This is a genomic window from Gallibacterium anatis DSM 16844 = F 149, assembly GCF_000379785.1.
In the GTDB taxonomy this organism is placed as follows: domain Bacteria; phylum Pseudomonadota; class Gammaproteobacteria; order Enterobacterales; family Pasteurellaceae; genus Gallibacterium; species Gallibacterium anatis.
Genome location: NZ_KB903726.1, coordinates 1 through 56,379 on the forward strand (window position 1 = coordinate 1; position 56,379 = coordinate 56,379).

A 56,379-nucleotide genomic window follows, 5' to 3' on the forward strand; every position below is an offset into this window, starting at 1 on the left:
AGATAGCCGAGTAACATGATTTTGAACAAGCGAACTGGGTCAACTGCGGGGCGACCGTTGTCATGGCAATAGAGATGAGCAACTTCATCACGAATGAAGTCAAAATCGATGGCTTTCGCGACTTTACGGACAAGGTGGTCTTTTGGAACGAGTTGTTCGAGACTTATCATCTCGATTTCATATTGGAGTGAGGGTGTATTTTTGAGCATAGGCATTTCCTTTTTTCGATATGCCTATTAGATCAAACCTCTAGAGGTATGTCTAGAGGTTTGTCAGCAGTCTGAGGCTTCTCTCAAAGAGAAGCCTAGATATGGAGAAAATGACACGTTACAGTATGATTTCCAATTTTTGATAGGCGCGGTTTGCTTTTTCTCGTGCCGCCTCAACGCTATCGGCGCTTGCCAAAATTACGCCTAAACGGCGATGTCCGTTGACTTCTCTTTTACCGAACAGGCGAAGATTAGTGTCTGCTTCGGCAAGCACATTTTCCAGATTGGCAAAAAGAACCTGATTGGATTTTCCTTCCACTACGATTGCTTTAGAGGCGCTCGGTGCTAATAGTTTTATTTGTGGAATAGGTAAGCCTAAAATGGCGCGTGCGTGTAATGCAAATTCCGACAAATCTTGAGAAATCAAGGTGACCATTCCGGTATCGTGCGGACGAGGGGAAACTTCATTAAAAATAACTTCATCACCACAAACAAACATTTCTACGCCGAAAATCCCATAACCACCCAATGCACCGGTGATTTTTTCAGCGATGTGCTGTGCTTTTTGTAATGCAATCTCGCTCATCGCTTGCGGTTGCCAAGATTCTCGATAGTCGCCATCAACTTGTACGTGACCGATCGGCGCAAGGAAGGAGGTGCCACCACGATGGCGTACAGTTAATAAGGTGATTTCATAATCAAAACGGATAAAGCCCTCGACAATGACACGTCCGCTGCCGGCACGACCGCCTTCTTGTGCATATTGCCACGCTTGTTGTAACTGCTCTCTATTTTTGAGAATGCTTTGTCCGTGCCCGGAAGAGCTCATAATCGGTTTAACTACGCAAGGCAAGCCGATTTTTTCCACCGCCTGTTGAAAATCGGCAAAATTGTCGACAAATTGGAACGGCGAGGTCGGCAAACCTAACTCTTCGGCAGCTAAACGGCGGATACCTTCACGATTCATTGTCAGTTTAACCGCTTTTGCCGTCGGAATAACGTTGTAACCTTGCTGTTCCAACTCGACTAAAGTATCGGTGGCAATCGCTTCCACTTCCGGCACAATGTAATCCGGTTTTTCTTTTTCGATAAGCTTTTTAAGCGCATCACCATCCAACATTGAAATGGTATAAGCACGATGTGCCACTTGATGTGCCGGCGCGTCAGCATAACGATCAACCGCAATAACTTCCACACCTAAACGCTGTAATTCAATTACAACCTCTTTACCTAATTCTCCGGAGCCGAGCGTCATCACTTTGGTGGCGACAGGAGTGAGTGGTGTACCTAATGTTGTCATAGAGTTTTATTCCTTCAATGTTGTGAGCAAATAAAAAGCCAAGCGGTGCGGCTTGGCTTAAGGTCATTATTGATTTAAAAAACGGTCATCAAGTAATAAATCTTGATTGTGATTAATGCCGATTCCCTGAGCAAGCACCTTTTTCGCTGCTGCCTGAGCATCCGCTAACGAATGTTCGGTGTAGGTTCCGCATTGATATTGGTTTAATTCCGGGATCTCTTTTTCGCTTTTCACCGACAATACATCCTGCATTGCTTTTTCCCACGCCGCAGCAACTTGTTGTTCCGCAGGCGTACCGATTAAACTCATATAAAATCCGGTGCGGCAACCCATTGGTGAAATATCAATAATTTCAACGCTGTCACTATTGAGATGATCACGCATAAAACCGGCGAAAAGATGTTCCAAAGTGTGAATACCTTTCGGACTGATATTGTCTTGATTCGGTTTGCAAAAACGAAGATCAAAAACCGTAATTTTATCGCCTTTAGGCGTTTGCATTGTCTTTGCAACACGCACCGCAGGGGTATTCATTTTAACGTGGTCAACCTTAAAACTGTCTAATAATGGCATAGTGAAAAACCCTTCTTTAAAAAAATTTTGATTTTGACTGAACTTTTTCAGAGCAGGTTTGTCTGAAAAGGTGCAACATAATGGTTGTTTAAATTAGTTCCTTAGGTTATTTGCCGCCTAGTGTTTGGGGCGGCTTTTTTTATCTCTGTTATTTGCGTTAATTGTAGCTTGAATTAGTGGCTTTAAACAGTGCGATCCAGCAGTTGTTGATACTGTTTACGATCCTGATCGTTGATTTCTCGAATCACCCGACAAGGGTTGCCGAACGCTAAACTGTTTGCCGGAATCGATTTGGTTACTACACTGCCGGCACCGATAACGCTGTTTTCACCGATAGTAACACCGCCTAAAATCACGCAGCTGCCGCCAATCCAGACATTATCTTTAATAATAATTGCCTTTGCTTGTTCATAGCCCTGATTTCTTTGCTGATAATGCAATGGATTCCCCACCGTATAAAGACTGACATTAGGGGCAAACATCACATTATCACCGATGGAAACCTTGCCGCTGTCCAAAATGGTGCATTGATGATTAGCAAAAAAATTGTCGCCAACTTCAATATTAAAGCCATAATCGCAGAAAAACGGCGAATTGATATGCAAATTATCGCCGCATTTACCAAGCAGACGTTCTAATAATAGCTTACGTTGCGAATCAGCCGGTGCAAGCTGATAATTGAGTTGAAACAACATCTGCTTCACCTGTTGTCTGATTTTGCTTAAGTCGGCATCGTTTGGAAAATGCGGCAATTCTGCCAGCATTTTTTCTTTTTCAGTCAATGACATAACTTACCCTAGCTGTAAATCCAACACAACTTTACCACTGGTTCGTCCGCTTTCGAGTTGACGATGTGCCTGTTGAATATCGGTTATCGGCAATACTTGCGCAATCTTTAAGTACAAACGGTTTTCTGCTAAATCATTCAGCATTGTTTCCAGATCCTGACGATTTGGCACCGCCAACATCTTTTCCACCAGCAGTTGCTGTTCAGCCCCAGCCTGTTGTAATAACGGCACGTGAATGGTAGGAATGCAGATAACACGTCCTCCTTTTTTCACCATTTTCAATGCAGCGACACCGCTCTCACCACCTACTAAATCAATAAAAAGATCGGCATTGAGATCGGGATAAGCGTGCGGATGATGATAATCAACGGTGTGATTTGCACCTAAAGCCAATGCTTGTTGCTGTTTAGCTTCGGAACAGATAACGGTAATATCGACATTCTCTTTGGCTAAAAGCTGTAATAATAAATGCCCGACACCGCCTAACGGTGCAGACATTACTATTTTCTGTCCGGCAGAAACGTTTGCCTGTTTCAGAATTTGCAATGCGGTAACGGCAACGGTCGGCATTGCGCCTGCTTGCTGCAATGAAACTGCTTTCGGTACGCGCGCAACCAAATCAGCATTGACCGCAACATAACGGCTATAAGCGCCGCCGTCAAAGGTGAGTGCGGAAACGCGTTCACCCACATTAAAACCGCTTTCTGCACCGGCTTGAACCACAATACCGGCAAGATCAAACCCTAACACTGCCGGAAATTGTGATTTAAATTTTTCTGCGCCCCAACCTAAACCTTTGCGAGTTTTAAAATCGACCGGATTGACGCCGGCAAAGTGATTTTCGATTAAAACTTGGTTGGCATTGATAGTCGGCATTGCTAATTGAGGCTGAAATTGAAGCACATCCGCTTCCCCGAATGCTGAAATGGTTACGCCATAGTTTTGCATTATCGCTTCCTTTTTTATGTTAATCGTTGCAATGATAGGGTGAATAAATGTAATTAAAATGTATTAGTAATAAAGCTGTTGTTTTAGCTGTTCAGCAGCTTCTACACCGAGTAATTGCGCGACAATCGCCAAGCCAAAATCAAAAGCAGCACCCGGGCCACGACCGGTAATAAACGGTGCATCAATGACAGCAGCAAGATGACGATAATTTACTTCGTTATTTATTAAGTCGGCACGCATTGAAGGGTAGCAAACCGCATTTTTGCCTTTTAATAATCCGACTTTTGCTAAAGCGGTCGGCGCTGCACAAATTGCTGCAACCCATTTTTGCTGCTGTGCAAATTGACGATAAGTGTCAGCTAACGCCGCATATTTTTCGAGATCGACCTGACCGCCCGGCAGCATTACTAAATCGTAACTGTTTAGATCAGTCTGATTCAGTAATTGATCAGCAACCACTTTGACATTATGGGAGGAAGAAACGATCTCGGTGTTATCAATGGAAATGAGATCAGTGTGTAAGCCGGCGCGTCTGAAAAGATCATTCGGCACTAATGCTTCAGATTCTTCAAAACCTTTGGTTAATAAAATAGCAATTTTTTGTGTCATCTTCGTTCTCCTTTTGTTGTGTAATTCTGCCATATTATATGCTTTTTCTTGCAAAATTTTATCATCAGCGTATCATTCACCCCCTATTTTTGTAGTTGGGTTCCCTCACCCCAAAGATTTTCATTGAGATAAAAAGGACACAATATGGTATCAGCTCAAGCGATTTTCGGCGATCGTCAAAAACGCCGTGCATTAATTTTACTTTCATTTTTCCACATTTTTATCATTGCTATCAGCAATTACCTCGTGCAAATTCCATTCACCATCAATTTAGCGTGGTTGGATTTCAGTTTTCATAGCACTTGGGGAACGCTAACCTTTCCATTTATCTTTTTAGCCACTGATTTAACCGTGCGTGTTTTCGGTGCAAAAGAGGCTCGCTGGATTATTTTCTGGGTAATGTTTCCGGCACTGATTGTCAGTTATGTTATCTCTACGCTCTTTTCTGATACGCAATATCAAGGTTTAGCCGCGTTGGCGACGTTTAATCTGTTCGTTTTTCGTATTTCTATCGCCAGTTTTGCCGCGTATGTGTTCGGTCAATTATTGGACGTGTTGGTGTTTAACCGTTTAAGACAGTTAAAAACGTGGTGGATTGCACCGAGCAGTTCGATGATCTTCGGTAGTTTATGCGATACTTTCGCCTTTTTTGCGATCGCTTTCTATCACAGTACAGATGCTTTTATGGCAGAAAACTGGGTAGAGATCGGCTTTGTGGATTATTTATTTAAACTCTTGATTGGTTTGCTCTTTTTTGTGCCGATTTATGGTGTGGTTTTAAAAGCGATTATGCGGAAATTGGCGTTGCTTAATCTTGCGCAAATGCAGCAAGTTCGTGGTTGATGTAAATATCAAAACGGTGATTTTTGGTTGTTTGGCTGAAATGTGGTTTGCATTCTGCCAAATAACCGGCGTAATCGGGGCGTTTCACCACCACCCGATGCGCTAATTTCAATGCTGTTGCCAATAGCTGATCCGCATCTAAATCTGCCCCAACCAAGGATTGGAAAATACGCATCTCTTTCTTGACTAACGCACTTTTGTTTTTGTGAGGAAACATAGGATCAAGATAAACCACATCAAATTTCTCTGTTTCCGGATCAAGTTCTGCTATGGTTTTAACCGGCAACAATTTCATTCGTTGTTGCATAAAATCACCGATTTCCGCGTCCTGATAAGCACGTTGTAAACCATCTTCCAACAATGCAGCCACTACCGGATTGCGCTCCACCAATGACACTTCACAACCAATTGCTGCCAGAACGAAAGCATCGCGCCCTAAACCGGCGGTTGCATCAAGCACTTTTGGCAATTTTCCCTTTTTAACACCGACTGCTTTAGCGACCGCTTCGCCGCGACCGCCACCGAATTTACGTCGATGTGCCATTGTTCCGGCAACGAAATCGACACAAATCGCACCGAGCTTCGCTTCATCCGTTTTATAAAGTGCCAAGCGTTGCGGCTCTAAAACCAACGCGAATGGTGCTTGCGGATCATTTTCTAACTGCCATTTTTCGATCATTTGACGAAATTTTTCATCATCGCCGGATTGATTAATAAGCTGAATCTGCATTATTTCCTCACCAAATAGACACCGCTTTCGATATGGTGCGTGTAAGGAAATTGGTCAAAAAGTGCTGCTTTTTCAATATGATGAGTTTGACTTAAAACGGTTAAATTTTCTGCCAAAGTTTGCGGATTACAGGAAATATAAAGAATATTGTCATATTGTTGCACCATTTTTAAGGTTTCCACATCCAAGCCGGCACGAGGCGGATCAACAAAAATGGTGTTGCATTGATACTGTTTAAGATCAATCCCCTTCAGGCGATAAAATTCGCGCACGCCTTGCAATGCCTGCGTAAACTCTTCTGCCGACATTCGAATAATTTGCAGATTATCAATATGATTGGCAGCGATATTGAATTGTGCTGCCTGTACTGAAGGTTTAGCGATTTCAGTCGCCAACACTTTTCTAAAATGCTGTGCTAAAGCCACTGAAAAATTGCCATTACCACAATAGAGTTCTAACAAATCACCTTCGGCATTTTCTGTGCAGGATAATGCCCATTCAATCATTTGACAGTTAATGCCGGCATTCGGTTGGGTAAAACTGTTTTCAACTTGGCGGTAGATATAATTTTTGCCGTTGATTGGCAACACTTCATCAATAAAATCCTGATCCAAGCAAATTTTCTGTTTATTGGCACGCCCGATAATTTGCACATCAAATTGTTGCTGTTCAAGCTGTTGTTTCAGTTGTTTTGCGGCAGCGATCCAAGTTTCATCCAACTTTTTATGGTAAAGCAGACTGACGATAATTTTATTGCTGACGGTACTGAGATAATCAATCTGGAATAATTGATTACGCAAAATCGGTTGCTGTTTAAGCAATGGCAGTAATGCACTCATCATTGCATTGATTAATGTTGAAGCAATTGGAAATTGATCAATGCGATAACGCCGCTTACTTTGCGGATCAAACATAATGTGATAAAGATCACCGCCATCGTGCCAAACCCGAAATTCAGCACGCATTCGATAATGTTTCAATGCGGAACGATGAACCTTAATCTCACCCTGAAAGAAAGGTTTAAGTAATTGAGTTAGATAATAAATTTTATCTTCTAACTGTTGATTGTAATGTGATTCGGAAAAGTCAGTCTGCATAATATTATCGCTTGAGTCAAAGAATGGGGCGCATTCTAACATAAAAATCAGTATGGACGAAAAAGCACGATCTAAAAATGTAAAGCAGATTATTTTAGAAATTTGACCTACTTCACTATTCTGAAAAATAAACGATAAAAGGCTTGAAAAGCTGATCATACGGCATTATGTTCTTAAACAGGAACAGGATTTTTTCTTGACTGGTAACAGTCTTATTACAATGAGAGGTAAATGTTATGACCCTAAATATTACAAGCAAACAAATGGAAATTACCCCGGCAATTCGTTCCCACATTGAAGAACGTTTGTCAAAATTAGGCAAATGGCAAACCCAGTTAATAAATCCTCATTTTATTTTACAAAAACTGCCAAAAGGATTTGGGGTGGAAGCTATGGTTGGTACACCTTTCGGTAACCTTGTCGCGAAAGCGGAACACGAAGATATGTATGCTGCCATCAATGATGTACAAGAAAAATTAGAACGTCAGCTCAATAAATTGCAGCATAAAGGAGAAGCAAGACGAGCTAGTGAACGTCTAAAAGATTCTTTTAATTAGTTTTATCGTTGAAGTTTAAGGTCTAGCAATTTGCTAGACCTTTTTTATATTCAGTAATTACCATTATTTCAATAATTATTGAAATAATTGAGAGAGAAGTTTATGATAGAAAATATGAATACAAAAACAGCTAGTATACTTTTTGATAGTTTAGCTTCGCCAGTTCGCTTGCGGATTTTTCAAACTCTGATGGAAACAGGTGTAGAAGGAATGATAGCTGGGGATCTGGCTAAAGTACTTAATATTGCACCAAATAATCTTTCTTTCCATTTGAAAAATTTAAGTAAGTCAGGATTAGTTTCGTGTGAAATAAATGGTCGATTTGTTAGATACTATGCAAATTTAGATTTAATGACAGTGCTTATTTCTTTTCTTACTAAGAATTGTTGTTCGAAAAGTGATAGCCACCATCGTTGTGAAGAATTTTGCAAATAAATTGCAAAATTTTTTACTATTTTATTTCAATAATTATTGAAAGGTTGATTTATGGAAACTATTACGATTTATCATAACCCTAATTGTGGGACTTCTAGAAATGTACTAGCTTTAATTCAGCATTTAGGTTTCCCTACAAATATTATCTATTATTTAGATACCCCACCTACTGAAAAAGAATTACGTAATTTATTACAAAAAATGGGGATGACAGCTCGTCAACTATTAAGAGTGAATGTTCCTCCGTATACGGAATTACATTTAGATAGCCTTGATTTAACAGAAGATTTTTTGATTCAAAAAATGGTTGAGTTTCCAATCTTAATTAATCGTCCAATTGTTATTTCTTCAATGGGAGTGAAATTATGTCGCCCATCAGAAATTGTTTTAACAATTTTACCGAAAGCATTGACTCAAGATTTTGTTAAAGAAGATGGCGAAATTATTACAGCGAAAGGAAGATAATTATGGGATTATTTGAACGTTTCTTAAGTGTATGGGTAAGTTTAGCAATTATTTTAGGTGTATTGATAGGGATGATAATACCTGAACAGATAAAGAATATTGCTTTACTTGAAGTAGCACATATTAATATTCCAGTTGCTATTCTAATTTGGCTGATGATCTATCCCATGATGATTCAAATTGATTGGGAGGCAATAAAAGATGTAGGGAAGAAACCACAGGGGCTATTCCTAACTTTAGTGATTAACTGGTTAATTAAACCTTTTTCAATGGCATTAATTGGATGGTTATTTTTTAACTTTGTTTTTGAAAGTTGGGTTGAGCCTCAAGCTGCTAAAGAATACATATCCGGTATGATTTTATTGGGTGTCGCGCCTTGTACTGCAATGGTATTTGTTTGGTCACAATTAGTGAGAGGAAATCCTAATTACACATTAGTACAAGTATCCGTAAATGATATTGTAATGATCTTTGCTTTTGTTCCAATTGCGAATTTTTTACTTGGTATAAATCAGATTGAAATTCCATTAGCCACCTTATTTTATAGTACAGTGCTTTATATCATTTTGCCTCTTGTATTTGGGGTGCTAACAAGAAAGGCTTTATTAGATAAGCAAAAATCGGTAAGTGATTTTTGTCTAAAAATGAAACCTTTTTCTATATTAAGTTTATTACTTACTGTTGTGTTACTGTTTGCATTTCAAGCAGAAGTTATTTTACAACAACCTTTTATTATTATTCTGATTGCGATTCCGTTATTAGTGCAAACTTATGGAATTTTTTTTCTTGGATACTTTTCTGCAAGAATATTGAAGTTGCCTAAAGATATTACTGGACCAGCCTGTTTAATTGGAACGAGTAATTTTTTTGAATTAGCTGTTGCAGTTGCAATTTCATTGTTTGGGTTACATTCAGGCGCTGCATTAGCAACAGTTGTTGGCGTATTAGTCGAAGTACCAGTTATGCTGTCATTGGTTTATTGGCTGAATAGACGATAGAGAAGCAATAGGTAATATTGGAATATAAAAAAACAGCCTATTGCCACTTGGCAATAGGCTTTTTATCAGATTATTTTTTATAGATATAGGTACCGTTGCTTTGGCGAATAAATTTCGCACCGCTAGGTAATTGCAGTTCTGAAACGCGACCACCGTTTACTTTAACGGCAACTTTGTCACCCGGTTTGAAACTGCTTAATGCGTTGCCGGCACCATTTGCTTTTGTCATTGCATTGACATCAGCAATATTTAAATTGTTGTCACGGAATACTTGCATCAAAGAAGTGCCTGCCGGAATAGTTAATGTTTTTGCTTGACTGCCACTTGCAGCTGTTGTGACAGATGATGTAGATTTTGAACTGCTTCTGGCAACAGGTTTGGCATCAACAACCGGCACATTTTTACCGTCAAGAATGGCTTGTGCTTTACGTTGTTCCAATTCTTTCTGTTTCTGCTGTTTTGCTCTGAACTCTTCACGCGCGCGCTGTTCCGCACGGGCTTTAGCTTTTGCAATTAAACGGGCTTGTTCGGCTTCATATGCCTGTTTTTCAATTTTATCAATTTGAGCCTGACTGAGAGCCGGTTTCTGTTCTGCTTTCGGTGCTGGAGCAACCGGAGCCGGTGCAACAGCCGGAGTTTGTGCTTGATTAGTTGCAGCCGCATTGTTTTCATCAGTCGTAATTAGGGTATTATCCACTGCCGGAGTCGGTGCGGTGCTGTTTTGTGCGATAGTTTCCGCAGTAACGGCAGCGTCATTATTGGCTCTAGCTGCATCTGTTACGTTGGCATTGGCATTATCCATTGCTTGCTCTTCGGTTTGCATTGTTGGCACACCTTCATTGTTGGCATTAGCCGCATTCGGATCAATCGGCTGAAATTCAATCGGCAAATTATTATCTTGAGATTGTAGGCTATCTACCGGTTGGCTGCTAGGTTTTAACCAGAGAAATAACACAATGATGATAACCAACACCGCGGCACTGATAAGCAAACGGCGAGAACGTGTCGACAAATTGGCTAACGCTGATGCTTTGTGTGCAGTAACCGGTTCGGCGGCAAATTCGTTGTTTTCTGTATTTTCAACAGCTTGCTCAACTTCTGCTTGCTGGAAAGTTTCTGCTTTTGCCGCTTTTTTGTTAAAGATGCCTTTTAATTTGTCGATAAAAGAGGGGGCAGCTTCAACTGCCGGTCTTTTAGGGGTAATAGGTTCAAATTCATTAAATTCTAAATTTAATTCATTCTGTTTAGCGTCCTGTTGTTCGCTTTGCTGTTCCTTGTCTGTGTTACTCACGGTTATACCTCAAATTTTGGTTAAAAATCATTATTGCAACAATGTTATTGATTCAAAGTGATGAGATAACTTTGAACGATAAAAATTCTTTCTTGGCAGAAAGAAGCGACTGCCGTTTTTCCGTTGGCTATTTTAAAGGAAAAAATAGGCAATGACTAAGGCTAATCACGATTTATCTGAATATTTTTAGCTATACCAGGTTTTACTTTTTTCTCCGGCGATTTCACGTGCCAGTTTCGGCACCAGATAGCCGGAAGATAAGGTGATTAATTGCCGATAAATGGCTAAAGCCCGCTCATCGTCAATCCAAAAATGGCTTGCGCCTTCCACTTTATCCAATAGATGAAGATAGTAAGGCAAAATGCCGGTGGCAAACAGTTTGTCATTTAACGCTTTGAGAATGTGAGCATCATCGTTAATCCCTTTTAACAACACGGATTGATTGAGTAGCGTGACCCCAGCTTGTTTTAATGGTTGCAGCTGCCTACTTAACAGTTCATCGATTTCATTGGCGTGATTAATGTGCAACACCAGCACTTTGTTAAGCGGTGAGTCCGCCAACGATCGACATAATTCGGGGGTAATACGTTGTGGAATGACAACCGGCAAACGAGAGTGAATACGCACCGTTTTAAGGTGCGGAATCTGATTTAACTGCCCAAGTAACCACGCTAATTCACGATCTTTCGCCATTAACGGATCACCGCCGGAAAAGATCACCTCCTCAATTTCGGAATGTTGAGCGATATAATCCAATGCTTTACGCCAATTCGCTTTATTTCCCGGATTATCCTCATAAGGAAAATGACGTCGAAAACAATAACGACAGTTAACAGCGCAGCCCCCCTTTACCATCAGCAGTACACGGTTATGATATTTATGCAATAAATTGGGAATGGTATTATCTTGTTCTTGCAGCGGATCTTTCACAAATCCGGGTGTTTGCAGAAATTCGGCGGCATCGGTCATCACTTGCAAAAAAAGAGGATCGTTGGCATTGCCTTTTTCCATTTTATTTATAAACGGCATTGGCACGCGCATTGCAAATAAACGGCGCGCAGCCAAATGTTGTTGATAGGGTTCGAGCGGTAAATTCAGTAATGTTAAAAGTTGAATCGGATCGGAAACCGCAGTGGCTAAGTATTCAGTCCAATCGGAATCTGCTCCAAATGTGAGGTTTTGCATTATCATATGACGATTTTTTTACCTATGTCTTCCATTAAATGACATTATTTTTATCAAAAACTTCTTAAAAAGTTGAAAATTCAACCGTTAGAGATATATACTTCCAACTTTTCTAAAGTAGCACAATTTTTTGTGAATTGTGCGGTGAATTGAACAGACAATCAAATATTAATGAGGATATTATGGCAAGCTATTCTACCAGCGATTTCAAACCAGGTCTTAAATTTATGCAAGATGGCGAACCTTGTGTAATTGTAGAAAATGAGTTTGTGAAACCGGGGAAAGGACAAGCGTTTACTCGTACTCGTATTCGTAAATTGATTTCAGGCAAAGTGTTGGATGTGAACTTTAAATCAGGTTCAACTGTTGAAGCAGCGGACGTTGTTGATACCAACCTCACTTTCTTATATAAAGATGAAGAGTTCTGGTATTTTATGAACAACGAAACTTTTGAACAACTTGCTGCAGATGCGAAAGCGGTGGGTGATAATGACAAATGGTTGTTGGATCAAGCAGAGTGTATCGTAACTTTATGGAACGGTTCTCCAATCAATGTGACTCCGCCAAACTTTGTTGAGTTGGAAGTGGTTGATACTGATCCGGGCTTGAAAGGCGATACAGCAGGAACAGGCGGTAAACCGGCAACATTAAGCACTGGTGCGGTAGTGCGTGTACCATTATTTATTCAAATCGGTGAAGTTATTCGTGTAGATACTCGTTCTGGCGAGTATGTAGCTCGTGTGAAATAATTAGGTATCAGCAGAATATGTAACGCCCTAAATAAGAGATTATTTAGGGCTTTTTTGTCGTTATAGTTATAGGGGAAAGGCGTGATTGATAATATTTTAGTAGTGAGAAATGATAAGTTAGGTGATTTCGTGTTGGCTTGGCCAGCATTCGCAATGTTAAAGCATTCGATACCATCGGCTAAGATTACTGCTTTAGTTCCTGCATATACGGCTGATTTGGCGAGAGTTTGCCCTTATATTGATGATGTAATTATTGATGCAGGCAAAAAAGGTGATAAGGATGAGCAACACAAAACTCTATCATTGATAAGACAGAAAAGGTTTGATGTGGCAATTGCTTTTTTTTCCGATCGTTATAATGCAGTTTTATTATGGAAATCAAAGATTCCTTATCGTTTAGCACCGGCAACGAAAATCATCCAATTTCTTTATAATAATCGTTTAACACAGCGTCGCTCTAAGTCAGAAAAACCGGAATTTGAGTATAATTTGGATTTAAGTAGATATTTTTTAACTAAACACCGGATCAATGTTATCGAGCCTCATTATCCTTATTTAAAATTTAAGGAAAATATTCTTCAACAACAACGTGATAAGTTAGTACAGATGCTCAATATTTCTCCACAAAAAAAATGGTGTTTTATTCATTCCGGTACGGGCGGTTCAGCGAAAAATCTTACGTTAAATCAATATGCTGAAATAGCAACAACACTCTTAAATAGGTTTGATTGTCAAATTGTATTGACTGCCGGAAAAGGAGAAAGTGAGAAAGCATTGGAATTGCAACAAATGATTAGAGATCGACGTGTTGTTGTATATGATAAAAATGATGGATTGGTTGATTTTGCAAAATCTATTGCTTGTTGTGATCTTTTTATTGCTGGATCAACAGGACCGTTGCATTTGGCTGCCTCTTTAAATAAAGCGATTATTGGGTTTTATCCAAGTAAACGATCTGCTTGTGCTTTGCGATGGAAACCGATTAATGATGAAAGTAAACAATTATTGATTAGTGCGAATCATAAAGAATCGGAAGATACGCAAATGTCAAAAATTAATATTCAAAAAGTGATGATAGAAGCCGTCCCATTTATAGAACGGCAGTGGGCATAATTATTTTTGATCTCTGACCCATAAATCTGCGTATTTAACAAATGTTGAATGCGCAGACAAAATAGCTAAGAGTAATCCTTGCTTTCCATCAAGAAATCCTGCTTTGAGCAAATACATCTTGATAAAGCATCCCAATGCGTGTGAGATTCCTTTATAAAGAGAGGATTTTTTGCCATCATTTTCTTTCTGATCCGCCCAGGCTTTTGCATAATTGGCTGATTTAACTAAATAATGATGAAGATCTTTATAGGTGTAGTGTAATAGATCACCGTTTAGCGTTTCAGTTTTAAACCCTTGAGGAATAACCACTTTTTCGTGAACTAATGAGTCGTTATACTGTGTCTCTTTTGTACGATAAAGTCTAGTCACAAAGTCAGGATACCAGCCGGAATGGCGAATTTCTCTACCGAATACTTCGCTTAGTCGTCCGATTTGATACACTGTTTTTTCTTTATTGTTACGAATCGCTGTTAAAATGCTCTGTTTTAATTCATTGGTTACATATTCATCCGCATCCAGCCATAAAAGATATTCACTTTCAACATAGCTTTGAGCAATTTGGCGTTGTTTACCAAACCCTTTCCATTGAGCGTGAATGAAGATTTTGTCTGTATATTTTTTTGCGATTTCGAGGGTATTGTCTGTGCTACCTGAATCGACTATAACAATTTCATCTACCCAGCCTTTGATACTTTCTAAGCATTTAGATAAATTTTCTGCTTCATTTTTAACGATGATTGCGACTGCAAGACGAGGTGATGGCATAACGATTCCTTATTAAAAAAATGGTCGAAATTTTGGTAAGTGTAACATAATCAAGGAAAAAGATGATAATATTCATATTAGTTGAAATTTTTTAGATACAGAAGAATGCTATTTTTTATTTATAGTGCACTTTTTATTATCGCTTTGCCCTTTATTCTGCTCACTTTTTTGTACAAAAGCCGCAAAGAGATCGGGTATCGTCAACGGTGGCGTGAGCGCTTTGCTTTAACAAAACCTTTGCAAAAACAGAGTGTTGTGATTCACGCCGCTTCAGTTGGTGAGGTGCTGTTGGTTGCGCCGTTAGTGAAACAATTGTTGGCGCAGTTTCCGAATGTGCCGATAACCATTACCACCTTTACGCCGGGCGGATCGGAACGTGTACAGGCTTTGTTTGGCAACCTTGTTCAACATTGTTATCTGCCGTTTGACCTTCCGTTTTTAATGAAACGCTTTTTGCAACAGTTACAACCTCGATGTTTTATTATTGTTGAAACAGAGTTGTGGTTTAATCTGTTGCAACAAATTAAGACTCGTCATATCCCACTGTTTTTAATCAATGCGCGTTTATCAGATAAATCCGCTAAACATTATGCCTATTTACGGCATTCTCTTATGCCGATTTGGCAGGCGTTTACCCATATTGCCGCACAGGATGAATTAAGTGCGGAACGTTATCAACGCTTGGGTGTTGATAAAAACAAAATCAGTTGCAGTGGCAATTTAAAGTTTGATTTGACTGTTTCTGACGAGGAAATTGCTGATGATCGTCAGCAGAAAATGGCAATGTTGCAGCAGCGTCCGGTGTGGATTGCTGCCAGCACCCACGAAGGTGAAGAAACGATGATGTTGCAGGCTCATCAACAATTACTACAACAATACCCGAATTTATTGTTGATTCTTGTGCCACGCCATTCCGCACGTTTTGCCGAAGTGGAAAAATTGTTGCGACAACGGCAATTTTGTTATCAAAAAAGGAGCATTGGAGCACCGATAGATCCACAAACAACAGTATTGTTGGGCGATACAATGGGCGAATTGCTAAAATTATATGCGTTGGCGGATATCGCTGTTGTCGGTGGCAGTTTTATTGTGCGTGGCGGACATAATCCACTTGAGCCGTTGTTGTTTAAACTGCCGGTAATCACCGGGCAATATTTGTTTAATTTTCGACAGATTTATCAAAACTTGCGTGCAGTTGGCGGCGTAATGGTGATCGAAAATAGTGTATCTGCATTGGTTCAGCAGATTAGTGAACTGTTGGCAGAGCCGCAAAAAGCCGAGCAATATGGGCAAAACGGTTATCGCATATTGCAACAGAATCGAGGTGCTTTACAACGCACGCTCACCATTTTATTACCTTATTTAAGCGAGAAAAAATAATGATAACAATGATTTATCCCGGAACATTCGATCCTATCACTAACGGGCATTTGGATATTATCCGCCGAGCAGCAAAACTCTTCCCAAAATTAATTGTGGCGGTGGCAGCTAGCCCGAGTAAAAAACCGATGTTCAGTTTGCAGCAACGGTTAGCCTTCGTCAAAATTGCCACTGCAGAATTAAATAATGTTGAAGTGCTGTCGTTTGATGGTTTATTAGCGCATCTGATTTTAGAACGTAATGTTCAAGGCATTATTCGTGGTGCGAGAACGTCCAGTGATTTCGACTATGAGTTGCAGCTTGCCCATTTAAATCGTTTGTTAACCAATGGTGTTGAAAGTTTATTTTTCCCACCATCAGAAAAGTGGTCTTATGTTTCCTCCACAATGGTGCGTGAAATTTTATTACACGGCGGTGATATTGCAAAATTAGTGCCGGCAGGTGTTTTTACAGCCATTTTGGAAAAATAAAATATTTATCAATAGGTTATGAAAATCTGCCACATTAATTTTTTATTCTTTATAGCCATTTAATAATTGTTGCCAGTTGTTTTCATTAAAATGAATGTGGTAACGTTTAACCTCTTTTTGAAATGAGCGCTGAAGTCGTTGCAGATTTTCTTGTTTCCAGTTGTTGCCGCTTTGAAAATCGCATTTGTCAAAATCAAGCAGCCATAATTTATCTTTTTGATTTTCAAGAGATTGTAGCAAGATATTGTGTGCGTTTAAGTCGCTATGGAACACCTGCTGATCGTGTAATTGTCGAATTAACTTGCCGATATTACGCCATACGTCGTGTTCAAGCGGATGTTTTTGCAAAATAGCCACCAGATCCTGACCGTTTTCAATCAGTTCGATCAAAATGTCTGCTTGATAACAGCATCCGGAGCGAATAACCCTTGCTGCAATAGGTTTAGGAACAGGTAAATTTTTCTGTTTAAGTTGCTGCAGTAAGTTAAATTCTTTAATGCTACGACATTGATTTATTCCGCTAAACAGAAAATGATCTTTCACTAATTTGCCGAACAGTCCGCCACGATAATAATGACGTAAGGCGCAATTTACTCCCCAACGATCTTTAGTGTTTAAAAAATAGGTAATGCCGCGTCCTTTGGCTGAACCTAAAATGGCTTGCTGTGCTTGCCAAAAAACAGGATCGAATAGCGATTGCGGCGAGTCGGTCTGAATATTTTCGGCGAAGAGATAGTAAGTTTTCGACATTTTGCTACCTGTTTTACTGCGGATTTCTGCGTTTTTGATTAAAATAGAGCGCAATTCTAACATATTAAGAGTTAAATCTATGCCGTTATTTTCTCAACCTCCGCAATCTATCTGTATTTTACGTCTTTCTGCTATTGGTGATGTTTGCAATGCTTTGGCGGCAGTACAGCAGATTCAAGCTTATTATCCGCAGACCAAAATTACTTGGGTCATTGGTAAGGTCGAAGCGCAATTATTAAAAAATATCCCTAATATTGAATTTATTATTTTTGATAAAAAACAGGGGTGGCGAGGCGTTTTCGCGTTATGGAAAAGGTTACGTTCGCGTAAATTTGATGCTTTGTTGGATATGCAGGTAGCGATTCGAGCCTCGATTCTCTCTTTAGGAATTAAAGCGAAATATCGAGTCGGTTTTAATGCACAGCGCACAAAAGAGGGGCAAAAATGGTTTATTAATCATCAAGTCGGCGCAGCGAAAGGTTATCACGTGCTGGATGGTTTTTTGAGCTTCGCTGAATATATCGGCGTGCCGATTACGGCACCGCATTGGCAGTTCCCAATTGCGGAGCAAGATCATCGTTATGTGAGCCAATTTATTGATCCGGCTAAAAAAACGGTAGTTATTTCGCCTTGTTCAAGCAAAAAAGAGAAAGATTGGTTGTTAGATCGTTACGCCCAACTGGCGGATATTGCGACAGAAGCAGGCGCACAGGTGATTATCTCGGGATCGCCAAGTGAATATGAGATGAGCAGTGCCGCTGAGATTTGCCGATTATGTCGTTTGCCGGTGGTAAATCTGGCAGGTAAAACCTCTTTACAGCAGCTGGTTGCGCTATTGGCTCAAGCCGATTTGGTTATTTCACCGGATTCCGGGCCGGCACATATGGCGACAATGGTGGGGACAAAAGTGCTTGGATTATATGCTTATCATAATCCACAACGCACCGGACCTTATTACAGCAAAGAAGATGTGGTGTCGGTATATGCGGAGAATGCCTTAAAACAGTATAGTAAGCCGTGGCAAGATTTGCCTTGGGGAACAAAGGTTTACGGTAAAGATTTAATGGCGCAAATTACAGTCGAACGGGTGGCAGAGAAAATGTTGCATCTTTTAGCGTTAAATTAGTTTTTTAACTTGCTTTTTGAGTCAGTTTGAGTACAATTTGCGACCTTACAGTCGTTCCGTTTTTCGTTCCTTGCTTCCGCAGATTGGCGACTGGTCTATAGTCGGAGGCTGATTAACCCGTAAGGAGCAGCAATGCGTCACTACGAAATAGTGTTTATGGTTCACCCAGATCAAAGTGAACAAGTACCAGGGATGATTGAACGCTATACAGGTTCTGTTAAAGAAGCTGGCGGTCAAATTCATCGCTTAGAAGATTGGGGTCGTCGCCAATTGGCTTACCCAATTAACAAACTACACAAAGCACATTATGTGTTAATGAATGTAGAAGCACCGCAAGGAGTCATCGACGAGCTTGAAACAACTTTCCGTTACAACGATGCAATTCTTCGTAACGTAATTATTCGTACTAAGCACGCCGTAACCGAAGCGTCCCCAATGGTTAAAGCAAAAGATGAACGTAAAGCTTTAGCTGATGTTGATAACAACGATTATGAGGATGCTGAAGAGTAATTTGACAATTGAAAATCGTTTTTCGTTGATAGGCACTGTTGTTTCTCAACCAAAACGACATCAAAGCCCGAGTGGAATTCCGCATTGTCAATTTTGGCTTGAACATCGTTCACGGCAACAAGAAGCCGGATTAGCCAGACAAGCGTGGTGTAAAATACCGGTTCAACTTAGCGGCAATCAATTAACAAATCAAACTCAAAGCATTACGGTCGGCAGTAAGGTGTGTGTAGCAGGATTTATCCACTCACACAAAACGAATAATGGGCTTAGCCAATTAGTCTTACACGCTGAGCAAATCGAATTTATAGATTAGGAGAATAGCCATATGGCACGTTATTTCCGTCGTCGTAAGTTCTGCCGTTTCACAGCGGAGAATGTAGTAGAAATCGATTATAAAGATATCGCTACATTAAAGAACTACATTACAGAGAGCGGCAAAATTGTCCCTAGCCGTATTACCGGTACTCGTGCGAAGTACCAACGTCAATTAGCTCGTGCAATCAAACGTGCGCGTTATTTAGCGTTGTTACCGTACACTGACAATCATCAGTAATCAACAAGAGAGGATACGGTAATGCAAGTAATTCTTTTAGATAAAATTGTTCACCTAGGCAATGTTGGTGATCAAGTAAATGTAAAATCTGGTTATGCACGTAACTACTTAATCCCACAAGGAAAAGCAGTTATGGCAACTAAAGCAAACATTGAATATTTTGAAAGCCGTCGTGCTGAATTAGAAGAAAAAGCAGCTAAAGCATTAGCGGCTGCAATGGATCGTGCTGAAAGACTTGAAGCATTAGGTTCAGTAACAATCGCTTCTAAAGCAGGTGATGAAGGACGTTTATTCGGTTCTATCGGTACTCGTGATATCGCTGACGCAATCACTGCAAAAGGTGTTGAAGTGGCGAAAAGCGAAGTGCGTTTACCAAATGGTGCACTACGTACTTTAGGTGAACACGAAGTTCGTTTCCAATTCCACGGTGAAGTATTTGCGTCATTAAACGTAATCATCGTTGCAGAATAATTTTCAAAATATTATTCAGATTAAACCCCGACCAAATGGTTGGGGTTTTATTTTTTATGACTGCCGAATTTTAGCTGGTGGCAAGAAAAATCCTCGCTTTAGTGCGAGGATGTTGGTAGCGATAAATTAAGCGATAGCATTAAAGGCTTGTTCAATATCTGCCAAAATATCTTGTATATTTTCAATTCCGACAGAGATTCGAATCAGACCGGAAGAAATATTAATTTTTTCCAGTTCTTCCTCACTTAATTGGCGATGAGTCGAAGTCGCCGGATGTAATGCACAAGTTCTAATGTCGGCAACGTGTACTTCACGAGAAACCAGTTTTAGCGCATTTAACCATTTTGCAGCGGCTTCTCTACCACCTTTTAATTCAAAGGAGATGACGCCACATAGACCGTTCGGTACATATTTTTGTTTAAGGGCATAATCAGGAGAGCTGGCTAAAGCAGGATAATTGACAGAATTAACTAAAGGTTGTTTTTCCAAATATTGGGCGACTTGTAGTGCATTATTGTAGTGTGCCTGCATACGTAGAGGCAAAGTTTCCATTCCTAAATTGAGTAAGAAACTGTTTTGTGGGGCAGGAGTCGCACCGAGATCACGCATTAGCTGTACTCTTGCTTTTACGATATAAGCGGCAGCACCGAATGTTTCTGTATAAATTAAGCCGTGATAAGAATCATCCGGCTGGGTAAATGCAGGGAACTTGCCGTTATTCCAGTTAAAATTGCCACCATCGATAATGACGCCGCCCATAGCAACGGCGTGGCCATCAAGATATTTAGTGGTGCTGTGAACTACAATGTTGGCACCAAACTCAAAAGGGCGGCAGAAATAAGGTGTAGCGAAAGTATTATCGATAATCAACGGTACTTGTGCTTTTTGTGCTAACTGCGCAAATTTTTCAATATCTAAAATTCTTAATTCCGGGTTAGCAATTGTTTCACCAAAAATAGCTTTGGTATTTGGACGGATTGCTTTTTCAAGTTCAGATAGCGGCTGTGTTTGATCGACAAAAGTCACGCTGATCCCCATTTTTTTGAAAGTATGAGCAAATAGGTTATAAGTACCGCCATAAATAGAGGTAGACGAAATAAAATGATCGCCGGCTTCCAATATATTGAGTAGTGCATAAAAAGTCGCTGCTTGACCGGAGGATGTACATAATGCACCGACACCGCCTTCAAGTGCAGTGAGTTTCTCCTCAGCGGCATTTGTGGTCGGATTAGCTAAACGGGTATAAAAGAAACCGGCTTTTTTCAAATCGAACAGATCACCGATATCTTCTGCGCTGTCATAGGTAAAAGTTGTACTTTGTACAATTGGTTGAACTCTCGGTTCACCGGATTTAGGTTGATAACCTGCGTGTAAACATTGTGTTTCAAATTGCATAAAATTCTCCTCATTGAGATTATTGTTATTTCAATTAGGATTATACGCAGATTATAAAAAATGATAATTGATTTTTAAGATAATGGCGTTTGGGAAAATTTTGGAAGTAATTATTTGAAATGGTGGGTCGTGAAGGATTCGAACCTTCGACCAACGGATTAAAAGTCCGCTGCTCTACCGACTGAGCTAACGACCCGAATTGAATTGTGCTTTATAGTGGTGGGTCATGAAGGGCTCGAACCTTCGACCGACGGATTAAGAGTCCGCTGCTCTACCAACTGAGCTAATAACCCACTTAATCATCTTTTTGATATTGTAAGTGGTGGGTCGTGAAGGATTCGAACCTTCGACCAACGGATTAAAAGTCCGCTGCTCTACCGACTGAGCTAACGACCCAACGTGTCACCACATTGCAACGGGTGCTTATAATACTGATTTTGTGAAACTAATCAATAAAAATTTTTAGTTTTTTCTTTATTTGCTTTAATCAGAAACAATATGATTGAAAAATAATCTAAAAAGAGGAGCTTGAACTAAAAAGTTTTATTCATCATTGATATCTGCAAAATCAGCACGTAATAAAGTAGCTAAATCCGAAGGATTAATTTCAATATCAATGCCACGTTTGCCACCCGATACAAAAATCGTTTCAAATTGTTGTGCAGTTGCGGAAATGATGGTAGGTAGTACTTTTTTCTGCCCTAATGGGCTAATACCGCCGACAAGATATCCTGTGCTTTTTTCTGCAATATGTTTATCCGCCATCTCGATTTTCTTAACGCCTAAGGCTTTTGCACCTTTTTTAAGATTTAAGTTATAAGCAATCGGCACAACCATTACTGCAAGATGTTTTTCATCATTATTAATCGAAACAAGCAATGTTTTGAAGGTTTGTAGCGGAGAGAGATTCAGTTTTTCTACGGCTTCTTGCCCAAAATGGGTGTTGTTGGCATCGTGTTCATATTGGTGAAGGGTAAATGGAATTTTTTTCTTTTTTAGTAGATTGATTGCCGGAGTCATTGAAAACGTTCCCGTGATAATTTTTAATTGTTAAAATAGGTGCATCAGCGTATCACGGAGAAGAAAATGAATTCAAGTTTAAATATTGCTATTGCGGCTGATTTTTCGTTGGCAGAGAAATTAGTAACGATTTTGGAGCAAAGTGCTTTATCCAATTTGTCGATCACAGTTATTGAAGCGGAAAAATTTTCAGAGGAACAGAATATTCGCTTCAACGGCAAATATGTTGAACAGATTGGTTTTGATGATGCCGATTGGGCAGATTATGATTATTTATTATTTGCCGGTTCTTTGCCTCAGGTAACTTATGTGGCAACTGCAGCAGAAGCCGGTTGTATTGTGATTGATGTGTTGGGAATTTGTGCTTATCTAAATGATATTCCGGCGGTTGTTCCGGGAGTGAATAATGAAGCGTTGCAGGCAGTTAGACAGCGCAATATTGTTTCATTGCCTAATCCGCAGATTTCTCAATTGGCATTAGCGTTAAAACCGATTTTACAGCAATATCAGTTAGTTCAGATAATGGTGACTTCTTTATTGCCGATGACGTATAAAGGCGAGGATAAAGTCAGGGAGCTGGTCGGACAAACCGCTCAATTATTAAACGGTATTCCTTTAAACGAAGATCAACAACGGTTAGCCTTTAATGTCAGTCCGATTGATAACCAAGAGGAGAGCATTAAGGATCAACTGTTATTGCAGAAAATTTTACCGGAATTTAACGGCCAATTTATTGAACATAGCATCCAAGCGCCGGTTTTTTACGGTTTAGCTCAAATGATAACGGTTGTCGGCTATGAGTTTAATGAGGTTGATATTCCTTTGGTTTGGCAGCAGGATGATTTATTGCGCTATCACGCCGAACAGTTGATGACGCCGGTTTTAAACGGTGAAATCGAGGAAAATGGCGAAGCGTTGCCGTTATTGCATATCAGCCAAGTTAATACAGAACAGGAGAAATTAAGTTTCTGGTTGGTGAGTGATGAACGCGGTTTTGGTCGGGCAAGATTGGCGATTGAGCTATTACAGCTCTTGCTTGAAAATGATTAAAAAATAGGGCTATCAGTGATAGCCCTCTTATCTCTTTAGAACAACTCTTTCACTTCACCTTTACTATTGATGATTTTATTGCCTTGTTCCGGCACGTAATATTGTGTCGGTTCAGTGCCTTCAATGAAATATTCCATTCTACCACCTGAGTCGGTCAACATCCCGTTTTGCATTGAAATTCGTTTTTGAATCACCCCTTCAGGCATAGGATCTTCACGCACCGGCAACGGTTTTAATGCGTTGGTCATATAATCGACCCAAGCTGGCATTGCTGATTTACCGCCGGATTCGCCACGCCCTAAGTCAAATTTATTGTCATCAAAACCGATATAAACGGAAGTGACTAAATCTGCACCAAAACCGACATACCAAGCCACTTTTGAGTTATTTGTGGTACCGGTTTTTCCGCCGATATCCGGACGACCAATTGATTTTGCCCGCCAACTGGTACCAACCCAACCGCCGCCGGGCTCGCCGTAAATGCCGGAATTTAACGCACTGCGAATTAAAAAGGTTAATTTTCCGCTTAATACACGAGGTGCATATTCTGTTTGCGCAGTGTTGTCATTAGATTCATTTTTACCCAATAAACTCGGTGCATTTTCTAATTGCACATTGTTGGTATTTAATTCCGGCACATCCGGAACGGCTTCGCTATTATCTTCATCAACAGAAAGGTTAGAGAGTGAAGTATCGATCGGTGTATCTTCCGTTGCTGAGTTATCCACTTTAGCAGAGAGAAAATCGATTGGTTTAACGTCACCATAAATGACCGGAATTTGTTTATCACTACATTGGAAACAGGCAATTTTCGGTTTTGCTGCAAAGATCTCCTGACCATTATTGTCTTTAATCGATTGGATTAAATAAGGATCGATTAAGAAACCGCCGTTATCAAAGACCGCATAACCGCGCGCCATTTCTAAAGGTGTGAAAGAGGCAGCACCAAGTGCCAACGCTTCGGTAGCAGCATACTGATTTTTTTGAAAACCGAAACGTTGCAAATAATCGGCAATGTAATCAATACCGACCATATTCACGGCGCGTACCATCATCACATTTTTCGATAAGCCTAAACCGACACGCAAACGCAACGGGCCATTAAAGACGTTAGGCGAGTTTTTCGGCTGCCAAGGCGCTTGTCCCGCTTTGCGTAAGGTAATAGGCGCATCGTTTAAAATGGTTGCCAAAGTCAATCCTTTGTCCAACGCAGCGGCATAGATAAAGGGCTTGATTGAAGAGCCGACTTGTACCATCGATTGAGTGGCGCGATTAAACTTGCTGAGTGCAAAACTAAAACCGCCGACCATTGCCTCGATAGCACCATTGTCACTGTTTAAAGAAACCATTCCGGAATTCGCTAAAGGAATTTGACGTAATACCCATTGCTGTTTGTTGTTTTGCATTAGCCAAATCATATCGCCGCTATGCAGAATTTTATTGAGCGATCCTGCCCACTTAACGGCATTTTGATCCAATGTGATGTTTTCACCGTTAGCGAGTAAAACCTGTGCTTTATTGTTTTTCACTTCTAAAACTGCCGCAGGTTGTAACGGCTCTACATTCGGTTGCTTATTCAAAAAGCCGATAATACGCTCTTTATCCCACGCTGTTTCGTTTGCTTTCCATAAGGTTGCATTTTTGCGATAACCGTGTCGCATATCATAAGCAAGAAGATTATCTCGCAACGCATTTTGAGCATTTAGCTGATCTTGTGAATTAATAGTGGTAAATACTTGATATCCTTTAGTATAAGCCTGTTCTTCGCCATATAATTTCACCATTTCTTGACGTACGGCTTCCACCACATAATCTGCGTGCAATTCGAGTTTGGAACCGTGATAGTTGGCGACAATCGGTTCATTGAGTGCCTGCTGATATTGCTCTTCAGTGATATATTTTTCATCCAACATTCTCGCCAACACGACGTTTCTACGTTCAGTTGCCCGTTTTAAGGAGTAAAGTGGATTCATTGTTGATGGCGCTTTAGGCAAGCCGGCAAGCACTGCCATTTCGCTAAGCGTAAGTTGATCTAAGCTCTTGCCGAAATAGGTTTGCGCCGCAGCAGCAACACCATAAGCACGATAACCTAAATAAATTTTGTTGAGATAGAGTTCTAAAATTTCATCTTTGCTGAGATTATTTTCAATATCTATAGCCAGTACAGCCTCTTTGATTTTACGGATTAATTTTTTTTCCGGCGTAAGAAAAAAGTTTCGTGCCACTTGCTGGGTAATGGTACTTGCCCCTTGAGAAGCTCCGCCGGAAGTGATGGCTACTTTAAGCGCACGTGCAATTCCTATAGGGTCTAAGCCGTGATGTTCATAGAAACGACTATCTTCGGTAGCGATAACCGCATTGATCATCTGTTGAGGAATTTTATCCAGCGTTACCGGAATGCGGCGTTGTTCACCGATTTCGCCAATCAGTTTGCCGTCAGCAGTAAAAATTTGCATAGGTTGTTGTAATTCAACATTTTTTAATTCGCTGACATCAGGAAGCTGTGATTTGATGTGAAAGTAGAATAAGCCGCAAGCAACGCAGCCCAGTACAAATACAGTCAAAATGGAACTAAATATTAATTTTGCGATCTTCATCGAAAAATGACTCTCTGTATTGATGTGATATAAGTGAAAAAAAGTAAATTGAGCTTATGTTTGTAAAATTGGATGTTGATTATACGATGAAAGTTCCTTTTGCTCCACGAAAAAAAGTATCCTCAAAATTGGTTAAAGTCGGAATCATTTTTATAGATAATTGTTTTTTCTACTCTTTTTTTAAGCAAGATGGTGAACTTGTGTGTGGGAAAGTTGAAGATCGTATGCAGTTGGAGAAACAGCTTTCCCAACAGTTCCAACTTGCAGCGAAACATTTACTTTATATTTCCGTGTTGCCGATACATTTAGTTTGGCATAAGCGTTATCTCTGCCCGCAAGCCTTAACGCAATACGAGGTTGCGCAGCAGGTTTATTCAATGTTGGAGAATGACGTACCTAACGACGGAATGCCGATCTGGTTTGATTATGTGTATCAAGGACAACAGATAGATCTTTATGTGGTTAAACAAAAAAATGCAGAAGCGGAACTGGCTAAGTATCGACAATTTGATCTGAATATTTTGGATGTATTGCCTAGAGTGTTGTTGAGGGCATTTTATTATGAAATTCAACCGGATAAGACAGAAACATTGTTATATTGTTATTGCGCCGAGCAGACGATATTTATCCTGTATTCATCGTTAAAAACAGAAATCGTGGTCAGTCAATCTTCGTTGGCTCAGAGTTGGAGCCGTTTTCAGGAACGTTTTGCTAATCGCTTTTCCAAAATGGTGATTTATCAAGAACAGTCCGAAGAGCGTGATTTATCTCAACTTGGATTGCCGGAAAACCATATCCTATTGGAAGCAAAAGCACAGTATGCGTTTTTAAGTTTAGGGTGCGCATTATGGGGGGAAGGTATCGGTGCAAAATGAGATTAATTTATTGGATTGGCGTTCTCCATTGTATCGGCAAAGATTACGCCGACTTGCCCTAGCAGCCCTATTGTTGATTATTTTGTCAGCAACGATTTGGTATTTTAGTTTGCAATATGAACGGCAACAGCGGCTTGCGTTGAATCAATTAAACAGTTCATATCAGGAATTAAGTCAACAATTACAACAAATCGAAAACAAACAGTTACATCAGCGAAAAATACTCAGTAATCAGGTCAAACTAGGGAAGTTGTCATTGGATGATATCAACTTTTTTATGACAAATTTGTCGCATTTACCACTTAACGGTGCGTTGTTAAATTTGGTACGAATTGAGATTAACCCTTTTAGTCAAGAACAGCGGAACAACACTGTTTTTATGTTAAGCGGAGAAAAAATAGAGCAGCAATCATTTTATGCATTGCAACAATATCTGCTTGCAAAGTGGCTTTATCCGATAACTTTTTTAACCAATGAATTGACACCGGATGAACAGAAGTTATATCGCTTCAAATTGGATTTTAGTAAAAGCAAGGAGGAGTGATGGAACTTGGTACGAAATATCCAAAAGGTGTGTATTGGTATTGCTTAAATTTGCCTCATTATTGGTTAGCTTGCGGATGGCTGTTTCTTTTTATTGTTATTTGCGCTTATCCGTTGTGGCAAAGTTGGCAACGTTCACAGCAGATAGCCGATTTTTCACAGCAAATGACCGATTTACGTTTAAAAACAGCTCAACAACAGCAGATACTTTCTTTCTTGCAAAAACGTGTGAGCGAGCGTTTAAGTTCTAAACAGAATACGCAGAAATTATCCGATCTTCATCAGCAATTATCGCAATTTGCTGCCGATATGGGCGATCTTCGTTTTGAAATGCAAGTTAATAATAATGAAACGGTGAAAGTAGAATTGCAAATTTATATGGAATTTCAACAATTTATTATGAATCTTGATTTGTTGTTTCAGTCTATTTTAGCGGAATGGGCAGTTTCTTCAGTGAAGCTGGAACGTGATCCGATGTTACCGCGTGTATTACATATTTCTATTCAGTTATTTGCAGAGGAGTTCCATTAATGAAGAAAGGCATAATACTGGTGGTTTGTATGATGATTTCCTTGAGCGGTTGGAGCAAAAAAGTGATATTAGATCCTTTTTTTGCGGAAGAGGCGAATATAATGCCTGACTTAATAGAGGATAAAAATTTGGCTGCGACAGATGAATTTGAAGCAATTGCTGTGAAATATATACAAGTGAATGAATTGTATAAAATTTTTAATGAAAACGGTAATGGGCTTTTGTCCGGCTTGAGCGGATTTAGTGTCGAACCGAGCAACAATTTATTGTTGGTGAAAGGGGATAAGCAACAGATACAAAAATTTAAACAGTTAATTTCTCAACTGGATAAACCGGGTAAGCAGATTGCCATAGAAGCACGCATAGTGACGATTAATAATGAAAGTTTAAATGAGCTTGGCGTTCGTTGGGGAATGTTCAGTGATGCGGATAATTTTCACAAAGTGGCAGCTAAATTTGATAGTTTTGGTTTAGAAAATTTAAGTTCTCACTTAAATGTTAATTTTTCCACGAGTTCGGAGGCTGCATCTATTGCATTACAGGTGGCAAAAATTCACGGGCGGTTGCTGGATTTAGAGTTAAAAGCGTTGGAACAGGAAAATAATGTGGAAATTATTGCCAGTCCACATTTATTGACATCTAACCAAAGAAAGGCGTCGATTAAGCAAGGTTCTGAAATTCCTTATGTTATCGAAGATGATACAGAACGCAGCAGCCGTACTCATATTGAATTTAAAGAGGCAGTATTGGGTTTGGAAGTGACCCCACAAGTGCTGCATCAAGGCGTGATCTCACTGGATTTGGTGGTAACGCAGAATTCAGCAGGTGCGAGTATTCCTTATGGTGCCGGGCAAGTGGTAACGATTGATAAACAGGAAGTGCAATCGCAAGTGTTGGTGAGAGATGGAGAAACGGTGGTGTTAGGCGGTATTTTTCACGATCTGATCGGAAAAGGTGAAAATAAAGTGCCGTTGTTGGGGGATATTCCCGGATTAGGTAAGTTATTCAGTAGCAAATCGGAGCGTCATCAGAAGCGTGAGCTGGTGATTTTTATTACACCAAGAATTATTCATAATTCTCAAGAAACGATAGAAAATTATCAAAAGCGTAAACAGGATTTTATGAAAAGCCTTTAGGGGTTGAAAGCCCACCGCGCAATAGCATTGGGATGATTTAATTTTGGGGTGTTTAAATGAGAGCAGTTAATGCGGTAATACCTTATCTGTTGTTCTGTGAATAGAAACAAAAATACAAGGAAACAATCTTCGATAAAAATACAATGCAAGGTTGAAATATAATCCCATTTCTTGAGATAATATTGAGCTATCTCAATAAACATTCGAGGTCTAGGGGATCTTTTGAGTGTTGTAATTATGAAGAATACTTCGGTATTCTTTTTCTTTTGTAATAAAAACAACATTGTGTGTGAGTGTTACAATATTCAAAGATCAAACTATTCATAATTTTTAAACCTTAAGAACGATAAAAATGGCGGAAAAAAGAAATATTTTTTTAATTGGCCCGATGGGAGCAGGGAAAAGTACGATTGGTCGTCAACTTGCTCAACTGCTAAGTATGGATTTTGTGGATTCTGATACCGAAATTGAACAGCGAGCCGGTGCTGATATCGGTTGGATTTTTGATGTTGAGGGCGAAGAAGGGTTCAGAAAAAGAGAAGAACGCATCATTAATGAATTGACTCAACGTCAAGGCATTGTTTTATCGACCGGCGGCGGTGCGGTGATGTCAAAAGAAAACCGCAACCATCTTTCAGCGCGTGGAATTGTGATTTATTTAGAAACCACAGTGGAAAAACAACATCAACGCACTTTGCGTGATAAAAAACGTCCTCTATTACAGGGGGTGGAAGATCCGCGTAAAGTATTGGAAGATTTGGCTAAAATTCGTACGCCGTTGTATGAAGAAATTGCAGACATTACACTGCAAACAGATGATCAAAGTGCTAAATTAATGGCAAATAATATCATCGATTTATTAGAAAATTTTGCGGGCTAATCAATAGCTTGCAGCTTGAATAAGGATAGAAAAATGGTCAATGTATATGTAGAACTTAAAGAGCGTCGTTATCCGATTGCGATTGGTAGTGGATTATTATCTGATCCTAGCCATTATTCTCCTTTGAAAGCAGGCGATAAGGTAATGATTGTCAGCAATCCGACAGTCGCAAAATTTTATTTGAGTACGGTGAAAAAGGCGTTGCAACAGCTAGGGTGCGTAGTTGATGAAGTGCTATTAAATGATGGTGAGCAGTATAAAACATTGGCATCTTTAAATCAGATTTTCACGGCTTTGTTGGAAGCAAAACACGGTCGTGATACTACCATATTAGCGCTAGGCGGCGGCGTGATTGGTGATATTGCCGGTTATGCAGCAGCGTCGTATCAACGCGGTGTTCGTTTTATTCAAGTTCCAACCACGCTATTGGCGCAGGTGGATTCTTCTGTCGGTGGTAAAACAGCGGTCAATCACGAGCTCGGTAAAAATATGATTGGTGCATTTTATCAACCAAGTAAAGTTATTATTGATACTGATACATTGCGCACTTTGCCGAGCAGAGAAGTGAGTGCCGGCTTGGCAGAAGTGATTAAATATGGTGCGATTCTGGATTATGATTTCTTTGTCTGGTTGGAGCAGCATATTGATGAATTAATGCAGTTGCAGCCGAGTGCTTTGCAGTACTGTATTCAACGTTGCTGCGAGTTAAAGGCGTTAACCGTAGCAAAAGATGAAACAGAGCAAGGTGAAAGAGCATTACTTAATTTAGGTCATACTTTTGGGCACGCGATTGAAACTCACCTTGGTTATGGTAAATGGCTTCACGGTGAAGCCGTTGCTGCCGGAATGATGATGGCGGCATATCTTTCTCATCATTTGGGCGATCTTTCCGCCGGTGATATTTCACGTTTACAACATTTGTTGCAGCAGGCTGATTTGCCGGTATACTCTCCGGAAGAAATGACGGCAGATGACTATTTGCCGCATATGATGCGTGACAAAAAAGTGTTGGCAGGCAAACTTCGTCTGATTTTATTAAAATCACTGGGAAGTGCTTATGTCACATCGGATGTGGATAAAGCACTGGTGTTGCAATCAATTCAAGACTGCATTAAACCGCATTAATTTATGTCGTCAAAGATAATGATGCCGAAATACCGCTCTTTTCTGAAATGGGCAGGTGGTAAATATCGCGTTATTGATGATATTAAGCGTCTTTATCCGAAAGGAAAGACGCAATTAATCGAACCTTTTGTCGGGGCAGGAACCGTCTTTTTAAATAGTGATTTTGATCATTATTTACTGGCGGATATTAATCCCGATTTGATCAATCTCTTCAATATTGTGAAGGCGGACGTTAATACTTATATCAAAGAGAGTCGTTCGCTTTTTATACATCCTGAAGCAAATACGGCAACACGTTATTACCAATTAAGAGCACTCTTTAATCAGAGCGATGATCGCTGGTTACGAGCAATAATTTTTCTTTATTTAAATCGTTTTGGTTTTAACGGTCTATGTCGTTATAACAGCGAAAATGAGTTCAATGTGCCCTTTGGCAGTTATAGTCAGCACTATTTTCCGGAAAAGGAATTGCACTATTTTGCAGAAAAAGCGCAGAAAGCAGAGTTTATCTGTGCCTCTTTTCAGCAAACATTTGCCGCCGCAAGTGAGAACAGTGTGATCTACTGCGATCCGCCTTATGCGCCGATAAAGCAGGAGAGCAATTTTACCCGTTATGCCGGCAATGATTTCGGTTTAACCCAGCAGCAAGAGTTGGCTGAGTTATCCAAACAGACCGCCCAGCAGCATAATGCACTGGTGATGATCTCTAATCACGATACCGTTTTTACGCGTCGTATTTATCAAGGTGCAAGGTTTAAGCGCGTTAATGTGCAGCGCTCGATCAGCCATTCCGGAGAAAAACGCATTAAGGTGAAAGAGCTGATTGCCGTTTTTGAAAAGCAAAACTTGCAAAAATGGCAAGCTAAACAGCAGATGAGAGCGGCATTGTCGGAATCACCTTAAATTCGAGTTGTTTGATATCGGGGTAAAGCGTGTTGATGCTACGGAGCAGTTGAGCCTGTTGAAGCAGTAGTGCTTGTCGTACACTGCCGTTGGCAACGTGAAATAAAATTTTTTCTTCATTGTATTGAGCAATACGAAGTTGCCCACGGAATTGTGTTGGAATGCATTGCTCAATATTGCGATAAAATTGTTGCCGTTTTTGTTGTTGTGCCAACAAACCGGAAAGCGAAGAACGTTGTAAAATTTCATTCACATTCAATGTTTTTTGATTTCTGATCTGTTTCTTGTCATTTAATGGCATTTCCGTCCCTTCCGTTAGTGAATTTTATGCTATTATAGCGCAACTATTTTATAATTTTTCCCGTTTTAACCAGTTTTATTAGGCATTGCAGTGAATTACCTTTTCTCATTGAAAATCGGAAAAAAAACAGTCTGGCATCGCTTGATTTTAAGCTTGCTGACGTTACTGTTTTTGCCGATGCACAGCGAACAGCCTAATAATCCGGTTACACCATTGCAGCCGGAGGCAAATCAATCTGTTATCGGCATTGAATTGCAACAGCTTAATCTGCAGTTTGTCGCATTAAAAAAACAGTTGCAACAAAGCGAAGTTGTGCGGCAAAAAAGCAGAATGCAACCGGTTCAATATTCGCTGGTGCAGAATCGTCCTCAACAGCTCAATCGTTACCAAATTCTTATCCGTGCTGGGCCTAAATTCATTGTTTGATTTATGTAGGCACCGATGAAGAGTCACCGGTAGAGTATTTATTCTATTTTGAAAAAGAAATTATTATGTTATCAGCTATTGCAAGAAAACTTTTTGGAAGTCGTAATGACCGTATTTTGCGCCGCTTAAATAAGCGTGTGAATTTAATCAATAAATTAGAACCTGAATTTGAAGCGCTTTCCGATGAACAGTTAAAAGCGAAAACCGCAGAGTTTCGTGATCGTTTGGAAAAAGGCGAAACTTTGGAACAATTGCTGCCGGAAGCGTTTGCTACTGTGCGTGAAGCGAGTAAACGTGTTTTGGGTTTGCGTCCGTTTGATGTACAGCTCATCGGCGGAATGGTGTTGAATAATCGCTGTATTGCAGAAATGCGTACCGGGGAAGGTAAAACGTTAACCGCAACGCTGCCTTGTTACCTCAATGCTTTAACCGGCAAAGGCGTACACGTAGTAACCGTTAACGATTACCTCGCGCGCCGTGATGCGGAAACTAACCGTCCGCTGTTTGAATTTTTAGGAATGACAGTGGCAGTGAATGTGCCCGGTTTATTGCCTGAAGAGAAACGTGCGGCTTATGCTGCGGATATTACTTACGCCACCAACAGTGAATTAGGTTTCGATTATCTAAGAGATAACCTTGCTCATACGATGCACGAGCGTTTTCAACGTCCGTTATATTATGCGTTGGTCGATGAAGTTGACTCAATTTTGATTGATGAAGCGCGTACACCATTGATTATTTCCGGACAGGCGGAAGACAGTTCCGATCTCTATATCGCGATCAATAAATTAATCCCTCAATTAATTAAACAGGATAAAGAGGATAGCGATGAGTACCAAGGCGATGGTGATTTTACCGTTGATTTGAAAAATAAACAGGCCTATTTGACTGAACGTGGTCAGATTAAGATCGAGAAGTTATTGGTACAGGCCGGTTTGATGAAAGAGGATGAGTCGCTCTACTCCCCTTCAAAAATTACCCTTTTGCATCACGTTTACGCCGCGTTGCGTGCGCACGCTTTATTTGAGCGAGATGTGGATTATATTGTGAAAGACGGCGAGGTGATTATTGTTGATGAACACACCGGTCGTACAATGGCAGGACGCCGTTGGTCTGATGGTTTACACCAAGCCATTGAAGCGAAAGAAGGGGTTCAGATTCAAAGTGAAAATCAAACCGTTGCTTCCATTACGTACCAAAACTACTTCCGTTTATATGAAAAATTGGCAGGAATGACTGGGACAGCCGATACCGAAGCCTTTGAATTCCAACAAATTTATGGCTTGGAAACCATTGTTATTCCAACCAATAAACCAATGATTCGTGATGATAGAACAGATTTAATGTTCAAAACGGAAGCGGATAAATTCCAAGCCATTGTGGAAGATATTAAAGATTGTGTCGCACGCCAACAACCTGTTTTGGTCGGGACAGTATCTATCGAAAAATCAGAATTGTTATCTGATATTTTGAAAAAAGAGGGCATTAAACATAATGTGTTGAATGCGAAATTCCACGCCCAAGAAGCGGAAATTGTGGCGGATGCCGGTTATCCGGGCGCGGTGACTATTGCTACTAATATGGCAGGTCGTGGTACCGATATTGTGTTAGGCGGTAACTGGAAAGCGGAAGTGGCAAAATTGGAAAATCCGACTGAAGAACAGATCGAAGCGATTAAAAAAGCGTGGCAGGAACGTCACGATATTGTGATGAAAGCGGGTGGTTTGCATATTATTGGTACGGAACGCCACGAATCTCGTCGAATTGACAACCAGTTGCGCGGTCGTTCCGGACGACAAGGCGATCCGGGTTCTTCTCGTTTCTATCTCTCTTTGGATGATGCATTAATGCGGATTTACTTGAATGAAGGTAAGTTGAACTTAATGCGCAAAGCATTTTCCGAACCGGGTGAGGCGATGGAATCTAAAATGTTGACCAAAGTGATTGCTTCTGCCCAAGCAAAAGTGGAAGCGCATAACTTTGACGGACGTAAAAATCTGCTTGAGTTTGATGATGTTGCCAACGATCAACGCCACGCCATTTATGCACAGCGTAATGAATTGTTGGAAAATGATGATATTTCCGAAACGATTGATGTGATTCGTGAAGATGTTTTCAATCACGTTATCGATCAATATATTCCACCGCAATCTTTGGAAGAGCTGTGGGATGTAGAAGGGTTGGAAAAACGTTTGAAAGCTGATTTCAATATGGATTTACCAATCTCGAAATGGTTGGATGAAGATCACAATCTGCACGAAGAGACTTTACGTGAACGCATTATTCAAATTGCAGTGGACGAGTATAAAAATAAAGAATCGTTGGTCGGCGCAGAAACGATGCGCAATTTTGAGAAAGGCGTAATGTTACAAACCCTAGATGAACTATGGAAAGAACATCTTGCCGCAATGGACTATTTGCGTAAGAGCATTCATTTACGCGGTTATGCACAAAAAGATCCGAAACAGGAATACAAGAAAGAATCTTTCCAAATGTTTACGGAAATGTTGGAAACATTGAAGTTTAATGTGGTTAGCATTTTGACCAAAGTTCAGGTACGTACTCAAGAGGAAATTGAGGCGGCTGAAAAAGCCAGAATGGATGCTGCGCAGCGTGCTGCCGAACAGGCACATATTCAGTATCACAGTGGCGAGGATGCGGCAGAGAACAGTACAGCCGGAGATGAGGATTTTTCTCATCCAAAACGTAAAATCGGCAGAAATGAACCTTGCCCTTGCGGTTCGGGCAAAAAATATAAACATTGTCACGGACGTATCCAGTAAATAATTGTGAGGCTTCACTTAGCGTGAAGCCTTATTCTTATAAGAGGTAATTGAATGTGAAGAAGCCATTGGTAAAAGTGTCGGCAGGCATTATTCGTAATGAATTCAAACAGATCTATTTAACTCAACGATTAGAGGGAAAGGATTTTGCGCAGTCTTGGGAGTTCCCCGGCGGTAAAGTGGATAAAGGTGAAACACCGGAACAGGCATTAAAACGAGAACTGGAAGAGGAAATCGGTATTTTTGTATTGCACGCAAAATTATACGAGCATTTCGAGTTTGAGTATCCGAGTAAAAGAATTTCGTTCTATTTCTATTTAGTGGATGAATGGGTTGGCGAGCCTTTTGGTCGGGAAGGGCAAGAGGGTTTTTGGTTGGAACAGAAAGAGTTGGATGTCGGGCAATTCCCGCCGGCAAATGTGAAAATTATTCAACAATTGTTGGCTGAAACAGAAGCTGATTAGGCGGCAAGTTTTACGGTAAGTTGTTGTAATGCTTGCCAACTGTTTTCATCACCCTGTTGTTTGATTGCTTTTTCGATGACAGTTAAATGCTGAATAGCATCGTATAAGCGATGGTAATTTAAGCGTTGGATAGCGGCACTATAAAGCGGTCGTCTATTCTTCCAAATTTTGTATTGATCAAATTTTTGACGCAACAACTGCGAATTGAGCATTTGTTGCGTATTTTCAATTTTTATCTTGTCATCACTACCAAGTCGTAATAACAGCAGTAATTCTTTTTGTAAAATACGTAACAATACTACCGGCTGAACATCGCCTTCGTTTTGTAGCTGTTCTAAAATGCGGACACAGCGATATTTTTTGCCTTGTAAAATGGCATCAATCCATTGAAACGGCGTAAAAACAGCAGATTGTTCAATACATTGCCCGGCATTTATTAGCGTAATTTTTTGTTGCGGATAAAGCAGTTGCATTAGCTGTAGCGTCTGTTTTAATGCTGCTAAATTATTTTCATAATTGTAAGCGAGCAGCTCGACGGCTTCGTTATCAATGCTTAATTCCATCATCTTAGCGCGTTGCTGAATCCATTGCGGCAACTGTTCCAAAGTGGGTGTTTGGCAATTAATCTGCAATGTTTTGATCTGTTCTAATGTTTTGAACCACGCTTGCTTTTCAATGGTAGTGGTCAGTTTTGCGATTTGAAAAATAGCGATGATGTCGGAATGCAACAAAGAAACTAGCTGTTGTAATTGCTGTTGTAACTGGGCGTTAATATTATCTGGCAAAGTGAAAAGGAAAATCTGTTGTTGTGAAAATAAACCGAAAGTTTGTAGATCGGTAAAGAGTGTTGCCCAATCAGTATTACTATCGATAACGATTTCCTGTTTTTGTGTTGCGCCTTGCTGTTTGCCGAATTGAAAAAGGTGATATTTGCTTTCTTCAATCAATAGTGGATCTTGCCCAACCAACAAATATGCAGGATAGGTTTTTTGTTGCAATGTGTGGACAAGTTGGTTGGCAAAGATCCGTATTATCATAATTGAGATTAGTATTGTTGTTGGATACTGATCATTTTGATTAAAATTTGTTGTGCCGCCTGCTTGTACATATCATTACGGATTAGTTGCTGTTCCGCATTTTTTGCTAATGCGGCACGAGAGTTGTCAAAAAATGTACGCGAAACTTGCACTTCTATTGGATATTGCTTTTTATCCGGCATTTGCAAAGATGCACTTACGGATAAAGAAAGTAAGGATTCCGCTTCACGGCCTTGTTTAAAGACAGACACCACTTCATCACTGCTGGTAGAACCGTTTAATTTTAATGTCGGAACATTTCCTTCTTCAACCAAAGTAACACCGTGGGTACGCAATTCTTTGCGCATTGCAATGGCAATATCGCTGTATTTGTCGCCACTGCTGAGTTTGACTTCTTTAAAAAGTTTTTGTGAAAGTTGGTCATTAGCAAAGTGGAAACCGCAAGAAGAGAGTAACAATGTCGCAGACAAGGCGAAAATATATTTTAGTTTATGCATCAAAATCTCCTTATTCATTGACATCTTAATAATCGTTGCAAGTGAGGTTAAATAATAACTTCCAACTAAAGTATTAAGATTACTGTAATGTGCCACCGCCGTTTAATGCGGTGGCACGTTGATGATTGCTTTTATTTAGCAACGAAACTGAGCAATTTGCCAGGCACATAAATCACTTTAACGATATTTAAACCGTCTAAGTGTTTTTGTACATTTTCATCCGCCATTGCTGCAGTTTTGATCTCTTCTTCGGAAGCACTTGCCGCAACAGTGATTTTTCCGCGAACTTTACCATTAACCTGAACTACAACCAATTTTTCTTCATCGACCATCGCCTGCTGATCGGCAACAACCCACGGCGCAAAATCAATATCATCTTGATTGCCGAGATCTTGCCATAATTGGAAGCAGATATGCGGCGTGATTGGATAAAGCATCTTAATCACCGCATTTAACGCCTCTTTCATTACCGCACGATCTTGCTCTTGCACCAATGGTGCTTTAGTGAGTTTATTCATTAACTCCATAATGGCAGCAATGGCGGTGTTGAAAGTTTGACGACGACCAATATCATCGCTCACTTTAGCAATGGTTTTATGTAGATCACGACGTAATGCTTTTTGATCAGCGCTTAACGCTTTCGGATCAAGTTCAACAGTGGCCGGCTGTTGTAAATAATCATAAGTTAATTTCCACAAACGGCGTAAGAAGCGGTTAGCGCCTTCGACTCCGGATTCTTGCCATTCCAAAGTCATTTCTGCCGGAGAGGCAAACATCATAAATAGACGAACCGTATCCGCGCCATATTTTTCGACCATTTCTTGCGGATCGATACCGTTATTTTTCGATTTCGACATTTTGGTCATACCGGCGTGAACCAATTCGTGACCTTCAGGATCAACCGCTTTGATAATACGACCTTTTTCATCGCGAGTAATAGTCACTTTGGTTGGTGATACCCAAATACGTTCGTTTGTTTCTGAAGTGTAATAGAAGGCATCCGCCAACACCATTCCTTGACATAAAAGTTTAGTTGCAGGTTCATCACAAGCAAGTAAACCGGCATCACGCAATAATTTATGATAGAAGCGGAAATAAAGCAGGTGCATTGTGGCGTGTTCAATTCCACCAATATATTGATCCACCGGCAACCAATAATTCGCTTCTTCGCTGTTTAACATACCTTGTTGATATTGTGGGCAAGTATAACGAGCATAATACCAAGATGACTCCATAAAGGTGTCGAAAGTATCGGTTTCACGCAACGCAGGTTGACCGTTGTAAGTGGTCTTTGCCCAATTCGGATCGGCTTTAATCGGACTTTGCACTCCGTCCATTACCACATCTTCCGGCAACTCGACCGGCAAATCTGCTAGTGGCACCGGCACAACATCACCGTTTTCTAAGGTGAGCATCGGGATTGGTGTTCCCCAATAGCGTTGGCGAGAAACCCCCCAATCGCGTAAACGATAGTTCACTTGGCGTTTACCCACGCCCATCGCTTCCAATTTATCGGCAATGCCATTAAAAGCCTGTTCAAAATCTAAGCCATTGAATTCAGCGGAATTAATGGCAACACCGTGTTCAGTGTATGCGGCTTTGGATAGATCCAATTCTGAACCGTCAAGCGGTGCAATCACCGGTTTTAACGGTAAATGATATTTTTGCGCAAATTCATAGTCGCGTTGATCGTGTGCCGGCACAGCCATCACCGCACCGGTACCGTAATGCATTAAAACGAAATTAGCGATCCAAACCGGCACAGCCTCACCGGTAATCGGGTGAAGTGCATAACGACCGGTAAACATCCCTTTTTTCTCCATTGTCGCTAATTCCGCTTCTGCCACTTTGGTATTTCGGCATTCTTGGATAAATTGCGCTAATTCAGGATTATTTTTCGCAGCTTGTTCCGCCAGTGGATGTCCGGCGGCAACGGCAAGATAAGACACACCGTAGAACGTATCTGGACGGGTAGTATAAACGGTTACGGTTTCATCGCTATCTTGCATTTTAAAGGTAATTTCAACCCCTTCGGAACGACCAATCCAGTTGCGCTGCATCGCTTTTACTTGATCCGGCCATTCAGGCAACTGATCCAATCCTTGCAACAGTTGTTCGGCATAATCGGTAATTTTGACAAACCATTGTGGGATCTCTTTTTGTTCCACCGGCGTATCACAGCGCCAGCAGCAACCGTCGTTTACCTGCTCATTTGCCAATACGGTTTGGTCATTCGGACACCAGTTAACGGTAGAGGTTTTCTTATAAATTAACCCTTTTTTATATAATTCGGTGAAAAACCACTGTTCCCATTTGTAATATTGAGGTTTACAGGTCGCAATTTCGCGATCCCAGTCATAACTGAAGCCCAACATCTTCAGTTGGTTTTTCATATATTCGATATTATCGTAAGTCCAAGTTGCCGGCGCTGCTTTATTTTTAATTGCTGCATTTTCTGCCGGTAAACCGAAAGCATCCCAACCGATAGGCTGCAATACATTTTTGCCGTTCATTCGTTGGTAACGGGAAATAACATCGCCGATAGTGTAATTACGAACGTGCCCCATATGTAAACGACCGGAAGGATAAGGGAACATTGATAAGCAGTAATATTTTTCTTTGCTTGGATCGGGTTGAACTTTAAAGGTTTTATTATCTTGCCAGTATTTTTGAATACGACTCTCGACTAAGTCGGGACGATATTGTTCTTGCATAATAAAGTTGTCCTATGAGTACTGAAATTTGAAATGAAAAATGATATTAAAAAATGTGGTATAGAATAGCTTAAAATCTAGGTAATTAATAGAAATATTATTGGTATTGGCGCCGAATTTGAGTACACTTGCACTATGTTTTATGCACATCTCTTTCATTATGCCGCAGGTTTTTGTTGTTTGGGGAAATATTCATCAATCTTATCCATTTCACCTTTTGCCACCGATCCCATATCTAAGCACGATTTTTAAGCACACTTCAATGGCGTCTAATAAACAAAGGCAGCGCAAAATCGGTTATTTTTTATTATGGAAATTATTGCAGCAGCTTGGGCAAGAACAGGTTTTTGCTCAAGGAATTGAAAAGGATCAACAGGGCAGACCGCATTTTAATGCACCGCAATTTGATTTTAATTTAAGCCATTCCGGGGATTGGGTGGCAGTGATTTTAGTACAACGAGCGCATAATGAGTCGGTGGCAATTGATATTGAGCATCCATTGCGAGCAAGAAATTTTGAACGTTTATTGCATTATTATGCCTCAGAAACAGAAATAGCGTGGTGGCAATTGCAGCAAAAGCAGGATGAGGCTTTTTATTTGACCTGGTGCGCTCGTGAGGCGATTTTAAAAGCGAAAGGGCGGGGAATCGGTGCTATTTCAAAAGTGTTATTTGAGCCGGAAAATAGTTGTTTTTTTACCCAAGAGGCACCAAACGGGCAACTTTTTTTTGCGCAGGAATTGCCTTTTTATTTAGCTTGCTTTGTACAAGGGAGTGGCACAATATCACACTGTTTTTGTTGGCAAGAAAAAACCGCGTCCTTGCTGCAACAGAAGGTAAAATTAAATCGTTATCGAGTGATTAATAGGAAATTGTAATGACAGAAGAACAAATAAATAAATTGGATTCACACGCTTTCGGGCGAAAATTTGCCGGAGTATTGCAGTGGATTTTAAATATTGCTTTGGTGGTATTGTCGGTAATTTTGGTGATTTTACTGGGCAAACAGACATTTGAATTGGGGCAGATTATTGTGTTGAAGGCAAGTGACACCACGATTGCCTATGTGTTGGCGGAACGAATCGTGGTCTATTTTCTCTATTTTGAGTTTTTAGCTCTGATTGTGAAATATTTTACCGCCGGCTTCCATTTCCCATTACGTTATTTTTTATATATCGGAATTACGGCAATGATCAGGTTGATCATTGTCGATCACTCAAGTTCGCTAGGGACATTGGCGGTGGCAGCGGCGATTTTATTAATGGTGATTGCGCTGTTTTTAGCCAATGTCGCAGAGAAGAAAAATTAGGAGATTAAAAATGTCAGACGATAAATTTATTCAACAATATGGGCAAAAAGATATTGAAATTGTCAGTGATGAGGTCGTATTTAAAGGCTTTTATACGATGAAACGGGTTAAATTTCGTCACAAACTTTTTTCCGGAGAAATGAGCGGTATTGTTACGCGAGAACTGCTTGCTAAAAATGAAGCTACAGCCGTCGTACTTTATGATCCGCAACTGGATAATGTTGTTTTGGTCGAGCAAGTTCGGATTGGTGCGATTGATCCGAAATCGCCATCATCACCTTGGTTATTGGAATTAGTCGCAGGAATGATCGAAACCGGAGAACAGCCGGCAGGCGTTGCTGTTCGTGAAAGTGAAGAAGAGGCAGGCGTGCATTTAACTGAAGTAATGCCGATTATGCAATTTTGGGATAGCCCGGGCGGAATGGCGGAGCGCATTCATCTTTTTGCCGGCAAAGTAGATTCAACCAAAGTGGGCGGTATTCACGGTTTAGCGGAAGAAAATGAGGATATTCGCGTACACGTTGTCAGCCGAGCCACTGCTTACCAATGGTTGGAACAAGGCAGAATTGATAACGGTGTTGCTGTGATTGGGTTACAGTGGTTACAGTTGAACTATAAAAAATTGCAACAGAAATGGTGTTAAATTTGTGAACAAGTGAGCATTTTCTGAATAAAAAACAATAAAAAATGTGCGTAAACTAACACTTTTATAATTTAGCTGCTGACTTTTTTATGGAATTGTCTAAAGTAGAGATAGTAATTTGAATTAATGAAAGGAGACATTATGTCAGATCTATTTCGTGACGAATCGGCTGGTGTAATAAAATTGCTCCAGGTAACGGACCCTCACCTGTTTGCAGATGAAGACGGTGAATTATTAGGTATTAATACCTTTGACAGTTTTCGACAGGTGTTGAGTGAGATAAAAAAATCCGGATTTGAGAGCAATTATATTCTTGCAACAGGGGATTTTGTGCAGGATAACAGTGAAGCGGGTTATCACCGTTTCGTGAAAGAAATTGTGCAATTGGGCAAAAAAATCTTTTGGATTCCCGGTAACCACGATTTTCAACCGAAAATGGAAGCGGTGTTTGATCTTTATAAAGCCGTTATTCAGCCGGAAAAACATCTGTTGTTGGGCGAGAGTTGGCAAGTGATTCTGTTGGATAGTCAGTTATATGGCGTGCCGCACGGAATGTTGAGCGAAGAAGAGTTGAAATGGCTGGAACAACGTTTATCACTTTATCCGGATCGGAACACTCTGATTGTATTGCATCACCATCTTTTGCCGACAAATTCAGCTTGGTTGGATCAGCATAATTTGCGCAATCCATATGATTTTTCTGAAATTTTGGCAAAATATAAAAACATTAAAGCGATAGTTTATGGGCATATTCATCAGGAAGTGAATGCGGTTTGGCAAGGCATTCCGGTGTTTGCAACGCCGTCCACCTGTATCCAATTTAAACCGGATTGTGCTTATTTCACCTTGGATAACCTACAGCCGGGTTGGCGTGAAATCAGCTTATATCCTGATGGGCGTTTGGAAACTAAGGTACATCGCATTAAAGATAAAGTGTTTTTGCCGAAAGATAATATGAACGGCTATTAACATTGAGGAGCGAGTAGGTGGTATTACGTTGTTTTTCGTAATACCACTTGTTGCATTAAGCCCCAATGACAGAAATTACGCTGTTCGATTTTAAGCGGTAAATCAGCAATCAGATCATTCAGACGTAAATTAATGGTTGTCCCTAACGCAGTTGTAATCCGATCAAAGCCGTTACGAACACAGGACGGTTGTTGATCATCAGCTAGAAACTTATCCCAAAGTGAAATCACGCCATTTGGTTTTAAAATGCGAACCGCTTCCGCCAGCAGTTGTTCCGGCGTGGAAGTTACCGCTAAAATCAGGTGCATTATCACTAAATCGCAACTTTGATCCGGCAATCCACTTTGTTCCGCACGACCGACTTTGGTTTCAATCTGCCAAGGGTAATTGTGCTTTTGAATTAACCTTTCCGCTTTTTGCAGCATTGACGGCGAGAAATCCACCAAGGTTAAGTGGCTTTTTTCAGATAATCTTGAGGCTAAATAGGGGATATCTAAACCGGTTCCGGCACCGGCGATATAGACCGATTGAGGCGCGTTCGACCAGATGTTATGTTGATCCAGAAGAGCAAACTGGCTTCTACGCATTCCATCGGCAGCTTGTAAAAAGAGATTATAAATTTTGCTGTAAATATCCCAACGTTGCGAAGAAGCCATCTGTGTTACCTCTGCATAAGTTGTTGTTCCTGTTCGGCTTTATTCAGTAGCCAATCACAAGGCAGGAAGCGTTCACCGTAAAGTTTTACGTGATCATTCAATGCTTTAACAATTGAAATGGCACCGATATGTTCGATATAGGCATAAATGCCACCACGAAATTCCGGGAAGAATACGCCCAATACTGAAGCCATATTACCTTCATTCGGATCATTGATCACGCCCTCTTCCAAACAGCGAGCCGCCTCGTTGATCATCATCAGAATACAACGGCGAACCACCTGTTCGGATTCCAAATTATTTTCGGAAATGGTTTCCATCACATAGTAGATACTTTTATCCACCATAGAACGTTGACCGTTCTGTGAATGATAAAGATAAAAACCGCGCCGATTCTTGCTGCCTTTGCGTTGATCGCGGATTAAGTTGCCTAATTTTGCCGGCACGGCAAAACGCATTCCGTAGTGTCTTTCCAAACTTGGCAACATTTTAGCAAAAAGATCCAGACCAAAATCATCCAACATAGCCAATGGACCGATTTCAAAACCGAATTCCTGCAAAGCACGATCGATAAAATCAACCGCTTCGCCATCGCATAAGCAGTAAAAAGCTTCCAACAAATAAGGAATAAGAATGCGGTTGACAAAGAATCCCGGTTTATCGGAAACCAGAAGCGGAATTTTGCCTTGCTGAATGGCGAAGTGGATGGCTGTCGCAATCGTCTTTTCAGATGTTTTTGGATGAGGAATAATTTCCAACATTTTACGGTTGGAAATTGGGGAAAAATAGTGGAAACCGATAACGTTTTCCGGACGATTGGCAACACTGGCGATGTCCGCAATCGACAAGGTTGAGGTGTTAGTGGCGAAAATAGTATGTTCACTATAGAAGACTTCGCTCTCTTCTAAAACTTGCTGTTTAGTGGCTAAATCCTCATAAACCGCCTCAATGACAAAGTCGGCATCAGGTGCGGCTAAAAAGCGTTCACCACCGGAAATCAGATACATTAATTGTTGCATTTCACCGGAAGATAACAATTTTTTGCCGACTTCCTGTTGTAATAATGAATGTGTTAAATGCAGTGCTTTGCTAATTCCGGAAGGATGTATGTCTTTGATTCTAACCGGAATTTTTGCATTTCGCACAGTAATGTAAGCAATGCCGGCACCCATAAAACCGCCACCGATAATGGCAAGTTTATTTACATCACGTACATTGTTTCCGCGCGCTTCATATTGCAAACGCATTGCTCGTTTAGTCTGTTCAAGGCTGCGCAACACTTTGGAGTTATCGCTGTTAAACAAACTGATAAAGGCTTGGCGTTCCACTTCTAAACGCAATGGATGAGTTGGCTGTTTCAAAATTTCGATAATTTTTGCCATCGCCGGATAATTATCAATCGGCCCCAACCACTCTTTATTTTCGGCAGCATCAAACAAAATGTGGCGGAAGAGCGGATTGTTATGCCAATATCCTTGAATTTGTTGCCAAAGTTTTGCAGTTTTTGAAAGTGTTTTTGCAACTAATGTCTTTTTACTGAAAAATTCAAAGGCGGTAGGTAACAATAAACTTTGCGGCACAACGTCATCGATACAATTTAATGATTGCATTGTATGTACATCAAATTTGTCACCGGACAACAAAATAGAGAGGGCTTTCTTTAATCCAACGTGAGAAACCAACGCAGAAATCGCATCGGCGAAAGGTACAATACCGGAACGAACCTGCGGCATTGCAAATTGTGTATTAATATCATCGGAAGCAATACGATATTGGAATGCCAAAGCTAACTCTAAACCAAGCCCGAAACAGGAGCCGTGAATTGCAGCCACTGTTGGAAATGGTAATTGGCGAATGGTTTCCATTAAACGATGAATTTTATCCAAAAAGGCTTCCAATTCATTATCAGATTTCCCCATTAAACTATTAAGATCAAAGCCCTGAATAAAATTATTTTTCTTGCTGGAATAAAAAATGAGACCTTTTGTTTCTTTCGGTAGATTGTTTAATAGTTGCAACATCTGATCGACAAATTCTGCTGACAAGGTGTTACGTTTTTTATCGGTTACATTCACGATCAATGATGCAATCTGTTGATCATCTATTGATAGCGTAAATGGAGAATGTTGGGTATTTTGCTGTAAAGTGTTCATTATTCGCTCTCCAAAATCATAGCACCACCAATGCCGCCCAAACCGCTTGAAGCAATAAGAGAACGTCCGCCTCCACGCTGTTTCAAAGCATATAACGATTGAATAATCAAACGTAAACTGCTGACCGCACGCGGATTACCATAGGCAAGAGAACCTCCCAAAATATTTAATTTACTCATATCGACCTGACCAATTGCGGCTGAACGATTAAGATGCTGCCGAGCAAAAGTTTCGGATTCAATCAGTTTTAGATTGGATAAAATTTGAGCTGAAGAGGTTTCGTGAATATCAATTAAATCAAGATCGGAAAGGCGCATATTGGCGTTTTGTAACACTTTTGCAATGGAATAGGTTACGCCGACAAACATATTTTTCCAAACATCATTTGCAGTCATTGTATAGTGGCGAATATAACCAAGAATATTCAATCCTTCCGCTTTTGCGGTATGTTCATTCATCAGCAATACCGCCGCCGCGCCGTCGCACGAATGGGAAGTGTTCCAATCGGTGGCTGTGCCATAATTTTTACCATTAAAGGGTTTAAATTTTTGGTAAAACTCCGGTTTAACGTGTTTCTCAATTTGATTATCGGAAACCACGAAATCTTTATAAGGAGGTGGAAAAGAAACCATTACCTGTTGGCGTAATTCACCGCTTTGCCACGCTTGATAGGCTAAGCGATGGGAGCGTGCTGCATATTCGTCTAACTCCTGACGGCTAAGATGAAAATCTTGCGCCATCTGTTCCGACACCGCAGAAAGAGAAAGTTGTGTTAAGGGATCTTTTAAATTCAGTGCCTGCAATTTGAAATCTTGCCAAGTGATTTGACGTAACAGCCGATATTTTTCTTCATAGCTTTTTGCTGCCATAACATCTCTAAATAATTGAATTAAATGAGAGTTAAGACGAATTGGTGCATTGGATAAAGAGTCAGCGCCACCTGCTAATGCATAATGCGCATTTCCCATCAAAATACTGTTACTTAAATTGATTAGCACCTGTAATCCGGTCGGACAAGAGCTGCTGACAGTGTAAGATTGCGCTTTTGGCATATTTAATAAGAGCGATATTTCCCGGGAAAGATTAGGAATATCAGGATCTTGGATTACTTGTCCAAATACGACTTGCTCAATTTTATCTTTGGGAACGGCTAAACGGCTAAGTAATTCATTAGCGACCATTGCGCCAAGATCTTTTGCCCGAGCCTCTTTAAATAGCGTATTTTTCTTAATAAACGGGGTGCGAATACCATCGACGACGGCGACCCGCGCACCTTTGGATGTGGTTAAAACAGGTTGTTCAGACATAGGAATACCAGCTGATGAATAAAAATAACGTGAAATTGTAACGCATTCTATACCAGAGCGCGATAACTGGGAATAGGGACACTTTGTCTTTGTCTTTCAAATAGTGATTAGGTAGAATAATTACAAATTTTGAAGGATTTTAATGATGACAAAAAAGAAAGTAACTAAAAAAGATAATACGATTGCTTTAAATAAAAGAGCAAGACACGATTATTTTATTGAAGATGAAGTGGAAGCTGGTTTGGCATTGCAAGGCTGGGAAGTGAAATCGCTCCGGGCTGGGAAAGCTAACATTGGTGACAGTTATGTGATTTTTCAAAACGGTGAAGCCTTTTTATTCGGGGCAAATATTACGCCGTTAAATGTTGCCTCTTCCCATATCGTTTGCGATCCGACTCGCACACGTAAATTGCTATTAAGCAAAAGAGAAATAGATTCTTTATTTGGTAAGTCAAATCGTGATGGTTATACCATTGTCGCTTTATCGCTTTATTGGAAAAGTGCGTGGGCAAAAGTCAAAATCGGTATTGCTAAAGGTAAAAAACAACACGATAAACGCCAAGATATTAAAGAGAGAGAATGGAAGCTCACCAAAGATCGTATTATGAAAAATGCGGGAAGGTAGAGTTATTTATAAATAATTTGAGAATATATTTATGGATAGAAAAAAAATAAATGAGAAAGACTATAAATCAATTTTGCTTCAGGTATTAGTTAATTTTGATAGTTTCTGTAGAAAGCATAACATATCTTATTCTTTAGCATATGGTTCAATGTTAGGTGCTATTAGGCATAAAGGGTTTATTCCTTGGGATGATGATATTGATATTTTTATGTTAAGAGAAGAATATGATAAATTTGTTAAATTATGGAATGAAAGCAGTAATCTTCTTAAAGATAATTACGAATTATGGGGGATTGATGATGAGAAAAATTTTTTCTATGGTCATTTAGTGAAGTTTTTTGATAAAAATACGTTGTTAATAGAAAAAACAAAAAATCATATTATTGAGTATGGGATTTATATTGATATTTTTATCTTAGAAGATATCTCATCTGACCCCAAAAAGGCAGAGAAACAACAAAAAAAATATAAGTTCTACCGGAAATTATTATCTCATTTATTTAAACATGGGAGGATTTTAAACATTTTAGCTAACAGGGTTTATAAAAAAATTCCTTCTATATATTTTGTATTAGATAAGATGAAAAAAATCACAGAGCAAGAAAGATCAAATTGTGTAAGCGTATATGCCCCAGTTGATGGGAATATTTATAACAGAGATTCTTTTGAAAAATTTATATTAACTACGTTTGAAAATTATGAGTTTCCAGTTTCATTAGACTATGATCTTATGTTAAAAAAACAATATGGCAATTATTTAGAATTGCCACCTGAGAATGATAGAAAAGGACATAATATTGAGGCATATATGAATGAGTTATAAGAATATAATATCTGCTTTTTGTCATTTGATAAATATAGATGAGAAATCAATTCTCTCTTGTGATAGAATTGGAGGAATGACAAATACAAACTATTTAATAACCACTAAAAATGAAAGATTTGTTTTTAGAGTTTCTGGTAAAACTTCTAATCAAATTATTAATAGAAAAAATGAACATAATAATAGTGTATTAATGAGTGAATTGGGAATCAATTCGGATATCATATATTTTAATGAAAATAATGGTGATAAAATTACTAAATATATTAATAATGCTATGACGTTATCTCCTTATAATATTTTTGGATATTTGGATAAAGTTGTAGATTTATTAGTTGATACTCATTCTTCAGGTGCTAAATTTACAAATACATGGGATTATTTAGAAGAATATAAACTTTATAAAAAAATAGTTTTAGATAGTGATGTTGTAATTGATGATAAATACTATCATTTTGAATCTAAGATATTAGGATTGTATAGAAGATTATTTGCTGATTTAGGTATAAATTTATTTCCTTGTCATAATGATCTTGTGGCAGAGAATTTTGTTTTAGGAGATGATATATTAATTTCTCAAAAGTTATATTTAATAGACTGGGAGTATTCTGGCTTGAATGATCCTATGTGGGATATTGCATCATTATTTGAAGAATCTAATTTTCCAAAACATATTGAAAGAAAATTTTTAGAAAATTATTGCAATTTATGGAATATTAAAAAAAATAATTTTTCTTATGACCTTTCTACCTCCCCCTCCCCCCCCCCCTTCACTTTCTAAAATAGATATTTTAGAAGAAAAAATTCTTATATATAAAATTCTACAAAATGCACTTTGGTACTTATGGACATTAGCTAAAGAGTCTAGAGGTGATTTCTTTGGTAATTATAAATATAAACGCCTAGAAAGAATCTTTTCTTTATATTCAGAGTATAAGGAAAATTATATATGATGTGGAAAGACTTAATCTATAAGTTTAGAGGTGAACTTTTAGGAATTCTATCTGGATTACTTTGGGCAATAAATTTAATATTGATAGATCGAGTCGCATCTTTATATAAAGAGTTGAGTGATGATTATCTTTTTTTGTCTGTAATAATACTGCTTTTTACAGAGTTTTTTTCACTTGTCTTTTTGTCATTTTTAAGAATAAGAAAAATAACTTTAGATATTTCTAAAAATGCTTTTGTTATTAGGAAAAATATTATTTTCTTAGTATTTCCTTCTATAGGTATGGGATTGTATATATTATCTATTGTATTTTCTGGGGTTGCTATTACGACTTATTTTACATCGATATACCCAATATTTTCATTATTAATATTGTTCTTTTTGTATAGAAAGATAAACTTTAAAGTGGTTATCTCTATAATATTATCAGTTATTGGTTTATATCTTACTATAGAACCATTAGAAATTAATAACCTTCAAGTTTTTGGAATATTTTTTGCACTGTTATGTGCATTTTCTTGGGGAAGTGAGTCTGTATGTTGTGAGTATTTTTCTATTAAATCAATATTTCCTGAAACAATATTATTTTTTCGATATATAATTTCTATATGCATTTCTATAATCTTGTGTTTAATATTTTTTTATCTAGGTGGTAATTTTAGTATAAATATAGAATTCTTATTTAATTTATTTATTGTTAGTATTTTTTCAGTATTATCTTACTTTTTTTATTATACATCAATAAGTATTATCGGATCATCTTATGCAATAAACTTCAACATAAGTTATATTTTGTGGATTATGTTGTTTTTATTTACAACATATAATTTTACTATCATTAGTATAATTGGTGGCTTTTGTATTTTTTGTTCGATAGTAATTAGCTTTTCAAAAGGTGAAAAATGAATGCAATTATTTTAGCAGCTGGTTTAGGAAGTAGATTTAAAGATTTTGTAAGTAATAGTCATAAAGCATTACTTCCAATTTTATCTATGCCTAATATAGAAAGAACTATTAAATTTCTTCAAGAAGCTAATATTTTTGATATTTTTATTGTGACAGGACATAATGCTCATTTATTCGAATATTTGAATGATAAATATAAATGTAAAATTATTTATAATGAAAAATATAAGGAATACAATAACATTTATTCTTTTTTTAAGGTATCTAATTACTTTGAAAATAGTTATGTTATTGATGCGGATGTTGTGTTATATAAAAATATTTTTTTAGAAAAATTAGAAAGTAGTACTTATTTCTTAATACATAGATTAAAAAGAGAAAAAGAATGGGTGCCAATTATAGATAAAATGGGAATTATTCGTCAGATAGATGTTAGCAATGATGATAAACCATCTCTTTTAGGAGTATCTTTTTGGATAGGTGAAGATTGTTATTCAATAAAGAAAGCTTTATCTAATTATTTAGAATCTGATATTTTAAATAATCCAAAATATTATTGGGATGATATTCCTAGAAAATTAATTCTAACCAAAAAATTAGCAGTTAGAACATTGTTGTTGAATGACAGTGATGCTGGAGAAATGGATACTGTTGAAGATTATTTAAGTTTATTAAATTATAAAAAAACTTGATAAAAATAAGGTCACAAATAGTATTATTTGTGACCTTAATATTCAGCATTTAACTTATAAATGTATTAAAGAGCATTATTAATAAACGCAGCCAATTGTGCTTTTGGAACGGCACCAACTTGAGTAGCAACAGGTTGACCGTTTTTAAAGATAATCAATGTTGGGATGCTGCGCACACCTAATTGTGCAGGGGTCTGTTGATTTTCATCAATGTTAATTTTGACGATTTTTACTTTGCCGTCAAATTCTTCTGCAAGATCATCCAAAACCGGTGCAATCATTTTGCAAGGTCCGCACCAAGGTGCCCAAAGGTCAAGTAAAACAGGGACATCCGATTTTAAAACGTCCGCTTCGAAAGATGCATCGCTTGAATAAACAATTTTATCGCTCATAAAGTTTAATCCTTAAATGAAGTTTATTTTTTCATCAATGTTAAAAATGTTACGGTAGTATAACACTAATTTGTTGCACAAAATACAATTCCAGCAATAGCCAAAACTTAAAGTAGATTTGCGCAAGGTTGATTTGTAACCAGTGCGTGGATATTGCTAAGTGTCACATCCGAGATACTGGTTAATGCCTCTTCTGTTAAAAATGCCTGATGCCCTGTCAGTAACACGTTATGGCAAGAAGATAAACGACGGAATACGTCATCTAAAATTACTTCATTCGATTTATCTTCGAAGAAGAGATCTCGTTCATTTTCATAAACATCCATACCTAATGCGCCAATTTTACGAGATTTTAAAGCCTCAATCGCCGCTTGAGTATCAATCAATGTGCCACGACTGGTGTTAATGATCATTACACCATCTTTCATTTTTTTGAATGCTTCGGCATTTAGCAGATGATAGTTTTCCGGAGTTGCCGGACAATGAAGTGTGATGACGTGCGAATGGGCATAGAGTTCATCTAAAGAAACATAAGTGGCGCCAAGTTCTTCTGCTGCCGGATTTTTAAATGGATCATAACAGAGAATATGCATACCAAAGCCTTTTAGAATTCGCATTACGGCTAAACCGATTTTTCCGGTTCCGATAACGCCAACAGTGCGTCCGTGCATATTGAAACCGATTAAGCCTTCAAGCGAAAAATTGGCTTCACGGGTGCGTTGATAAGCGCGGTGAATGCGACGATTTAATGTCAACATTAAGCCGACTGTATGTTCGGCGACCGCTTCCGGAGAATAGGCCGGCACTCTAACCACACTTAATCCCAATTCTTTTGCCGCTTCTAAATCGACATTGTTGAAACCGGCACAACGTAAAGCAATAATTTTGACACCGATTTGCGCAAGTTCGGTGAGCACTTCCCGATCGGCATTATCGTTTACAAAAATACAGACCGCTTGGCAACCTTCCGCCATTTTTGCAGTACGCTTACTGAGCATAAAGTCAAAAAATTCGAGATCAAAATTGTATTTGACATTGACCAGTTCCAAATATTTTCGGTCATAACTTTTTGTACTATAAACAGCGATTTTCATCGTAATACTCCTATTAAATTTAAATTTTGCTTTCCTGTTGATAGTGTAACATATCAAGACCAAGTTAGGCGCTTTTGGTTGTACTGAAGTCAGCAGTTCTGAAAGGGCAATTTGGGGTAATTTTAAAGAAAATGAGAGGTAAGAGCAGATAAATGCTGTGATTTTCGATAAAATCGTTATAATGTTGAATTTTTATAGACGAGAAGTGAGAGGAAACTATGTCATTTCATATTTTGTTATTAAATGGCCCTAATTTGAATATGTTGGGGAAACGGGAGCCGAAGCATTACGGTAGACAGACCTTACAAGATATTGAAACGGCGTTGCAAGAAAGTGCCGGAAAGTATGGCATTGAATTGAGTTGTTTCCAATCCAATAGCGAAGAAAAACTGATTAATAAAATTCACGAAAGTTTGGGGAAAGTGGATTTTATTTTGATTAATCCGGCGGCGTTTACTCACACCAGTGTGGCATTGCGGGATGCATTATTATCAGTAGAAATTCCTTTCGTTGAAATTCATCTTTCAAATATTCATCGTCGTGAACCTTTCCGTCATCACTCCTATCTAAGCGATATTGCTGTGGGCGTAATTTGCGGATTAGGCGCGGCTGGGTATCAATATGCGTTACAGTTTGCCGTTGCCCATTTGCAACAGCAACAAGCAAATTAATCATCGCTACTGTTCTTTGTAGCGATTTGTCGATTAAACATTAACTAAAGCGGATCAAACTATGGATATTCGTAAAATTAAAAAACTTATCGAATTGGTTGAAGAATCAGGCATTATGGAAATTGAGATTTCCGAAGGCGAAGAATCAGTGCGTATTAGTCGTGGCAGTGCAGTAGCAGCGGCGGCTCCGGTTGCTCCACAACCGATCATTGTACCACCAGCCGCGCCGGCAGCGGTTGCAGCACCTACAGCAGCACCGGCGGCAGCCCCGGCAGCAGAAGCGAATGCAATTTCCGGTCATACCGTTCGCTCACCAATGGTGGGTACATTCTATCGTAGTCCAAGTCCTGAAGCCGCACCATTTGTTGAAGTGGGTAAAAGCGTTAAAGTCGGTGATACACTTTGTATTGTCGAAGCAATGAAAATGATGAACCGTATTGAATCGGATAAAGCCGGTGTAGTCAAAGCTATTCTGGTTAATGATGGTGATGCGGTTGAATTTGATGAACCATTAATCGTAATCGAATAAATTCACTATGACACAATATGGCAACAGAGCATATTGTGTCGATTTTTATGGATAGAACTATGTTAGAAAAAGTAGTTATCGCTAATCGTGGTGAAATAGCATTGCGTATCTTACGAGCGTGCAAAGAGTTGGGTATTGCCACTGTGGCTGTACATTCAACCGCAGATCGTATGTTAAAACACGTTTTGCTTGCGGACGAAACTGTTTGCATCGGGCCGGCGCCATCTGCAAAAAGTTATTTAAATATTCCGGCAATTATTGCCGCAGCGGAAGTAACTGGTGCAGATGCAATTCATCCGGGATATGGATTTTTATCAGAAAACGCCGATTTTGCGGAGCAGGTTGAACATTCCGGTTTCGTTTTTATTGGGCCGACTGCTGATGTTATCCGTTTAATGGGGGATAAAGTTTCAGCGATTGAAGCAATGAAAAAAGCCGGAGTGCCTTGTGTGCCGGGTTCGGATGGTCCATTGGGCAGAGATATTAATAAGAATAAAGAGATTGCCAAACGCATCGGTTATCCAATTATTATTAAAGCTTCCGGCGGTGGCGGCGGTCGAGGAATGCGCGTTGTTCGCCAAGAAAGCGCTTTGGAAGAAGCGATTGCAATGACAAAAGCGGAAGCGAAAGCTGCGTTTAATAATGATATGGTTTATATGGAAAAATATTTGGAAAATCCACGACATATCGAAATTCAAGTGTTGGCAGATACACACGGTAATGCAATTTATCTAGCTGAACGTGACTGTTCAATGCAACGTCGTCACCAAAAAGTGGTGGAAGAAGCACCGGCACCGGGCATTACTGAAGAGATGCGCCGTCATATCGGCGAACGTTGTGCTAATGCGTGTAAAGAGATCGGCTATCGTGGTGCAGGCACGTTTGAGTTTTTATATGAAAACGGCGAGTTCTATTTCATTGAAATGAACACTCGAATCCAAGTGGAACATCCGGTTACTGAAATGATCACCGGTGTTGATTTAGTCAAAGAGCAGTTACGCATTGCATCAGGCTTGCCGCTATCTTTCAAACAGGAAGATATTCAAGTACGCGGGCACGCAATTGAATGTCGTATTAATGCAGAAGATCCAACTACATTCTTACCATCTCCGGGTAAAATCGAACATCTTCACTCACCGGGTGGGTTCGGTATTCGTTGGGATTCTCACATTTATGGTGGTTATACTGTGCCGCCAAATTACGACTCAATGATTGGTAAATTGATTGCGTATGGTGAAGATCGTCAAGTGGCTATTCGCAGAATGCAAAATGCTTTAGCGGAAACAATTATTGACGGCATTAAAACCAATATCCCATTACACGAATCGATTTTGGAAGATAAAAATTTCCAAAAAGGTGGTACCAACATTCATTACCTTGAGAAAAAATTAGGGTTGAATGATTAGTTATTAAACGCCGGTAATTTACCGGCGTTTTTCGCTTAAGATAATTTGAAAATATGGCAAAAATAGCAGAAACATTAACGCCCGAACAACAAAACTTCCGTAATGCGATGTCTAAATTAGCGGCGGCAGTGAATATTGTTACAACACGAGGTGAAGCGGGGACTTGCGGTATTACGGCGACGGCAGTTTGTTCGATTACAGATACACCACCAACTGTTTTGGTTTGTGTGAATCGTAATAGCCAAATGAATACCGTATTTAAGCAGAATAAGCAGGTTTGTATTAATGTTTTATCCGCAGAGCAGCAGGAACTTGCTTGCCATTTTGCAGGTATGCGAGAAAGTTCAATGGAAGAACGCTTTAATATGGAAATTTGGCAAGAAAAGCACGAACCTCATCACGCCCCGGCATTAATCGGTTCATTAGCTAATCTGCACGGGACAATCACTATGATCCACGAAGTTGGCACGCACTCGTTGTTTTTCGTAACACTGGATAAAATCGATGTGTATGACGGTAATGGTTTGATTTATTTCAATCGAGGGTTTCAGGTTGTCACATAGAGAAAATTATTTATACATAATCCGCTCCTATGAGCGGATTTTTTATGTCTAATGTGTGGTGTCACAATACCACTCCCCATTCCCCGTCAACATTAATGCAATATTGTGATGTTGTTTTAAGGTTGAACGATGTCCGACGCTGATTAAAATGGTGTCAGGAAGCTGGTCTAGAATTAATTGGTACATCGCAAATTCTAAACCTTCATCCATACTGGATGTAGCTTCGTCTAAGAAAGCCACTTTAGGTTTAGCTAAAAGTAAGCGAGCAATTGCAAGTCGCTGTTGTTCACCCAGTGAGAGAATGCGTGTCCAGTCACGTTCTTCGTCTAATTTATCAACCAAATGTGCTAATTGAACGGATTTCAACACATCAACTGCATTTTGTTCATTTTGTTTTGGAATAGGGTTCGGATAATACAATGTTGCGCGTAAACTGCCTTGTGGCAGGTAGCTTTTTTGCGATAGAAACAGCGTTTGTTGCGGGCAATAAATTTTTCC

62 protein-coding genes, 3 tRNA genes and 1 pseudogene (1 of these 66 only partly in view) are annotated in these 56,379 nt (G+C 39.4%); 38 read left to right on the forward strand and 28 right to left on the reverse strand.

The window, feature by feature from the left end; all coding sequences use genetic code 11:
- The 6 genes and pseudogenes from A3EO_RS12895 to A3EO_RS0109570 form a co-directional block, all read right to left on the reverse strand.
- Positions 1–209 (reverse strand): annotated as a pseudogene (locus A3EO_RS12895) (IS5/IS1182 family transposase); the annotation flags it as partial.
- Positions 210–327: 118 nt separating this feature from the next.
- On the reverse strand, positions 328–1,509 hold the full coding sequence (gene purT, locus A3EO_RS0109550) for a formate-dependent phosphoribosylglycinamide formyltransferase (protein WP_018346967.1): 1,182 nt from the start codon (positions 1,507–1,509) through the stop codon (positions 328–330).
- Positions 1,510–1,575: 66 nt separating this feature from the next.
- On the reverse strand, positions 1,576–2,082 hold the full coding sequence (gene luxS / locus A3EO_RS0109555; RefSeq protein WP_018346968.1) for an S-ribosylhomocysteine lyase: 507 nt from the start codon (positions 2,080–2,082) through the stop codon (positions 1,576–1,578).
- A gap of 182 nt (positions 2,083–2,264) precedes the next feature.
- Positions 2,265–2,870, reverse strand: a complete 606-nt coding sequence (locus A3EO_RS0109560) for a sugar O-acetyltransferase (RefSeq protein ID WP_018346969.1) — start codon at positions 2,868–2,870, stop codon at positions 2,265–2,267.
- 3 nt (positions 2,871–2,873) lie between these two features.
- Positions 2,874–3,818: an NADP-dependent oxidoreductase gene (locus A3EO_RS0109565; RefSeq protein WP_018346970.1), complete on the reverse strand. Its 945-nt coding sequence runs from the start codon at positions 3,816–3,818 to the stop codon at positions 2,874–2,876.
- 63 nt (positions 3,819–3,881) lie between these two features.
- Positions 3,882–4,427: a DJ-1 family glyoxalase III gene (locus tag A3EO_RS0109570; RefSeq protein WP_018346971.1), complete on the reverse strand. Its 546-nt coding sequence runs from the start codon at positions 4,425–4,427 to the stop codon at positions 3,882–3,884.
- A gap of 144 nt (positions 4,428–4,571) precedes the next feature.
- Here A3EO_RS0109570 and A3EO_RS0109575 point away from each other — a divergent pair, with 144 nt between their 5' ends.
- Positions 4,572–5,270, forward strand: coding sequence for a 7-cyano-7-deazaguanine/7-aminomethyl-7-deazaguanine transporter (locus A3EO_RS0109575; RefSeq protein ID WP_018346972.1), 699 nt, complete (start codon positions 4,572–4,574; stop codon positions 5,268–5,270).
- Here A3EO_RS0109575 and A3EO_RS0109580 read toward each other — a convergent pair.
- Both A3EO_RS0109580 and trmA read right to left on the reverse strand, forming a co-directional pair.
- The gene (locus tag A3EO_RS0109580; RefSeq protein WP_018346973.1) at positions 5,236–6,000 is read right to left on the reverse strand and encodes a class I SAM-dependent methyltransferase; all 765 of its coding nucleotides are present in this window, start codon (positions 5,998–6,000) and stop codon (positions 5,236–5,238) included. The two genes, A3EO_RS0109575 and A3EO_RS0109580, sit on opposite strands and share 35 nt — an antisense overlap.
- Positions 6,000–7,097: a tRNA (uridine(54)-C5)-methyltransferase TrmA gene (gene trmA / locus A3EO_RS0109585; RefSeq protein WP_018346974.1), complete on the reverse strand. Its 1,098-nt coding sequence runs from the start codon at positions 7,095–7,097 to the stop codon at positions 6,000–6,002. Before trmA ends, A3EO_RS0109580 begins: the two co-directional genes overlap by 1 nt.
- Positions 7,098–7,333: 236 nt before the next feature.
- Here trmA and raiA point away from each other — a divergent pair, with 236 nt between their 5' ends.
- From raiA to arsB, 4 genes are all read left to right on the forward strand, one after another.
- Positions 7,334–7,654: a ribosome-associated translation inhibitor RaiA gene (raiA, locus tag A3EO_RS0109590; RefSeq protein WP_018346975.1), complete on the forward strand. Its 321-nt coding sequence runs from the start codon at positions 7,334–7,336 to the stop codon at positions 7,652–7,654.
- 114 nt (positions 7,655–7,768) lie between these two features.
- Positions 7,769–8,089 (forward strand): ArsR/SmtB family transcription factor, encoded by a 321-nt coding sequence (locus A3EO_RS0109595; RefSeq protein ID WP_026211096.1) that lies wholly within the window; start codon positions 7,769–7,771, stop codon positions 8,087–8,089.
- Between the two features lie 51 nt (positions 8,090–8,140).
- Positions 8,141–8,554 (forward strand): arsenate reductase (glutaredoxin), encoded by a 414-nt coding sequence (arsC, locus tag A3EO_RS0109600; RefSeq protein WP_018346977.1) that lies wholly within the window; start codon positions 8,141–8,143, stop codon positions 8,552–8,554.
- A gap of 2 nt (positions 8,555–8,556) precedes the next feature.
- A complete protein-coding gene (arsB, locus tag A3EO_RS0109605) occupies positions 8,557–9,552 on the forward strand; it encodes an ACR3 family arsenite efflux transporter (protein WP_018346978.1) in 996 nt (331 codons plus the stop codon).
- Positions 9,553–9,622: 70 nt separating this feature from the next.
- Here the strand turns inward: arsB and A3EO_RS0109610 are convergent, their stop codons facing one another.
- Both A3EO_RS0109610 and epmB read right to left on the reverse strand, forming a co-directional pair.
- Positions 9,623–10,843, reverse strand: a complete 1,221-nt coding sequence (locus A3EO_RS0109610) for a LysM-like peptidoglycan-binding domain-containing protein (RefSeq protein WP_018346979.1) — start codon at positions 10,841–10,843, stop codon at positions 9,623–9,625.
- 186 nt (positions 10,844–11,029) lie between these two features.
- On the reverse strand, positions 11,030–12,028 hold the full coding sequence (epmB, locus tag A3EO_RS0109615; RefSeq protein WP_018346980.1) for an EF-P beta-lysylation protein EpmB: 999 nt from the start codon (positions 12,026–12,028) through the stop codon (positions 11,030–11,032).
- A 182-nt stretch (positions 12,029–12,210) separates the two neighbouring features.
- Here epmB and efp point away from each other — a divergent pair, with 182 nt between their 5' ends.
- Together efp and A3EO_RS0109625 are read left to right on the forward strand one after the other, a co-directional pair.
- Positions 12,211–12,777, forward strand: a complete 567-nt coding sequence (gene efp, locus A3EO_RS0109620) for an elongation factor P (RefSeq protein ID WP_013746294.1) — start codon at positions 12,211–12,213, stop codon at positions 12,775–12,777.
- Between the two features lie 84 nt (positions 12,778–12,861).
- Positions 12,862–13,890, forward strand: a complete 1,029-nt coding sequence (locus A3EO_RS0109625; protein ID WP_026211097.1) for a glycosyltransferase family 9 protein — start codon at positions 12,862–12,864, stop codon at positions 13,888–13,890.
- On the opposite strand, the gene A3EO_RS0109630 is transcribed toward A3EO_RS0109625, so the two are convergent.
- Entirely contained in the window at positions 13,891–14,655 is a 765-nt protein-coding gene (locus tag A3EO_RS0109630; protein WP_018346982.1) for a glycosyltransferase family 2 protein, read from the reverse strand.
- A 105-nt stretch (positions 14,656–14,760) separates the two neighbouring features.
- Between A3EO_RS0109630 and waaA the strand changes: the two genes are divergently transcribed.
- Both waaA and coaD read left to right on the forward strand, forming a co-directional pair.
- Positions 14,761–16,035: a lipid IV(A) 3-deoxy-D-manno-octulosonic acid transferase gene (gene waaA / locus A3EO_RS0109635; protein ID WP_018346983.1), complete on the forward strand. Its 1,275-nt coding sequence runs from the start codon at positions 14,761–14,763 to the stop codon at positions 16,033–16,035.
- Positions 16,035–16,505 carry a pantetheine-phosphate adenylyltransferase gene (gene coaD, locus A3EO_RS0109640; RefSeq protein WP_018346984.1) on the forward strand — a complete coding sequence of 157 codons (471 nt, stop codon included), beginning with the start codon at positions 16,035–16,037 and terminating at the stop codon, positions 16,503–16,505. The genes waaA and coaD overlap by 1 nt, the downstream gene beginning before the upstream one ends.
- A gap of 42 nt (positions 16,506–16,547) precedes the next feature.
- On the opposite strand, the gene A3EO_RS0109645 is transcribed toward coaD, so the two are convergent.
- On the reverse strand, positions 16,548–17,255 hold the full coding sequence (locus A3EO_RS0109645; RefSeq protein ID WP_233432279.1) for a 3-deoxy-D-manno-octulosonic acid kinase: 708 nt from the start codon (positions 17,253–17,255) through the stop codon (positions 16,548–16,550).
- A 79-nt stretch (positions 17,256–17,334) separates the two neighbouring features.
- Here A3EO_RS0109645 and A3EO_RS0109650 point away from each other — a divergent pair, with 79 nt between their 5' ends.
- The 5 genes from A3EO_RS0109650 (at position 17,335) to rplI (ending at position 19,915) form a co-directional block, all read left to right on the forward strand.
- Positions 17,335–18,381 (forward strand): glycosyltransferase family 9 protein, encoded by a 1,047-nt coding sequence (locus tag A3EO_RS0109650; protein WP_018346986.1) that lies wholly within the window; start codon positions 17,335–17,337, stop codon positions 18,379–18,381.
- Between the two features lie 132 nt (positions 18,382–18,513).
- The gene (gene rpsF, locus A3EO_RS0109655; protein ID WP_018346987.1) at positions 18,514–18,891 is read left to right on the forward strand and encodes a 30S ribosomal protein S6; all 378 of its coding nucleotides are present in this window, start codon (positions 18,514–18,516) and stop codon (positions 18,889–18,891) included.
- A complete protein-coding gene (priB, locus tag A3EO_RS0109660; RefSeq protein ID WP_013746287.1) occupies positions 18,878–19,204 on the forward strand; it encodes a primosomal replication protein N in 327 nt (108 codons plus the stop codon). The genes rpsF and priB overlap by 14 nt, the downstream gene beginning before the upstream one ends.
- A 12-nt stretch (positions 19,205–19,216) precedes the next feature.
- Positions 19,217–19,444: a 30S ribosomal protein S18 gene (gene rpsR, locus A3EO_RS0109665; RefSeq protein WP_005759927.1), complete on the forward strand. Its 228-nt coding sequence runs from the start codon at positions 19,217–19,219 to the stop codon at positions 19,442–19,444.
- 21 nt (positions 19,445–19,465) lie between these two features.
- A complete protein-coding gene (gene rplI / locus A3EO_RS0109670; RefSeq protein ID WP_013746286.1) occupies positions 19,466–19,915 on the forward strand; it encodes a 50S ribosomal protein L9 in 450 nt (149 codons plus the stop codon).
- Between the two features lie 126 nt (positions 19,916–20,041).
- Here the strand turns inward: rplI and A3EO_RS0109675 are convergent, their stop codons facing one another.
- The 5 genes from A3EO_RS0109675 to ybaK form a co-directional block, all read right to left on the reverse strand.
- Entirely contained in the window at positions 20,042–21,310 is a 1,269-nt protein-coding gene (locus A3EO_RS0109675; protein ID WP_018346988.1) for an O-acetylhomoserine aminocarboxypropyltransferase/cysteine synthase family protein, read from the reverse strand.
- Positions 21,311–21,430: 120 nt separating this feature from the next.
- Positions 21,431–21,506 (reverse strand) — tRNA-Lys (locus A3EO_RS0109680).
- Between the two features lie 21 nt (positions 21,507–21,527).
- Positions 21,528–21,603, reverse strand: a tRNA-Lys gene (locus tag A3EO_RS0109685).
- Positions 21,604–21,630: 27 nt separating this feature from the next.
- Positions 21,631–21,706, reverse strand: a tRNA-Lys gene (locus tag A3EO_RS0109690).
- A gap of 147 nt (positions 21,707–21,853) precedes the next feature.
- Complete coding sequence (ybaK, locus tag A3EO_RS0109695; protein WP_013746284.1) at positions 21,854–22,330, reverse strand: Cys-tRNA(Pro)/Cys-tRNA(Cys) deacylase YbaK; 477 nt, start codon at positions 22,328–22,330, stop codon at positions 21,854–21,856.
- A gap of 66 nt (positions 22,331–22,396) precedes the next feature.
- On the opposite strand from ybaK, the gene A3EO_RS0109700 reads away from it, so the two are divergent.
- Positions 22,397–23,380 carry an Asd/ArgC dimerization domain-containing protein gene (locus A3EO_RS0109700; RefSeq protein WP_018346989.1) on the forward strand — a complete coding sequence of 328 codons (984 nt, stop codon included), beginning with the start codon at positions 22,397–22,399 and terminating at the stop codon, positions 23,378–23,380.
- A gap of 35 nt (positions 23,381–23,415) precedes the next feature.
- Here the strand turns inward: A3EO_RS0109700 and A3EO_RS0109705 are convergent, their stop codons facing one another.
- Positions 23,416–25,977 carry a penicillin-binding protein 1A gene (locus tag A3EO_RS0109705; RefSeq protein WP_018346990.1) on the reverse strand — a complete coding sequence of 854 codons (2,562 nt, stop codon included), beginning with the start codon at positions 25,975–25,977 and terminating at the stop codon, positions 23,416–23,418.
- A 200-nt stretch (positions 25,978–26,177) separates the two neighbouring features.
- Here A3EO_RS0109705 and A3EO_RS0109710 point away from each other — a divergent pair, with 200 nt between their 5' ends.
- The 7 genes from A3EO_RS0109710 (at position 26,178) to A3EO_RS12905 (ending at position 31,970) form a co-directional block, all read left to right on the forward strand.
- On the forward strand, positions 26,178–26,852 hold the full coding sequence (locus tag A3EO_RS0109710) for a hypothetical protein (protein ID WP_233432278.1): 675 nt from the start codon (positions 26,178–26,180) through the stop codon (positions 26,850–26,852).
- Positions 26,842–27,396, forward strand: coding sequence for a hypothetical protein (locus tag A3EO_RS0109715; RefSeq protein WP_018346992.1), 555 nt, complete (start codon positions 26,842–26,844; stop codon positions 27,394–27,396). The genes A3EO_RS0109710 and A3EO_RS0109715 overlap by 11 nt, the downstream gene beginning before the upstream one ends.
- A complete protein-coding gene (locus tag A3EO_RS12900) occupies positions 27,396–27,926 on the forward strand; it encodes a hypothetical protein (RefSeq protein WP_018346993.1) in 531 nt (176 codons plus the stop codon). The genes A3EO_RS0109715 and A3EO_RS12900 overlap by 1 nt, the downstream gene beginning before the upstream one ends.
- Positions 27,926–29,062 (forward strand): type IV pilus secretin PilQ, encoded by a 1,137-nt coding sequence (gene pilQ, locus A3EO_RS0109720; protein WP_018346994.1) that lies wholly within the window; start codon positions 27,926–27,928, stop codon positions 29,060–29,062. The genes A3EO_RS12900 and pilQ overlap by 1 nt, the downstream gene beginning before the upstream one ends.
- A 352-nt stretch (positions 29,063–29,414) precedes the next feature.
- Positions 29,415–29,942, forward strand: coding sequence for a shikimate kinase AroK (aroK, locus tag A3EO_RS0109725; protein ID WP_013746277.1), 528 nt, complete (start codon positions 29,415–29,417; stop codon positions 29,940–29,942).
- 33 nt (positions 29,943–29,975) lie between these two features.
- Positions 29,976–31,067 carry a 3-dehydroquinate synthase gene (gene aroB, locus A3EO_RS0109730; RefSeq protein WP_018346995.1) on the forward strand — a complete coding sequence of 364 codons (1,092 nt, stop codon included), beginning with the start codon at positions 29,976–29,978 and terminating at the stop codon, positions 31,065–31,067.
- 3 nt (positions 31,068–31,070) lie between these two features.
- On the forward strand, positions 31,071–31,970 hold the full coding sequence (locus A3EO_RS12905) for a Dam family site-specific DNA-(adenine-N6)-methyltransferase (protein WP_049804996.1): 900 nt from the start codon (positions 31,071–31,073) through the stop codon (positions 31,968–31,970).
- Here A3EO_RS12905 and A3EO_RS0109740 read toward each other — a convergent pair.
- On the reverse strand, positions 31,930–32,271 hold the full coding sequence (locus A3EO_RS0109740) for a DciA family protein (protein WP_018346997.1): 342 nt from the start codon (positions 32,269–32,271) through the stop codon (positions 31,930–31,932). The genes A3EO_RS12905 and A3EO_RS0109740 overlap by 41 nt on opposite strands.
- 90 nt (positions 32,272–32,361) lie before the next feature.
- On the opposite strand from A3EO_RS0109740, the gene secM reads away from it, so the two are divergent.
- From secM to mutT, 3 genes are all read left to right on the forward strand, one after another.
- Positions 32,362–32,697 carry a secA translation cis-regulator SecM gene (secM, locus tag A3EO_RS0109745; protein ID WP_018346998.1) on the forward strand — a complete coding sequence of 112 codons (336 nt, stop codon included), beginning with the start codon at positions 32,362–32,364 and terminating at the stop codon, positions 32,695–32,697.
- A 65-nt stretch (positions 32,698–32,762) separates the two neighbouring features.
- Complete coding sequence (secA, locus tag A3EO_RS0109750; protein WP_026211098.1) at positions 32,763–35,480, forward strand: preprotein translocase subunit SecA; 2,718 nt, start codon at positions 32,763–32,765, stop codon at positions 35,478–35,480.
- 56 nt (positions 35,481–35,536) lie between these two features.
- The gene (gene mutT / locus A3EO_RS0109755; RefSeq protein WP_018347000.1) at positions 35,537–35,944 is read left to right on the forward strand and encodes an 8-oxo-dGTP diphosphatase MutT; all 408 of its coding nucleotides are present in this window, start codon (positions 35,537–35,539) and stop codon (positions 35,942–35,944) included.
- Here the strand turns inward: mutT and holA are convergent.
- The 3 genes from holA to leuS all read right to left on the reverse strand — a co-directional run bounded on the left by holA (position 35,941) and on the right by leuS (position 40,192).
- Positions 35,941–36,978, reverse strand: coding sequence for a DNA polymerase III subunit delta (gene holA / locus A3EO_RS0109760; RefSeq protein ID WP_026211099.1), 1,038 nt, complete (start codon positions 36,976–36,978; stop codon positions 35,941–35,943). The two genes, mutT and holA, sit on opposite strands and share 4 nt — an antisense overlap.
- 11 nt (positions 36,979–36,989) lie before the next feature.
- The gene (locus A3EO_RS0109765) at positions 36,990–37,481 is read right to left on the reverse strand and encodes an LPS-assembly lipoprotein LptE (RefSeq protein WP_026211100.1); all 492 of its coding nucleotides are present in this window, start codon (positions 37,479–37,481) and stop codon (positions 36,990–36,992) included.
- 128 nt (positions 37,482–37,609) lie between these two features.
- Complete coding sequence (gene leuS, locus A3EO_RS0109770) at positions 37,610–40,192, reverse strand: leucine--tRNA ligase (RefSeq protein ID WP_018347002.1); 2,583 nt, start codon at positions 40,190–40,192, stop codon at positions 37,610–37,612.
- A gap of 262 nt (positions 40,193–40,454) precedes the next feature.
- On the opposite strand from leuS, the gene A3EO_RS0109775 reads away from it, so the two are divergent.
- From A3EO_RS0109775 to cpdA, 4 genes are all read left to right on the forward strand, one after another.
- A complete protein-coding gene (locus A3EO_RS0109775) occupies positions 40,455–41,069 on the forward strand; it encodes a 4'-phosphopantetheinyl transferase family protein (RefSeq protein ID WP_018347003.1) in 615 nt (204 codons plus the stop codon).
- Positions 41,069–41,500 carry a phosphate-starvation-inducible protein PsiE gene (psiE, locus tag A3EO_RS0109780; RefSeq protein ID WP_018347004.1) on the forward strand — a complete coding sequence of 144 codons (432 nt, stop codon included), beginning with the start codon at positions 41,069–41,071 and terminating at the stop codon, positions 41,498–41,500. Before A3EO_RS0109775 ends, psiE begins: the two co-directional genes overlap by 1 nt.
- A gap of 10 nt (positions 41,501–41,510) precedes the next feature.
- Entirely contained in the window at positions 41,511–42,143 is a 633-nt protein-coding gene (gene nudF / locus A3EO_RS0109785) for an ADP-ribose diphosphatase (protein WP_013746265.1), read from the forward strand.
- 141 nt (positions 42,144–42,284) lie between these two features.
- On the forward strand, positions 42,285–43,112 hold the full coding sequence (gene cpdA, locus A3EO_RS0109790; protein ID WP_018347005.1) for a 3',5'-cyclic-AMP phosphodiesterase: 828 nt from the start codon (positions 42,285–42,287) through the stop codon (positions 43,110–43,112).
- Positions 43,113–43,135: 23 nt separating this feature from the next.
- On the opposite strand, the gene A3EO_RS0109795 is transcribed toward cpdA, so the two are convergent.
- From A3EO_RS0109795 to A3EO_RS0109805, 3 genes are read right to left on the reverse strand one after another with little or no spacing between them, the layout of a single operon-like run.
- On the reverse strand, positions 43,136–43,768 hold the full coding sequence (locus A3EO_RS0109795; RefSeq protein WP_018347006.1) for a class I SAM-dependent methyltransferase: 633 nt from the start codon (positions 43,766–43,768) through the stop codon (positions 43,136–43,138).
- Positions 43,769–43,773: 5 nt separating this feature from the next.
- Positions 43,774–45,921 (reverse strand): 3-hydroxyacyl-CoA dehydrogenase NAD-binding domain-containing protein, encoded by a 2,148-nt coding sequence (locus A3EO_RS0109800; RefSeq protein ID WP_018347007.1) that lies wholly within the window; start codon positions 45,919–45,921, stop codon positions 43,774–43,776.
- Positions 45,921–47,228 carry an acetyl-CoA C-acyltransferase gene (locus A3EO_RS0109805; protein ID WP_018347008.1) on the reverse strand — a complete coding sequence of 436 codons (1,308 nt, stop codon included), beginning with the start codon at positions 47,226–47,228 and terminating at the stop codon, positions 45,921–45,923. The genes A3EO_RS0109800 and A3EO_RS0109805 overlap by 1 nt, the downstream gene beginning before the upstream one ends.
- A 145-nt stretch (positions 47,229–47,373) precedes the next feature.
- On the opposite strand from A3EO_RS0109805, the gene smpB reads away from it, so the two are divergent.
- The 5 genes from smpB (at position 47,374) to A3EO_RS0109830 (ending at position 51,226) form a co-directional block, all read left to right on the forward strand.
- Positions 47,374–47,853: an SsrA-binding protein SmpB gene (gene smpB / locus A3EO_RS0109810; RefSeq protein ID WP_013746260.1), complete on the forward strand. Its 480-nt coding sequence runs from the start codon at positions 47,374–47,376 to the stop codon at positions 47,851–47,853.
- 31 nt (positions 47,854–47,884) lie between these two features.
- Entirely contained in the window at positions 47,885–48,676 is a 792-nt protein-coding gene (locus A3EO_RS0109815; protein ID WP_018347009.1) for a LicD family protein, read from the forward strand.
- A complete protein-coding gene (locus A3EO_RS0109820; protein WP_018347010.1) occupies positions 48,666–49,457 on the forward strand; it encodes a choline kinase family protein in 792 nt (263 codons plus the stop codon). The genes A3EO_RS0109815 and A3EO_RS0109820 overlap by 11 nt, the downstream gene beginning before the upstream one ends.
- Before the next feature lie 168 nt (positions 49,458–49,625).
- Complete coding sequence (locus A3EO_RS0109825) at positions 49,626–50,534, forward strand: DMT family transporter (protein WP_018347011.1); 909 nt, start codon at positions 49,626–49,628, stop codon at positions 50,532–50,534.
- Positions 50,531–51,226 (forward strand): NTP transferase domain-containing protein, encoded by a 696-nt coding sequence (locus A3EO_RS0109830; protein ID WP_018347012.1) that lies wholly within the window; start codon positions 50,531–50,533, stop codon positions 51,224–51,226. The genes A3EO_RS0109825 and A3EO_RS0109830 overlap by 4 nt, the downstream gene beginning before the upstream one ends.
- A 65-nt stretch (positions 51,227–51,291) precedes the next feature.
- Here A3EO_RS0109830 and trxA read toward each other — a convergent pair whose 3' ends face one another.
- Entirely contained in the window at positions 51,292–51,618 is a 327-nt protein-coding gene (gene trxA, locus A3EO_RS0109835; protein WP_018347013.1) for a thioredoxin TrxA, read from the reverse strand.
- Positions 51,619–51,725: 107 nt separating this feature from the next.
- Complete coding sequence (locus A3EO_RS0109840) at positions 51,726–52,712, reverse strand: 2-hydroxyacid dehydrogenase (protein ID WP_013746258.1); 987 nt, start codon at positions 52,710–52,712, stop codon at positions 51,726–51,728.
- A 218-nt stretch (positions 52,713–52,930) separates the two neighbouring features.
- On the opposite strand from A3EO_RS0109840, the gene aroQ reads away from it, so the two are divergent.
- From aroQ to hpaC, 4 genes are all read left to right on the forward strand, one after another.
- Positions 52,931–53,383 carry a type II 3-dehydroquinate dehydratase gene (gene aroQ, locus A3EO_RS0109845; protein ID WP_013746257.1) on the forward strand — a complete coding sequence of 151 codons (453 nt, stop codon included), beginning with the start codon at positions 52,931–52,933 and terminating at the stop codon, positions 53,381–53,383.
- A 61-nt stretch (positions 53,384–53,444) separates the two neighbouring features.
- The gene (accB, locus tag A3EO_RS0109850; RefSeq protein WP_018347014.1) at positions 53,445–53,912 is read left to right on the forward strand and encodes an acetyl-CoA carboxylase biotin carboxyl carrier protein; all 468 of its coding nucleotides are present in this window, start codon (positions 53,445–53,447) and stop codon (positions 53,910–53,912) included.
- 59 nt (positions 53,913–53,971) lie between these two features.
- Positions 53,972–55,318: an acetyl-CoA carboxylase biotin carboxylase subunit gene (gene accC / locus A3EO_RS0109855; protein WP_018347015.1), complete on the forward strand. Its 1,347-nt coding sequence runs from the start codon at positions 53,972–53,974 to the stop codon at positions 55,316–55,318.
- A 53-nt stretch (positions 55,319–55,371) separates the two neighbouring features.
- Positions 55,372–55,881 (forward strand): 4-hydroxyphenylacetate 3-monooxygenase, reductase component, encoded by a 510-nt coding sequence (gene hpaC, locus A3EO_RS0109860; protein WP_018347016.1) that lies wholly within the window; start codon positions 55,372–55,374, stop codon positions 55,879–55,881.
- 48 nt (positions 55,882–55,929) lie between these two features.
- Here the strand turns inward: hpaC and A3EO_RS0109865 are convergent, their stop codons facing one another.
- Positions 55,930–56,379: the 3' end of an ABC transporter ATP-binding protein/permease gene (locus A3EO_RS0109865; RefSeq protein WP_018347017.1), read on the reverse strand. Its footprint extends 1,335 nt past the window's final position; 450 of the gene's 1,785 nt are visible here — the last part of the coding sequence; its start codon lies off the right edge, out of view; it ends in the stop codon at positions 55,930–55,932.

Bases quoted from the DNA above. Each gene is read 5' to 3' on its own strand.
- purT (WP_018346967.1), bottom strand. From the start codon at position 1,509: ATGACAACATTAGGTACACCACTCACTCCTGTCGCCACCAAAGTGATG.
- luxS (WP_018346968.1), bottom strand. From the start codon at position 2,082: ATGCCATTATTAGACAGTTTTAAGGTTGACCACGTTAAAATGAATACC.
- A3EO_RS0109560 (WP_018346969.1), bottom strand. From the start codon at position 2,870: ATGTCATTGACTGAAAAAGAAAAAATGCTGGCAGAATTGCCGCATTTT.
- A3EO_RS0109565 (WP_018346970.1), bottom strand. From the start codon at position 3,818: ATGCAAAACTATGGCGTAACCATTTCAGCATTCGGGGAAGCGGATGTG.
- A3EO_RS0109570 (WP_018346971.1), bottom strand. From the start codon at position 4,427: ATGACACAAAAAATTGCTATTTTATTAACCAAAGGTTTTGAAGAATCT.
- A3EO_RS0109575 (WP_018346972.1), top strand. From the start codon at position 4,572: ATGGTATCAGCTCAAGCGATTTTCGGCGATCGTCAAAAACGCCGTGCA.
- A3EO_RS0109580 (WP_018346973.1), bottom strand. From the start codon at position 6,000: ATGCAGATTCAGCTTATTAATCAATCCGGCGATGATGAAAAATTTCGT.
- trmA (WP_018346974.1), bottom strand. From the start codon at position 7,097: ATGCAGACTGACTTTTCCGAATCACATTACAATCAACAGTTAGAAGAT.
- raiA (WP_018346975.1), top strand. From the start codon at position 7,334: ATGACCCTAAATATTACAAGCAAACAAATGGAAATTACCCCGGCAATT.
- A3EO_RS0109595 (WP_026211096.1), top strand. From the start codon at position 7,769: ATGAATACAAAAACAGCTAGTATACTTTTTGATAGTTTAGCTTCGCCA.
- arsC (WP_018346977.1), top strand. From the start codon at position 8,141: ATGGAAACTATTACGATTTATCATAACCCTAATTGTGGGACTTCTAGA.
- arsB (WP_018346978.1), top strand. From the start codon at position 8,557: ATGGGATTATTTGAACGTTTCTTAAGTGTATGGGTAAGTTTAGCAATT.
- epmB (WP_018346980.1), bottom strand. From the start codon at position 12,028: ATGCAAAACCTCACATTTGGAGCAGATTCCGATTGGACTGAATACTTA.
- efp (WP_013746294.1), top strand. From the start codon at position 12,211: ATGGCAAGCTATTCTACCAGCGATTTCAAACCAGGTCTTAAATTTATG.
- A3EO_RS0109630 (WP_018346982.1), bottom strand. From the start codon at position 14,655: ATGCCATCACCTCGTCTTGCAGTCGCAATCATCGTTAAAAATGAAGCA.
- waaA (WP_018346983.1), top strand. From the start codon at position 14,761: ATGCTATTTTTTATTTATAGTGCACTTTTTATTATCGCTTTGCCCTTT.
- coaD (WP_018346984.1), top strand. From the start codon at position 16,035: ATGATAACAATGATTTATCCCGGAACATTCGATCCTATCACTAACGGG.
- A3EO_RS0109645 (WP_233432279.1), bottom strand. From the start codon at position 17,255: ATGTCGAAAACTTACTATCTCTTCGCCGAAAATATTCAGACCGACTCG.
- A3EO_RS0109650 (WP_018346986.1), top strand. From the start codon at position 17,335: ATGCCGTTATTTTCTCAACCTCCGCAATCTATCTGTATTTTACGTCTT.
- rpsF (WP_018346987.1), top strand. From the start codon at position 18,514: ATGCGTCACTACGAAATAGTGTTTATGGTTCACCCAGATCAAAGTGAA.
- priB (WP_013746287.1), top strand. From the start codon at position 18,878: ATGCTGAAGAGTAATTTGACAATTGAAAATCGTTTTTCGTTGATAGGC.
- rpsR (WP_005759927.1), top strand. From the start codon at position 19,217: ATGGCACGTTATTTCCGTCGTCGTAAGTTCTGCCGTTTCACAGCGGAG.
- rplI (WP_013746286.1), top strand. From the start codon at position 19,466: ATGCAAGTAATTCTTTTAGATAAAATTGTTCACCTAGGCAATGTTGGT.
- A3EO_RS0109675 (WP_018346988.1), bottom strand. From the start codon at position 21,310: ATGCAATTTGAAACACAATGTTTACACGCAGGTTATCAACCTAAATCC.
- ybaK (WP_013746284.1), bottom strand. From the start codon at position 22,330: ATGACTCCGGCAATCAATCTACTAAAAAAGAAAAAAATTCCATTTACC.
- A3EO_RS0109700 (WP_018346989.1), top strand. From the start codon at position 22,397: ATGAATTCAAGTTTAAATATTGCTATTGCGGCTGATTTTTCGTTGGCA.
- A3EO_RS0109705 (WP_018346990.1), bottom strand. From the start codon at position 25,977: ATGAAGATCGCAAAATTAATATTTAGTTCCATTTTGACTGTATTTGTA.
- A3EO_RS12900 (WP_018346993.1), top strand. From the start codon at position 27,396: ATGGAACTTGGTACGAAATATCCAAAAGGTGTGTATTGGTATTGCTTA.
- pilQ (WP_018346994.1), top strand. From the start codon at position 27,926: ATGAAGAAAGGCATAATACTGGTGGTTTGTATGATGATTTCCTTGAGC.
- aroK (WP_013746277.1), top strand. From the start codon at position 29,415: ATGGCGGAAAAAAGAAATATTTTTTTAATTGGCCCGATGGGAGCAGGG.
- aroB (WP_018346995.1), top strand. From the start codon at position 29,976: ATGGTCAATGTATATGTAGAACTTAAAGAGCGTCGTTATCCGATTGCG.
- A3EO_RS12905 (WP_049804996.1), top strand. From the start codon at position 31,071: ATGTCGTCAAAGATAATGATGCCGAAATACCGCTCTTTTCTGAAATGG.
- A3EO_RS0109740 (WP_018346997.1), bottom strand. From the start codon at position 32,271: ATGCCATTAAATGACAAGAAACAGATCAGAAATCAAAAAACATTGAAT.
- secA (WP_026211098.1), top strand. From the start codon at position 32,763: ATGTTATCAGCTATTGCAAGAAAACTTTTTGGAAGTCGTAATGACCGT.
- leuS (WP_018347002.1), bottom strand. From the start codon at position 40,192: ATGCAAGAACAATATCGTCCCGACTTAGTCGAGAGTCGTATTCAAAAA.
- A3EO_RS0109775 (WP_018347003.1), top strand. From the start codon at position 40,455: ATGGCGTCTAATAAACAAAGGCAGCGCAAAATCGGTTATTTTTTATTA.
- psiE (WP_018347004.1), top strand. From the start codon at position 41,069: ATGACAGAAGAACAAATAAATAAATTGGATTCACACGCTTTCGGGCGA.
- nudF (WP_013746265.1), top strand. From the start codon at position 41,511: ATGTCAGACGATAAATTTATTCAACAATATGGGCAAAAAGATATTGAA.
- cpdA (WP_018347005.1), top strand. From the start codon at position 42,285: ATGTCAGATCTATTTCGTGACGAATCGGCTGGTGTAATAAAATTGCTC.
- A3EO_RS0109795 (WP_018347006.1), bottom strand. From the start codon at position 43,768: ATGGCTTCTTCGCAACGTTGGGATATTTACAGCAAAATTTATAATCTC.
- A3EO_RS0109800 (WP_018347007.1), bottom strand. From the start codon at position 45,921: ATGAACACTTTACAGCAAAATACCCAACATTCTCCATTTACGCTATCA.
- A3EO_RS0109805 (WP_018347008.1), bottom strand. From the start codon at position 47,228: ATGTCTGAACAACCTGTTTTAACCACATCCAAAGGTGCGCGGGTCGCC.
- smpB (WP_013746260.1), top strand. From the start codon at position 47,374: ATGACAAAAAAGAAAGTAACTAAAAAAGATAATACGATTGCTTTAAAT.
- A3EO_RS0109815 (WP_018347009.1), top strand. From the start codon at position 47,885: ATGGATAGAAAAAAAATAAATGAGAAAGACTATAAATCAATTTTGCTT.
- A3EO_RS0109820 (WP_018347010.1), top strand. From the start codon at position 48,666: ATGAGTTATAAGAATATAATATCTGCTTTTTGTCATTTGATAAATATA.
- A3EO_RS0109825 (WP_018347011.1), top strand. From the start codon at position 49,626: ATGATGTGGAAAGACTTAATCTATAAGTTTAGAGGTGAACTTTTAGGA.
- A3EO_RS0109830 (WP_018347012.1), top strand. From the start codon at position 50,531: ATGAATGCAATTATTTTAGCAGCTGGTTTAGGAAGTAGATTTAAAGAT.
- trxA (WP_018347013.1), bottom strand. From the start codon at position 51,618: ATGAGCGATAAAATTGTTTATTCAAGCGATGCATCTTTCGAAGCGGAC.
- A3EO_RS0109840 (WP_013746258.1), bottom strand. From the start codon at position 52,712: ATGAAAATCGCTGTTTATAGTACAAAAAGTTATGACCGAAAATATTTG.
- aroQ (WP_013746257.1), top strand. From the start codon at position 52,931: ATGTCATTTCATATTTTGTTATTAAATGGCCCTAATTTGAATATGTTG.
- accB (WP_018347014.1), top strand. From the start codon at position 53,445: ATGGATATTCGTAAAATTAAAAAACTTATCGAATTGGTTGAAGAATCA.
- accC (WP_018347015.1), top strand. From the start codon at position 53,972: ATGTTAGAAAAAGTAGTTATCGCTAATCGTGGTGAAATAGCATTGCGT.
- hpaC (WP_018347016.1), top strand. From the start codon at position 55,372: ATGGCAAAAATAGCAGAAACATTAACGCCCGAACAACAAAACTTCCGT.